Origin of the sequence: Kitasatospora sp. NPDC092286 (genome assembly GCF_044755565.1) — a bacterium.
GTDB lineage: Bacteria > Actinomycetota > Actinomycetes > Streptomycetales > Streptomycetaceae > Kitasatospora.
In genome coordinates this window covers 1-57,671 of record NZ_JBIVRD010000023.1, presented here as the reverse complement: position 1 = coordinate 57,671, position 57,671 = coordinate 1, and the positions used below count along the sequence as shown (strand labels likewise).

Below are 57,671 nucleotides of genomic sequence, written 5' to 3'. Positions count from 1 at the left end.
CTGCGCGATCTGGTCGCCGCACTCGTGGTCGAACGGGCCGCGGCGATGGCCGACTTCGACCGGCCCGCACAGGCGTTCACCGGCCGCCCGTGGCAGGGCAAGGACCGCCAGGGCGCTCACGCGCGCTTCGTCTCCGGGCTCGACCCGCGGCTGACCGGCTTCGAGATCGTGGTCACCTCGTCCAACAACGGCGCGGTGGAGAACATCACCGCCGAACTCCCCGGCCTCGACGCGCTCGACGAACACTGGCACGACGACCCGGACCACTTTGCCGACCTCGCCTCCGCGCTCCTCGGGGGCGCGCCCGCGTGGGGGCTCGTCGCGGCCGTACTCGGCAACAAGGCCAACCGCAGGGAGTTCGGGGAGCGCTTCTGGTGGGGGCGGCTGCCCGAGAAGGAGGCCGACGCCCGCACCGCCGCGGGGCTCCCCGCGCTGCGCGGCATGCAGGCCCTCCTGAGTGACTGGATCCCGCCCCGCACCCCGGCCCCGGCCCGCGGCCGGGCCGAGGGATCCGCCGGCCCGAGCACCGCCCCACCGGCCGGTCCGGCCCGGCCGGTGCCGTCCTGGACGCAGGCCGTCGCCGACTTCCGCGCCGCGCAGGCCGAGGTCGAGCGCCTGCGCGAGCAACGCCGCCGACTGGCCGCCAGGTTGGAGGGCGTCGAGTCACCGCGGGCCGGACAGCGGATCGAGACACTGCGAGTCGACGTCCACCGCGCCGACGAGCGGGCGGTCGCCGCCGCGGCCCGCCTCGACACCGCCACCGCGGCGACCGCCACCGCCCAAACCGCCACCCGGGCAGCCGAGACGGCACACCGGCTGGCCGGCGAAGGCGTTCCCCAGGCCCGCCGGCAGCTGGCCACCGCCCGCGCGGACCTGTCGGCCGCCCGCGAACTGGCCGCACACCACCGGCAGTACGTGGACGCGCTGACCGCCCGTCACGAGGCGCCCCCGACCACCGAACGGGGCGTGCGCGGCGGACTGCGCCGCCTGCTGCAGACCTCCGCCGACCGGCAGGCCGCCGAACAGCACCGCGACCGCACCCAGGCCGAGATCCTGCACCTGCTCGTCCAGCAGCGCACCGACCTGGACAGCGCCATGGCGCAGGTCGCCGCCGCCGTACGCACCGAGGCCCTGGCCGCCGACCTCCACGCCCGCAGCGGCGGCGCGGTGGCCGAGGCCGCCTCCGCCGTCGCCGCCGCCCAGGCCCGCGAGGACGCGGCCCGCGCCGAGGAGGACGCGGCCGACGACGCACTCCGGCGCGCCCGGCACGCGACGGCCACCGCCCGACGCGACCTCGACTCCGCCGTCGCCGAACTCGACGCCCTCCACCACCAGTTGCGGGAGGCCGCCGGTACGCTGCCCGCCCTGCCGCTCGGCTGGCTCCACCTCGACGAGCGCGACCAGGAACTCGGCTCACCCTGGTCCGACGAAGCCTGGTCCACCGCCCGCAGCGACCTGTTCCTGCGCGCCCTCGACCTGCACCGCGCCCTCGTCGCGGGCACCGCCAAGAAGGTCCGCGGCAACCTCCAGGTCCTGATGGAGCTGATGGCCGGCACCAACGGCCCCGTCCCCGACGAGGAGGTCCAGCACGCCTGGCAGACCCTCTTCCTCCTCGTGCCGGTGGTCTCCACCACCTTCTCCTCCATCGGCAGCATGTTCGCCCGCCTCGGACAGGGCTCGGTCGGCTGGGTCCTCGTCGACGAGGCCGGCCAGGCCACCCCGCAGGCCGCCGTGGGCGCCCTGTGGCGGGCCCGCCGCGCCGTCCTGGTCGGCGACCCTCTCCAGCTCGAACCCGTCGTCACCATGCCCACCAGCCTCCAGCGCCGCCTGCTGCGCGCCTACGGAGTGGACGAGGAGTGGCTGCCCTCCGCCACCTCCGCGCAGGCCGTCGCCGACCGTGTCAACCGCTACGGCACCTACCTGCCCTCCCCCGGCGGTGACGACGAGTACGTCTGGGTCGGCTCGCCCCTGCGTGTCCACCGCCGCTGCGAAGAACCGATGTTCACCGTCAGCAACGAGGTCGCGTACGGCGGCCTCATGGTCTACGGCACCCACCCCAGGCCCTTCCCCGACACCGCCCGCGACGGCCTGCTGCCCAGCCGCTGGCTCAACACCGACGACCCCAACCGCCCACCCGACGCCCCCTGGGGCGAACGCGACCGCCGCGCCTTCACCTTCGTCCTCGACCGCCTCCACCAGCACGGCGTCGACCTCGAACGCCTGCGCATCATCGCCCCGTTCCGCGCCCTCGTCGACGAGTGCAGGAAGATCTGCCGCGAGCGCACCGGCTGGAGCCCTGATCTCCTCGACGAACGCTGCGCCACCGTCCACAAGGCCCAGGGCAAGGAGGCCGACGTGGTCATCCTCGTACTCGGCGGAGGCCGGCCCGGCGCCCGCGCGTGGGCCGCCGGCACCCCGCACCTGCTCAACGTCGCCGCCAGTCGCGCCAAGCGCCGCCTCTACGTCATCGGCGAACGAAGCCTCTGGGCCCCGCTCCCCCACTTCGACGTCCTGGCCGCCGAGGCCGAGGAGTTCGACCACCGCCGCGACCGCGACGCGTGGCCGCAGGGGGAAGCGGAGGCGGCGTGCTCCTGAGCGCCGCCGTCCTGCCCGCCGGATCCGCCTCCTCCTCACCACCGACCCCGACCCCGACACCCGTGCGAAGGAGACCAGTCGATGACCGCCACCACCGCCCGTCCGGCCCGGCCCGAGGACGCCGACGAACTGCTGCGCCTGCGCGTCGCCGTCCTGGACGGCGCCCAGCCCACCGACGAGTGGCGCTCGACCTTCCGTGACGACATGCGCGCCCGCCTCGGCAGCGACCCGAACCTGCTCGCCTACGTCGTCCCCACCGACGGCGGGCTCGCGGCGTGCGCCATCGGCATCATCTACCGCGGCTACCTCGGCCCGGCCTTTCCCACCGGCCGCTGGGGCCGGATCCACACGGTGGCCACGGACCCCGCGCACCGGCGGCGCGGCCACGCCCGCGCCGTCACCACCGCCCTGGTCGAGGCGCTCCAGGACGCCGGCTGCGGCTCGATCGAGCTGCGCGCCACCGAGGCCGGCGCCCCGCTCTACCGCGACCTCGGCTTCGGGCCCGTGGACGGCTACATGACGCTGCGTCCCGGCCCTGACGGGTGGGTGCGCTGACCAGACAGTCGGGACCCGGGTCTGCGAGGAGTGCGGATCCGAGGTCGAGACGGTGCCGTACTTCACCGCCCCGCCAGGAGACGCGGCCACGTTCTTCGAAGACCGACCCGTTCAGCACCACGAGCACACTGCCCTTGGCGGCCCTACCCAGCGGTGTGAACCTCGGCCTACCATCGGTTGTCGCAACGGCTGGATATCTGTAGGGCAAGGAAGTCAGTGACCCCCTTCGTCTGCACTTCCGCTGCCTGCGAGTGGCCCGTACCGCTCGGTCAGGTCCTCTGCCGTGTGTCTTCTCTATTCGAGGGCTGACGCTCGTTCGTCCAGTTCCTCGACGCCGGGGACGTCACGCAGCCGGTACAGGCGGGCTCGCATGTCGTGGATGGCGTCCCGCACCTTGATGGAGCGGATGCCGTCCGCGCAGTCGAGGAAGTCGTTCCAGGAGGCGAGGGCGCCGTCCACGTCGTCCTGGCGGAGCCGGACGGTGCCGAGGTCGGCCAGGACGATGGCGCGGGTGCGCCGACGGTCGAGGCCGTGGATGTCGAGCGCGTGGTGCAGGTGGTCCTGTGCGCTCGTGAAGTCACCGAGCTGAGCCAGGATCATGCCGGCCTCGTGGGCCCACCGGCCGATGCTGTAGTGCGAGGCCCACGAGTCGCCGGGGGCGCCGGTGGCGCGTTCGATGGACGTCTGCGAGGTGGTGAGGGATCGGGTGGCGGTCGGCCGGTCGCCGTCCAGGGCTGCGGCGTTGGCCAAGGTGGCCTGGTAGTACGCCACCGCGCGGGGGTCGTCCAGGTTCTTGGCCTGGTTGACGCAGTCCTCGGCCATCCGCACGGCGGTCGCGCGGAAGCCGAGGTCGATGGCCTGGACTGCCAGGCCACGCAGGGCGGTGGCGGCGAGTTCGGCGTCGCCGGCCTCGGAGGCCAGCCGGAAGGAGTGCGCGTAGTACTGCTGGGCGGCGTCCTGGTTGCCCTCGTCCTGGGCCATCCAGCCGGCCAGGTGGACGAGTTGGGCGGTCACGGCGAACAATTCGCGGCCGACGGCTTCGGTCCACGTGCCGTCCAGCCACTTGGAGACGTCCTCGTGGAGGTAGCGGACGGCGAGGTGGCGGGCATGTCCGCCGCCGAGTTCGGCCGCCGCGTCGCCGAGGGACTTGGTCATCTGGCGGACGGCCGCGACTTCGCCCCGGCCGACCTGGACTTTCCCTCCGGCCTTCAGGCGGACACGGCGGAGAAGGCTCTCCGGATCGGGCAGCCCCAGGGCCGCTAGCGCGTACGCACTGGAGGCGGCCACGAATCCCCGGCGATCCACCACGTCCCTCCGGCTCAGCTCGATGACGGAATCCACGGTATCGCCCGACACCGGATCTTCCGGACCGGTTGGCGAACTGCCGCCCGGATCTGGTGGCCGCAGGTCCAGAACCTCGATCAGGTACGGCAGCCAGTACTTCGGGACACGTCCACCGAGTTCCCACCGCGACACCTGATCACGCCCCGGCCCGTCGGCCCCCTTGCCCTCGGCCTTGCCGAGTTCCCGGCCGAGCCGGGGCTGCGACCAGCCCTTCTTCTTCCTGGCATCTCTGATCAGCGTCCCGATCGGTGCGGTATCCGCTGACACGGCACCCCTCTCCCCGGCCGACAGTGGCCGACAACTGGCCGACGACTGGCCTACACCCTGGCAGCTTCTGCTGCTGCGTGCACGGCCGTTGACTGAGAGTCAGCCACTCGCGGTCGGCGAGGACGTTCATTCCCCTCCCCGAACCGCCCACGCGCACGGGCTCGACCGGCCCGTGCGGCGGCCCGAGCCCTACCCCATCGAGGTTCAGGAGACACGCCGTGCGCATCCTCGTCGACGGACTGGACATGTCGGGCAAGACCACCCTGGTCACCACTCTGATCAAGACCCTCGAAGCCCGGGAAGTCACCGCGGTGCGGCATCGCGGGATGCTCGCCGAGCACCACCCCGTCGAGCCGCTGCTCAAGCGGCTCCCCTTGGTCCGGCAGGCCGAGAGCAGTGCCATCACGGCTGCGTTCCTGGTCGGAGGGTACGCGCTCGACGGGCTCCTGGTCCGCGTCGACCCGCCCCGGCCTGCCGACGCCGTGATCATCCAGGACGGCTACGCGGACCGAGCCATCGCCTTCGGCCTGGCGGGCGGCCCCTACCTCACGGCCACGCTCGCGCTGTGGGCCAGCAGGGTGTTCGCCACGTTCGACGTGGCCGTCTACCTGCCCCGCCGCCCCGCAAGTTCCACCTGATCTACCGGATCCACGTCACCCCCGAGGTCCGTGCCCAGCTCGCCACCCAGGAGTTCGACGAACTCCCCGACGGCAGCCACGAGGTCGGCACCATCGAGTGGCACGACTACCGCAAGGTGGACGGCCTGCCGCTCTTCCCGCCGATCGGCAAGCAGATCGCCGAACTCGACAGCCCCACCGCCACGGTGCACAGGTTCGAACTGGAGCCGATCACGGACCAGAACTACACCTGGATCTGACCCCGGGCACCCCTCAGCATCCGGCGCCGACCGCGAACCCCAGGGGGTTCACTCTTTCGAGTGAACTCCCTGGGAAGCGTTCGACCAGGACTCGACCGGCCAGGACTGACGGAACGTCGTCCAGGAACGCCTGAAAGCGACTTGGATGAATCGCCGGGCGTGCGTTCACATGATGACGATGCGCCCCCAGCGCTGTCCCTACACACGGTTACCACGCCGGCGCTTGGAGCGCGCCGATTGCTCACGCAACACCGACAGAACGAGTGCCCATCGGGCGTGGAATCGCGCGTCCCCACAGGGCCCAGTGCTCATCGAGGCGCGGACCCCACATCCGACCGGCACCACCACAGCACCGACACCGCACCGGACCAACCGCGTGAACCGTCCCACCACGACCAGGGCAGCAGCAGCCGGTGAAGCCCCCCTTGCCGCTCCGCCGACCGTTCCCGGCGCACCGATGATGGAGATTCGCATGCCGCCACTGCCCTCGCTGCTCGCCGTGGTCGGGCACCCGGACGACGAGTCGCTCCTCGTCGGCGGGGTGCTCGCCCAGCACGCCGCTTCCGGAGCACGGACAGCGGTCGTCACCGTCACCTGGGCGCCGGGCACCCACCGCGCCGCCGAACTCGCCGAGGCCCTCCGGATCCTGGGCGCGGGCGAGCCGCGGATGCTCGGCTACGCCGACCACCGTGCCCCGGACTCCGCCCCCGGGCGGCCGCGGCTGTGCGAGGCACCTCTCGATCGCGTGGTGGAGGACATCGTGCGCCACATCCGCGAGGTGAGGCCCGAGATCGTGCTCACCCACGACGCCTACGGGCAGCTGACAGGCCATCCGGACCACCGGCAGACCCACCGCGCCACCCTGCTGGCCGCGGCCGCCGCAGGGCTCGAACACCTCTACCCGGGTGCCGGGGCGCCCTGGCGGCCCGGCACCGTGCACATGGCCACCCATCCCCACTCGGCGGTCGCGGACCTCGGCCCGCTGCTGACGCGGGTCGGCAAGTCCGTGCTCAGCGTCCCGGACGCCCTGGCCGACGTGACACGCGACGTCCGCCCCTGGCTGGGGCAGAAGTGGGCCGCGATCACGGCACACCGGAGCCAGGTCGACGGCGAGCGTCCTCTTCCCGGCGTCCTGTCCCGCCTGCCCGACGACGTCCGGCACCGAATCCTCGCGACCGAGCACTTCATCCGCCTGTCGACCTGACCACGGGATCCCCGGCCCGGGCGGCTCGCTCGCGGAAGGCCGGGGCCGGGCACCGAAGCGAATTGACCTGACGTCAAAATTGCCATTCTGTCACATGCTTGCTTACACCCTCTTTAAACTTCCGTTAAGAAGGCGGATCACCGCCGCTCTATGGACTCCTTCACGAGGTCGGGGCACCAGCCCCTTCTCCACGATGAGAGCAGGAATGACACCTAGAAGTGAACAGACGAACGGCGCCGCGCACGGACCGGGCCGGCGGTGGTCGGGTCTGCCCGGCCGCCGCACCATAGCCCGCTCCGCGGCCCTCGCCGTGGGAATCGCCAGTTGCTCACTGGCGGTGGCACCGGCGGCGTATCCGCAGGCGGACGACGGATCGGTGACGGTCCGGGTGGTGCGGGCCGTGGACGCGACCGGCGTGTGGAGCCCGGCCCTGGAACCGGGCATCGGCGGCGTCACGGTGACACTCACCAACGACGACGGCGTCGGGATCACCGGGGTGACGGCCGCCGACGGCACGCTCACCCTGGCACCCGGTACGGCCCGGACGGCCAGCGGCAAGTACCGGGTCCAGGTCGTGAACCCGAAGCCGGGCGTGCTGTTCCCGGCGTTCGCGTCGCGGCAGGGCCTGGACGGCGCGCCGAACCAGCTGAGCAGCAACGAGGAGTTCGTCGACCTCGGCGGCGGCAAGCACGTGGCGTACACCACGGGGCTGTGGAGCCCCGGCGACTACTGCCAGAAGAACGCGCCGCTGGTCACGGCGTGCCAGCCCGCGAGCAATGAACCGCAGTCCCAGCGAACGCTGGTGACGTTCCCGTACAACGCGCGCGGACTCAACACGGACACGACCGACCTGGCCACGAACGCCGAGACCGGCACCCTCTACGGAATCGGGTGGAGCAAGCCCGGGAAGCGGCTGTTCAGCTCGGCGCTGGCCAAGCGGGACACGACGTACGGCCCCGGCGGCGCCGGCGCGATCTACGTCACCGACATGACGAACAAGACCACGTCGCTGTTCACCACCGTCCCGGACTCCGGAGCGTCGGCGCACGGCGCCGGCACCGCCGACGACGCCTTCCTCTCCGCGACGGGCAAGGAGAGCCTGGGCGACCTGGAGATCTCCGAGGACGGCCGCGACCTCTTCGTCGTCAACCTCAACAACCGCAAGCTGTACCACTACAACGCCACCCTGCCGACCGCGGCGGCTCCCGAGTCCGTCCACGCCATCCCGGACCCGGGCTGTCCCGCGCCGGGAGACTGGCGTCCGTTCGGCCTGGGCCTGCAGGACGGCGTCGGCTACGTCGGCGGTGTCTGTTCGGGCGAGTCGACCGGGAAGGTCTCGGACCTGCGCGCGGTGGTCCTGCCGTTCGACCCGGCGACGGGGACCTTCGGCAAGGCGGTGCTGGAGCAGCCCCTGGACTACCCGCGCCTGTCCACGCTCGGTGGGGCCGGTCCCTGTGCCGGGTCGGGCTGGTTCCCCTGGACGGACACGTACCCCACCCAGCAGAACGGCCAGGCGTGCGGCGGGTCCATGTCCAACCCCGAGCCGGAGCTGGCCGATATCGCCTTCGAGACCGACGGCTCCATGCTGCTGGCGTTCCGCGACCGGTTCGCCGACCAGTCGACGGCGTATGCGCGGCCCGGGGACACCTCGACCTACCGGGTGATCGTGGCCGGCGGCGACCTGAACAAGGCGTGCCTGGCCGGCGGCGTGTACGTGATGGACACGAACACCGGCTGCGGGCTGACGCCGCGCGGCACCAGGCTCTTCAACGTGTCCAGCATGGGGGGTATCCACGCGAACTCGGCCTACGCCGGCCTGGCGCTGTCGAAGGTGGAGGACTACATCGCGACCTCCGGTGTGGACCCCAATGACACGGCGTACGGCGCCGGCACGATGTTCACCAAGCGCGACGGAACGCGGGAGCGCGGTTCCGGCCTGCGCCTGAACCCGGGCAACGCCGCCTTCGGGAAGGGCGCCTCGATGGGCGACCTGGAGGTGCTCTGCGACCAGGCACCGTTGCAGATCGGCAACCGGGTCTGGTACGACCCCGAGCGCAAGGGCGTCCAGAGCCCGGGCCAGCGCCCGGTCCCCGGTGCCACCGTCAACCTCTACGACGAGTCGGGGAAACTCGTCGGCACGACGAAGACAACACCGCGCGGTGAGTACTACTTCGACGACTCGGACGTGCCCGGCGGTCTGAAGCCGAAGACGAAGTACACCATCCGGCTCGACAACCCGGCCGACTACGCCAAGGACGGCCCGCTGTACCAGTGGGTGCCCACCGACGCGGACGTCGGCGACAACCACTTCGTCGACTCCAAGGGCATCGTCCCGGCCGGCGGGAAGTTCCCGGAACGGGCGCTGACCACCGGCGGACCGGGCGAGAACGACCACACCTTCGACTTCGGGTTCCGTCAGCAGGAGGGCGCGCTGCGCCTGGTCAAGAACGACCAGGACGGCAAACCGCTGGCGGGGGCGAAGTTCCAGCTGTGGAAGGAGACGAACGGCACCGACGGCTTGCAGACCACCGGGGCGAAGCCCGACACGCCGGTCGGTGAGCCCTGCACGACCGGGCCCGACGGCATCTGTCAGGGCACCGGCGTACCGGGGACGTACTACTGGCAGGAGGTCAGCCCGCCCGAGGGCTACGCCGCTCCGGACGTTACGGTGCTCGGCCCGCTGGTGCTGAACGCCGGGAACCTCGACGCCGGACTCTCCACGACCGCGGTCAACCGGCTGCTGGCCACCCCCACACCCACCCCGTCGGCAACGCCGACACCCACACCGGCGCCACCGACGCCGGACACGCCCAGCGCACCGGCCGCGCCGAACCCGCCGAACGTGCCTGCCGCACCGGGCGCCGTGCCCGGCTCGCCCCTGGCGAGCACCGGCACGGGCCAGCTCATGCCGATGGCCCTGGCCGCCGCGATGTTGACGGCTCTCGGCGGGGCGCTGCTCGTGCTGGTCCGCAGGCGCAGGGCCCAGCACAGGTAGCATCCGGGCTCGGTGGCCGGCGCCCGGTGCGCCGGCTGCCGGCAGGAGTGGATCGGGCGGGTTCGCGGACCGGTGGTCCGCGAACCCGCCCTCGTGTTCGACCGACGTGAGAGAAGGCATCTGCATGGCCCGGAAGAAGACCAGCGGCCGTACGCCGCGTCGGACCTTCTGGTTCAGGACGCTGACAGCGGTCACGGTGTGCGCGGCCACGGCGGGTGGCCTGGCCGTCTACCAGAACGGCTCCGGGCCCACCACGAGCAGGGCGGTGACGTCCGACGAGGCGGCCCGCATCGCACTGTCCCGCCTGACCCTGTACCAGGCCAGTCCGGTCGCGGTGACCCTCACCGCCGCCGAGGGCGGCGGCGTGGTGATCCGGGTCGACGGGGTCGTGGACTACCGCAACCACCGGGCCGTGGGCAGCTACCAGGCGACCGGGGCCACCGGGCAGCTCGACCACGGTCTGATCGTGTGGGACAGCCGCGGTCTGGGGCTGGCACCGGAGCCGGAGGGCGCCGGCGGCCCGCCGTGGCAGCGGGCCGAGCACGTTCCCCGCCCGGGCTGGTCACCGCGCGCCTACACGACGGATCCCCTGGACGCCGGGCTCCAGTTGCTGATCCAGCTCGGCGCGGACCGGCCCGACAATCCGCTGCTGCTCGCGCAGTCCGGGCCGCGATGGCTGGGAACCGACCGGATCGACGGCCGGAACTACGACAGGTTCTCCGGACCGCGCTCCCGCGACGCCACGCACGGGGCGGGGCCGGACGGCGAGTTGTCGCCGCTGACGTACTGGATCGACGGCGACGGCGGTCTGCGGCGGGTGACGATGCGGATGCCGGGCCTGGGCACCCCGACGACCGTGGAGATCACCGGGCGTGACGACGGCGCGCGGCTGCCCGAGGCACCGTGGGCCGCGGGCTGACGCGACCACCCCGAAAGAGGCACCGCGATCGGTACCGAAAGCGGTACCGACGGGGCTCCCCGGCGGCCGAGCGGGCCTTCCGGCAGCTCGACTCGCCTTCCGGGGAGCCCCGTCGGCCGTGTCCCGGGCCTGAGCGCGCCGACCGGGCTCAGCTCGGCCGCGGCATGACGGTGGCGTCGGTCGGCAGGGGGTAGCGGTCCGGGTCGACCGGGCCGGGGAGGTCCGTCGCCGGTCGGCCGGGTTCCGCCGGGTCCGGCATCGACGGCTGGGCGGGCGGGACGGGCACGGAGTTGAAGGGCGTACCGGGCGGCGGCTGGACGGGCACGGACCGGCCAGCCGGGACGGCCTGCCGCGGTGTGACACCGCAACCGGCAAGGCCCTCCAGGCCGTTCGGGCTCTGGGTCGCGGGCGAGTTGCCGCTGAAGCAGTTGCCGGGGTCGGCCGCGGCCATCACCAGGTCGGCGCCGTTGGCCGTGACGCTGTTGCCTTCGATGCGGTTGCCGACGGCCGGGTGCCCCGGGAGGTCGGTGACGACGACCCCGGCCGCGCGGTTGCCCCGGACGAGGTTGCGCGCGATGTGGTTCTCCGTGCCGCCACCGATCCCGATGCCGATGCCGAAGCCCCCGTCGGCCTGCTCGGGCGAGTCCGCGGCGTTGTTGTCGGTGATCACGTTGCCGGCGATCACCGCGCCGTGCTGCGGGGCAAGTGCCTCCAGGTCGTTGGAGTTCACCGTCACCCCGACGCGGTTGCCGACGACGCGGTTGCCGAGCACCGTCAAGCCGTCCGAGGCGTTGGTGATCTCGATGCCGACCGCGTTGCGCTCCACCGTGTTGCCGCGCACCAGCGTGTCGCAGGGCTTGCACTGGCCGACGTAGATGCCGGAGTCGGCCCCTCCGGAGGCGTAGGAGTCCTCGATGACACCACTGCGCGCGTCGAAGGCGTAGATGCCGTAGAGCCCGTTGTTGTACGCCGTCACCCTGGAGGCCCGGAACCCCTGCACCGGCGGGAACCGGACGGTGTCCAGCGGGTCGTAGGCCGACCCGCCGGCGCCGCGGTACTGCAGCTTCTCGTCGGTGACGCCGGTGAACAGCACGCCGTTGGCGAGGTAGCCGTGGACGGTGAGGTTCTCCACCACCGAGCCGGCACCGGAGACGGTGATGCCGTTGGTGAGCCGCTGCCCTCCGTCGAAGACCACCGCGTTCCGGTCCGATCCGCGCACCACCACCCGCGGGACGGTGACCCGCACGCTCTCCCGGTACACGCCGGGGTGAACCAGCACCGTGTCCCCCTCACGAGCGATGTCCACCGCCTGCTGCACCGTGCGGAAGTCCTCCGGTACGCGAAGGACGTTCCCGGCCGGGTGCTGATCGGCGGACGGCTTCGAATCGGCCGACGAGCAACCCGTGGCCGCCGCCGCGACCGCGACGACCAGCGCCGTCAGGTACCGCGGCAGGTACCGCGGCGCCGGTGCCCGGGACACGGCAGGCCCGGGCACCGAACGATTCAACAGACCATGAGGAGGCAGGATTTGCATGACAGGTGTTCTATCGTCTCCAATATCGCCCATGCACACCGAACCGGGAAATGCGCAGGAGCCGGCACGAATCGCCGCAACCGGTTTGGACCGCCGGAGCCTCCTCACTGCCGGAGCGGTGCTGGCCGCCGGGATCGGCACGGCGGCGGAGGGGGTGGTGAGCAGCGTCCGGGCATCGCGCCGTGGCGCCGCTTCCAGCGCCGCCCCGCCACCCCCGGCGGCGATTTCCTTCCACGGCGCCCGGCAGGCCGGCCTGACTGCGCCTCAGTTACCCGTCACACAGCTGTTCTCCCTGGACCTCCCGCCGACCTCCGCCACCGCGGACCGGGAGACCCTGCGCACCGTCCTGGAGGCGCTGACCCGCACGCTCTCCACCGCTGCCGCCGGTACGCTGCCCGACCTGCGGCTGCGGACCGACGACCCGGCCCGGCTCACCTCCCTGGTCGGCGTCGGCCCCGCGCTCGCCTCCCGGCTCGGCCTGAACGTCCCGGGCGAGCTGGCCGACCTGCCGCCGTACCCCGGCGACCGCCTCGACCCGGCACGCGGCAACGGCGACGTGCTGGTCCAGCTGTGCGCCGCCGACCGCTGGACGCTGACCGTCGTCGCCGAGCTGGCCACCACCGCCGCGAGGGCCGCCGGCGCCGTCCCGCGCTGGACCCAGTCCGGTTTCCTGCCTCCCACGCCCCCGGGCACCACCGCGCGAAACCTGTTCGGGTTCAAGGACGGCACCGCCAACCCCGACGACGAGGCCGCCCGGCAATGGGTCTGGGGCCCGCCAGGAGCCCACGAGAACGGGACCATCCTGGTCTACCGCAGGATCCGCATGGATGTCGCCGGCTTCGCGGCACTCCCCGAGGACCGGCAGAACATGACGATCGGCCGCCGCTCCGGCGACGGCGTCCCGCTCACCGGCACCGCCGAGCACGACGAGCCGGACATCTACGCCAAACACCCGGACGGCTCCTACGTCATCCCCGCGACCTCCCACATCCGTCTCAGCAGCCCCCGCCTCGACAGGGGCGCCCGGATGCTCCGTCGCGGCTACAGCTACGACGACGGCCTGGACGACCGCGGCCTGCTGTTCTGCGCCTTCATGCGCGACCCCGCCCTCTTCACCCGCGTCCAGGAGCGCCTGGCCGCCCGCGACGCGCTGTCCCCCTTCGTCGAACACCAGGCGTCGGCCGTGGCCTACGTGCTGCCCGGGGCCGCGCCGGGCGGGACCCTCGGCGAACAGCTCTGGGCGTGAGCGAGGCCGGTGCCGTCCGTCCGGGAGTCGTTCCGGACGGACGGCACCGGCCTCGTCGGGTGTGAGGTGTGCTACCGGCGGCCGCGCGCCGGTGCGGAGTTGAGCTTGGAGCTGAGCGCCGACAGGAAGATCGGGAGCTTGTCCACCGCGGTCTTGGGGACGGGGGTGACCTGGACCGTGTCCCGCACCACGTCCTGCACGACGAGCTTGTACGTGCCACCCTCCTCGACGAGTTCGGCGGCGTAGAGCAGTGTTTCCACCAGTGGTCCTCCGGTTGTCTGTGGTACGAGGGGTCAGGAGCCGTTGAGCCAGGCGTTCCACGCCTTGGTGGCCTGCTGCTCGTCCGCTCCCTCGGCGAACAGGTGGTGGCCCAGCCAGATCGGCCAGTTCCAGGAGCTGCCGTTGAAGAACCGGTACAGCGCGTCCGGGCCGCGCAGCCCGATGAAGTCGGGGCTGAGCCAGTCCACGACCACCTCCTCCGGGCCGCTGTCCGGACCGGGGACGTGGAGTTCGAGCCGGTCGCCGACGGCCGCGTCGTCGGCGAGGCCGAGGCGTCGACGCAGGGCGGCGAAGTCGGCCGGGTCGGTGGTGGGTTCGGGGCGCTGGGCCTTGATGTAGACGGCGGGGCGGCCGCCGAAGTGCCGCAGGTACTCGGCGAGGCCGTGCTGGTAGAAGTGGACGTGCTTCTCGGCCGCGTCCGCCTTGGTGTCCCAGATCTCGTCCCAGACTCCCTCGTGCACCCAGTGGATTCCCATGCGCAGGTGGCTCGTTCCGCTGTCCACCGGCTCGATCCGGTAGCTGAGCGTGTTGGAGAATTCGTTGCCCAGGGTCGCCCGGACGGCGAAGTGGCTCGGTGGCTCCCACACCACGACCGTACTGTCGGACCGGGTGGCCTTTCCGCCGACGCGCGGCTCGACCTCCATGGGGTACAGCCAGCCGAGGTTGCCGGCGCCGGTGGCGACCGCGGCCCAGACCTGTTCGGGTGTCGCGGGCAGGTCCTGTTCCGTGCGGACCTCGAACTCTCGGGTCATGGTCGGTTCTCCTTCGTCATCGTTCAGGTGTCAGTAGGTGAGCGGGAGGGCGCTCAGCCGCCGTTGCAGCGGGTTGGGCCGCCATTCGAGGGCCGCGCCGTCGGCCAGCCTCAGCTGCGGAAGCCGACGGACCAGCGTGCTGACGGCCACCTCCGCCTGGAGCTTGGCCAGCGGGCCGCCGAGGCAGAAGTGCGGGCCGTTGCCGAAGCTGAGGTGCCGGTTGCCGGGGCGGGACAGGTCGAGCCGGTCGGGGTCCTCGAAGCGCTCGGGGTCGCGGTTGGTCGCGGCGAGGAACAGGTACACCAGCTCGCCCTCGCGCAGTGTCCGCCCGCCGATCTCGACGTCCTCCGCGACGACCCGGACGATCGCCTGGGTCGGCGTGTCGTAGCGGGCCAGTTCGTCCACGGCGGTGCGGATCAGCGCCGGGTCCTCGCGCAGCCGGGCCAGCTGGCCGGGGTGGCGCAGCAGGGCGAGCATGCCGTTGCCGACCAGGTGGGTGGTGGTCTCGTCGCCCGCGGTGATCAGGACGAAGCAGGTGGACAGCAGCTCGGAGTCGGTGAGCCGGTCGTCCTGCGCCTGCGTCGCGACCAGGGCGCTGATCAAGTCGTCGCCCGGGTCGGCCCGGCGTCGGCGGACAAGTCGGGCGAGGTACTCCTCGTACTGCGCGATCGCCGCCTCGGACTTGTCGATGTCCTCGCTCATCCGGCCGAAGCGGCGGAACCAGGTCTTGACCTGCGGGCGGTCCTCGGGCGGGATGCCGAAGAGCTCGCAGACGACGGACAGCGGCAGCGGGGAGGCGACCGCCTCGATCAGGTCCATGGCCGGCCCGGCCGCGAGCGCCTCGTCGACGAGCCGGTCGACGATCCGCTGGATGCCGTCGCGCAGGGCTTCGACGCGCCGGGCGGTGAACGCGCGGTTGGCGAGCTTGCGCAGCCGGGCGTGGTCCGGCGGGTCGGTGTTGGTCATCACCCGGCCGAGCCGGTCGGTGAGCCGGCTGAAGGCCTTCAGGTCGCCGCCGAGCGCGCCGTAGGCGCGGGTCATGCGGTCCCGGTCGTTGGACAGCCGCAGGTCGCCCAGGGCCGCCTCGACGTCGGCGTACCGGGTGAGGTGCCAGATGCCCTCGGCGCTGCGGTGGACCGGGCTCTCACGCCGCATGCGGGCATAGAACGGGTACGGGTCCCGGCGGGCCTCGGGCGTGCGCAGCGCCGCGGCGAGGTCACCGGGCCGGGCGAGGCCCGCGCTGCCGCGGGCCTCGTCCAGGGTGTCGGTGGAGGTCACGTCGGCCGCGTTACCGCTGGGCGTCCATGGCGTCGGCCAGGCTCTTGGGCCGCATGTCGGTCCAGGACTGCTCGACGTACTCCAGGCAGGCGGCGTGGGTGTCGGGGCCGTGGGTGACGGTCCAGCCCTCGGGGACGTCCGCGAACTGCGGCCACAGCGAGTGCTGGTTCTCCTGGTTGACGAGCACGAGGAAGGTACCGTCCTGGTCGTCGAAGGGGTTGCTCATGGAAATCAGTCCTCCTGGTTGCGGGTTGGGGTATCACCGGTGGCCTCGGCGAGCTTGGCGGCCAGGATCGGTCCGATCTGGGCCAGCGAGCCGGCTTGGGTCATCCGGTTGTGCCGGGTGGCGATCTCGTGCGATTCGATCCGGCCGGCGATGTAGGGGCGCCAGATCCCGGGCCCGGCGTTGTCCTCGGTCCGGTCGATCGTGGAGTTGAAGAGCAGCAGGTCTCCGTCGAACTCGCCGGGAACGAAGTCGACTGCCAGCTTCGCGTTGTTGATCATGATCTGGACGATGACCTCGATCTGTCGCTCCGTCAGCCCGGCCAGCGCGCTGCCCCGCCGGTTCAGGATCTCGGCGACCTCGCCGTAGGTCAGCGCCCGGTCGCCCAGCTCGTCCGGGTCGACGTCGAGCACACCGACCAGCACGTCCCGCTCGGTGGGCACGGGCACCTCCTCGAACTGCACGTCCTTCACCGGGTAGGCGTCGAGGATCGCCAGCAGTGCGGTGCGCTCGCCGCGCGACTGGAGCTCGCAGGCGAGCGCGTGGGCGATCAGCCCGCCGGCGGACCAGCCGAGCAGCAGGTACGGGCCCTCCGGCTGGATCTTGCGGATCTGCTCGGCGTAGTCGGCCGCCATCTCCTCGAAGGACGTCGGCAGCGGTTCGGGCCGGCCGAGGCCGCGCGCCTGGATCGCGTAGACCGGGTGCTGGGGACCGACGTGGTTCAGCAGCCCGCTGTACGACCAGCTGATGCCGCCGCCGGGGTGGATGCAGAACAGCGGTGTCCCGTTCCCGGTGGTGCGCAGCGGCAGCACCACGTCCAGCGCGTCATCGGGATCGTTCATGACCAGGCGTTCGGTGAGCCCGGCCACGGTCGGCGCTTCGAACAGCGTGCGCAGGCCCAGCTCGACGCCGAGGGTCTCGCGGACGCGGGACGCCAGGCGGGCGGCCAGCAGCGAGTGCCCGCCCAGGCCGAAGAAGCTGTCGTCGATGCGGACCTGCTCCCGGCCGAGGACCTCGGCGAACAGGTCGCACAGCAGCTGCTCCTGCGGCGTCCGGGGGCCGCGTCCGGTGCCCGGCGCACCGTACTCGGGGGCGGGCAGGGCAGCCCGGTCCAGCTTGCCGTTGGCGGTCAGCGGCAGCGCGTCCACGGTGACGAACGCCGACGGCACCATGTACTCGGGCAGCTCGCGGCTCAGCCGGTCGAACAGCTCGCCCGCCTCGGGCACCCCCTCGGGGGCGGCCACCAGGTAGCCGACGAGCCGCTTGTCGCCCGGCTGGTCCTCACGGGCCACCACGGCTGCCTGGGCGACGCCCGGGCAGCTCGCGAGCACGGCCTCGATCTCGCCGGGCTCGATCCTCAGACCGCGCAGTTTGACCTGGTGGTCGGCCCGTCCGGCGAACTCCAGCGTGCCTCCCCCAGCGCCCACGGCCTGGCGGCCGGGAGGTGCCCCCACCGGCCGGGGGTGCCCCCATGCCTGCCACCACGCCAGGTCGCCGGTGCGGTACATCCGGCTCCCGGCCGGCCCGTACGGGTCGGCGGTGAACCGCTCGGCCGTCAGACCCGGGCGGCCGAGGTAGCCGCGGGCCACTCCCACTCCCGCGAGGTACAGCTCGCCGACCATGCCCGTCGGCACCGGCCGCAGGTGGTCGTCGAGCACGTAGGCGCGCATGTTGGCCATCGGCCCGCCGATCGGCACGGTCGCGGCGTGCTCGGGGAGGGTGCGCACCGGGTGGCAGGTGGCCAGGGTCGTGGCCTCGGTCGGCCCGTAGCCGTTGACCACCTCGATGCCGGGGCAGGCCGCGCGCACGCGGGCGACGGCGGCCGGGGAGACCACGTCACCGCCGGTCCAGACCTCGCGGACCCCGGCGAGCAGGCCCGGCCGCTCCTCGGCGACCAGCCGGAACAGGCCGGCCGTCAGCCACAGGCCGGTCACCCGGTGCTCGGTGACCGTCCGCTGCAGCAGGTCGAGATCGAGCCGCTCCGGCGGTGCGACCACGACCCGGCCGCCGCTGAGCAGCGGCACCCACAGCTCGTACGTCGAGAGGTCGAAGGCGGTCGGGGAGTGCATCAGCACCCGCTCGTGTCCGCCGCCGCGCCATTCGGGGGTGAGCGCGAGGCCCACCACGTCGCGGTGGGTGACGGCCACGCCCTTCGGCCGCCCGGTGGATCCGGAGGTGTACATGATGTACGCCAGCTGCCGGGGGTCGCAGGGGACTTCGAGTTCGGACGAGTCGGGCTCGGCCCGGAGCAGCGCGGTCGGCACGTCCTCGGTGAGCACCAGCGCGGCCCCGGTCTCCCGCAGGATCAGCTCGATGCGGGACGACGGGAAGCGCGAGTCGAGCGGCACGTAGGCGCCGCCCGCCTTGACGATCGCGAGGATCGCCACGACCAGCTCCGCCGAGCGCTCCAGCATGACCGCGACCGGTGTCTCCGGCCGGACGCCCCGGCGGATCAGCGCCCGCGCGAGGCGGTTGGTCCGCAGGTCGAGTTCCCGGTAGGTCAGCTCGATGCCGCCGGCCGCGACCGCCACGGCGTCCGGGGTGGCCCGGACCTGGCGGGCGAACAGTTCCGGCACCGCGGCCTCGGGCAGCTCGGCGGTGGCGCCCGTGAACTCGGACAGCAGCCGGTGGCGTTCCTCGCCGGACATGATGTCGATCCGGCTGATCGGCCGGTCGGGGTCGGCGGCCGCCGCGCGCAGCAGCCGCGCCCAGCGGTCGAACAGCAGCTCCACGGTGGGCGCGTCGAACAGGTCGGTGGCGTACTCCACCGCGCCGACCAGGCCGTCGAGGCCGCCGTCCGGGCGGAACTGCTCGGCCAGGCTGAAGGTCAGGTCGACCCGGGAGGTCCCGGTCGGCGCCTCCAGGTGGCCGGTCTCCAGCCCCGGCAGTGCGAACTCGCCCAACGGCGCGTTCTGCAGGGCCAGCATGATCTGGAACAGCGGGTGGTGGGCCAGCGACCGCACCGGGTTGACCACCTCGACCAGGTACTCGAACGGCACGTCCTGGTGGCCGTACGCGGTGAGTGCCTTCTGCCGCACCCGGCCGAGCAGTTCGGCGAAGCCGGGGTCGCCGCCGGTGTCGGTGCGCAGCACCAGGGTGTTGACGAAGAAGCCGACGAGCTCGTCCAGCGCCTGGTCGGTACGGCCGGCGATCGGGCTGCCGATGGGGATGTCCGTACCGGCGCCGAGCCGGGTGAGCAGCGCGGCGAGGCCGGCCTGGAGCACCATGAACATGCTGGCACCTCGCTCGGCGGCCAGGTCCCGCAGTGCCTGGTGCAGTTCGGCGTCCAGCCGGACCACGACCCGGCCGCCCAGCTGGGAGGCCACCGGCGGGCGGGGCCGGTCGGCGGGCAGCTGCACCTGCTGCGGAATCCCCGCCAGCTCGTCCTTCCAGTAGGCCAGTTGCCGGGCGAACAGACTGTCCGGATCGGCGGCGTCGCCGAGCAGATCGCGTTGCCAGCGGGTGTAGTCGGCGTACTGCACCGGCAGCGGGGACCACTGCGGCTCCTCGCCCCGGCAGCGCGCCGCGTAGGCCGCCGCGAGGTCGCCGGAGAGCGGGCCCATCGACCAGCCGTCGGCGGCGATGTGGTGCACCACGACCAGTAGCACGTGCCGGTCGGGGGCGAGCGCGTACAGCGCCGCCCGGACCGGCGGTTCCGCGGCCAGGTCGAAGCCGCGCCGGGCCGCGTCCGCCAGCCGTTCGGCCAGTCGGCTCTCGTCGATCTCGACCACCGGCAGCTCCGGGTGCGCCTGCGAGGCGCTCAGCACGACCTGGTACGGCACGCCGCCCGTCTCCCGGAAGACGGTCCGCAGGCTCTCGTGCCGGGCGATCACGTCCGCCAGCGCGGCGTGCAGGGCCTGCCGGTCGAGTCCGCCGGTCAGGCTCAGTGCGAGCGGCATGTTGTAGGTGGCGCTCGGCCCGTCCATCCGGTGCAGGAACCACAGGCGGCGCTGGGCGAAGGACAGCGGTACCAGCTCGGGACGCGGGTGGGCGGTCAGTGCGGGCCGCGCCGTTCCGGAGCCGTCGAGACGGGCCGCCAGCTTGGCCACGGTCGGGGTCTCGAACAGCGTGCGGACCTCCAGCTCCGCGCCGAGGGTCGCCCGCACCCGGGAGGCCAGGCGGGTCGCCAGCAGCGAGTGCCCGCCCAGGTCGAAGAAGCTGTCCTCGACCCCGACCTGGGCCAGACCGAGCACCTCGGCGAACAGCTCGGCGAGGAGCTGCTCCTGCGGGGTGCGCGGCGCCCGCCCGGCTCCGACCGAGCCGAGGTCGGGAGCGGGCAGCGCGCGGCGGTCGAGCTTGCCGCTGGCCGTCAGTGGAAGCGTCTCCAGCGCCACGAACGCCGACGGGACCAGGTAGTCGGGCAGCCGCCCGCGCAGCCAGTCGCGGAGTTCGCCGATGAGGGCGCCGGTGCCCCTACTGCCGGTCGGGCGGTTGGTCAGCGAGGACAGCGCCCTGCCGGTGGCCCTGACCGGTCGGTACGGCTCGACCGGGGAGCCGTGGTGCGCCCGCGGATCCGCGAAGACGACGTCCACGGCGTCGGCCTGGGTGGCCGACCAGGTGACGCCCACCCAGCGGTCGAGTTCCCGCCCCAGCTCGTGGAAGTCGTCCGGGTCGGGCAGGCCGCCCTCCTCCGGGGCGTGCAGCCGTTCCAGCAGCTCGGCGAGCGAGGCGTCCCCGTCCTGCACCGCGCGGGCCAGGGCGGACTCCCGCGCCACCCGGCGGTTGGGCACCCCGGTGACCCGCAGCACGCCCGCGAGCGGCTGGGCCAGCAGCTCGCGCAGCTCGGCCAGGCCGGCGACCTGCCGCCCCCACTCCAGCTCGACCGGTCGGCCCGGGGCCGCCGGGGCGGCCGGCGACTTGTGCAGCGTCACGTCGTAGCGGTAGCGGCTCAGTTCGTTGTGGTGGCGGCCGCGCTTGACCTCCACGGCCACCACACCGACGTCCGTGCCGTGCTCCCGCAGGACGGTGAAGAAGTCCGGGTCGACCAGGAGTTCCTTCTCGACCCGGACGGCCTGCTCCACGGCGCGGCGCACTGCGGCGAGGTCGGCGCCGTCACCGGTTCGGTGCAGCTGAACGGCCGTGGCCAGCGGGCGCAGCAGCCGCAGGTTGCGGACGTCGCCGATGAAGAGCGCGCCGCCGGGGGCGAGCAGCCCCATCAGCTTCCCGATCACGTCCGCGAGGTACTCGGCGGACGGGAAGTACTGCACCACCGAGTTGATCACGATGGTGTCGAACGTCCCGGTGGGCAGTCCGTCGGTGTCGTGCGCCGGGCGGGTCTGCAGCACGACACGCTCGGCCAGGTCCTCCTGTCGGGCCACCTGGGCGGCCAGCGCGTCGATCGCGGTCGCGGAGAAGTCGGTCGCCCAGTAGGTCTCGCAGTGCGGCGCGACCTGCGAGAGCAGCAGTCCGGTACCGACGCCTACCTCCAGCACCCGGCGGGGGCGCAGGGCCAGGATGCGGGCCACGGTGGCGTCCCGCCACTCCCTCATCTGCTCGACCGGGATCGGGCTCGCGTCGTAACTGCTGTTCCATCCCACGAAGTTCCGGCCGAAGGCGGCTTCCTCGGGGGTGATGGGCAGGGCGTCGTAGATGTCCTGCCACTCGCCCACGTGGTCGGCTTCGAGACCGCTGTCCCGGGACGCCTCCAGACGCGGGACGACGTAGCCGATGAGCCGGTCGTCCTGGGCGAGGACGGCGGCCCGGGCGACGGCGGGGTGCTCGGCCAGGGCCGCCTCGACCTCGCCGGGCTCGACCCGGAAGCCGCGCACCTTCACCTGGTCGTCGGCCCGGCCGAGGTACTCCAGCTGGCCTCCCCCAGCGCCCCCAGCCTGGCGGCTGGGAGCTGCCCCCACCGGCCGGGGGGACCCCCAGGCACGGAACCGCACCACGTCGCCGGTGCGGTACATGCGGTCGCCGTCGTTGCCGAACGGGCAGGCGACGAACCGTCCGGCCGTCAGACCGGGTCGGTTCAGGTACCCGCGCGCCAGCCCGGCGCCGGCCACGTACAGTTCCCCCGGCACGCCCGGCGGCACCGGCCGCAGCCGCTCGTCCAGCACGTACACCCGAGCGTTGGCGATCGGACGGCCGATCGGCGGCACACCCGCCGCCGGGGACAGCGGGTCGCTCATCGTCGCGCACACCGTCGTCTCCGTCGGACCGTACGCGTTGATCATCCGCCGACCCGGCGCCCACCGGGCCACCAGCTCCGGCGGACAGGCCTCACCCGCCACCACCAGCGTGGAGACGGGCAGCGAGTCCTCCGGGAGGGCGGCCAGGACGGACGGCGGCACGGTCACGTGGGTGACCGCCAGGCCCGGGTCGGTCAGCGCGGCCACCGGCTCGGCTGCGGGCAGCACCAGGGCCGCGCCGCGCAGCAGGGCGGTGAAGATCTCCGACACCGAGGCGTCGAAGCTGGGCGAGGCGAACTGGAGCACTCGGCTGCCGGGTTCGATCGCGAACCGCTCGATCTGGGCGGCCACCAGACTGGCCACGCCGCCGTGGCCGACCACGACGCCCTTGGGGCGGCCGGTCGAGCCCGAGGTGTAGATCACGTACGCCGGATGCCGGACATCCAGCGCGACCACCGGGTCGCTCTCCGGCCGGTCGGAGACCTCGGACACCAGCGCCGGATCGTCGACCACCACCACCGGCCGCGCGTCCTCCAGCATGAACGCGATCCGCGCCTGCGGATACGCCGGATCCACCGGCAGATACGCGGCCCCGGCCTTCAACACGCCCAGGACGGCCACCACCGACTCCACCGACCGCGGCAACGCCACCGCCACCAGTTGCTCCGGCCCCACACCCCGAGCGATCAGGGAATGCGCGAACCGGTTCGCCCGGGCATTCAGCTCCCGATACGTCAACTCCATGCCGCCACGGACCAGCGCGACCGCATCCGGCGTCGCCGCCACCTGCACCGCGAAGGCCTGCGGCACCGGGACGGCGCCCACCTCACGGGCTGTCGCGTTGCCCCGCTCCAGCAGCCGGTGCCGCTCGTCCGCGTCGAGGAGGTCGATCCGTCCGATCGGCTGCTCCGGATCGGCGGTGACCGTCTCCAGCAGGAGCGTCCAGCGCCGGGCGAGGGCGGCGACCGTCGACCGGTCGAACAGGTCGGTGGCGTACTCCACCACGCCGACGATCCCGGCCGGACTGCCGTCCGGACCGAACTGCTCGGCGAGGCTCACGCCGAGGTCGAACTTGGCGGTGCCGGTCGCCACCGCGAAGGTGGCCACGTCCAGGCCGGGCAGCGCGAACCGGCCCATCGGCGCGTTCTGCACAGCCAGGATGGTCTGGAACAGCGGGTGGTGCGACAGCGACCGGGACGGGTTCAGCACCTCCACCAGGTGCTCGAACGGCACGTCCTGGTGCGCGAACGCCTCCAGCGCCGTCTCCCGAACCCGACCCAGCAACTCGACGAACGACGGATCACCACTCGTGTCCGTCCGCAGCACCAGCGTGTTGACGAAGAACCCGACCAGCTCGTCCAGCGCCTCGTCCGTACGCCCCGCGATCGGACTCCCGATCGGAACGTCCGTCCCCGCGCCCAACCGCGTGTACAACGTGGCGAGGCCCGCCTGCAGCACCATGAACAGACTGGTGCCGGTACGCCGCGCCAACTCTGCCAGCGCTGTGTGCAGTTCGGGGCTCAGCTGCAGGCCGACCTGGTCCCCGCGCCAGCCCGCGACGGCCGGCCGCGGCCGGTCGGTGGGCAGCGGGAGCAGCTCCGGAAGGCCGGCCAACTGGCGCTTCCAGTAGTCGAGCTGTTCGGCGAACCGGCTTTCCGGGTCGGATGCGTCACCGAGCAGGTCGCGCTGCCACAGCGTGTAGTCGGTGTACTGCACCGGCAGGAGCGACCAACCCGGCGAGCGGCCCTCGCACCGGGCGGCGTACGCCTCGGCCAGGTCGCGGGCCAGCGGCCCGGTGGACCAGCCGTCACCGGCGATGTGGTGCACCACCAGCAGCAGCACGTGCTCGTCCGGCGCGACCGCCAACAGCTCGGCCCGCAGCGGGGGTTCCGCCGCCAGGTCGAAGGGCTGCCGGGCGGACTCGGCGAGCCGCTCCGTCAGCTCGGCCTCCGACACCTCGGTCAGCCGCGCCCGGGGCCGGGCCGCGCCGGGGTGCAGGACGAGTTGGCACGGTACGCCGTCGACCTCCGGGAAGACCGTCCGCAGGCTCTCGTGCCGGGCCACCACGTCGGCCAGTGCCTCGTCCAGTGCCGCCCGGTCGAGTGTCCCGGTCAGTCGGAGCGCCAGCGGAATGTGGTAGGTCGCGGTGCTGCCGTCCATGCGGTGCAGGAACCAGAGCCGGCGCTGGGCGAAGGAGAGCGGCACAGCCTCGGGCCGCTCGTGCGCGGTCAGCGCCGGGCGGGCGCGGCCCGCCTCGCTCAGCGCCGCGGCCAGGCCCGCCACGGTGGGTGCCTGGAAGAGCGCACGCAGCCCCAGTTCCACACCGAGCACCGAGCGCACCCGCGCGGCCAGCCGGGTGGCGAGCAGGGAGTGCCCGCCCAGCTCGAAGAAGTCGTCGTCGACCCCGACCTTCGCCAGCCCGAGCACCTCCGCGAACAGCCCGCAGAGGATCTGCTCCTGCGGGGTGCGCGGCGCGCGGCCCGCCTCCGTGGTCACGGCCTCGGGCGCAGGGAGCGCCGCCCGGTCCAGCTTCCCGTTCGGCGTCACCGGCAGCGTGTCCAGCACCACGAAGACGGCCGGCACCAGGTAGTCCGGCAGGCGCTCGCGCAGGTGTGCCGCCAGCTCCGCCGGGCGAACCGCCGCGCCGGACCGCACGGCCACGTAGCCGATGAGCCTCTCCTCCTGGGCGAGGACGGCGGCCCGGGCCACGGCGGGGTGCTCGGCCAGGGCCGCCTCGACCTCGCCCAGCTCGACCCGGAAGCCGCGCACCTTCACCTGCTGATCGGCCCGGCCGACATACTCCAGCTCGCCGTCCGTGCGTCGCCGCACCAGGTCGCCGGTGCGGTACATCCGGTCACCGTCCGGGCCGAACGGGCAGGCGACGAACCTCCCGGCCGTCAGACCGGGCCGGTTCAGGTAGCCGCGCGCCAGACCCGGGCCGGCGACGTACAGCTCCCCCGCGACGCCCGGCGGCACCGGCCGCAGCCGCTCGTCCAGCACGTACACCCGGAAGCCCGCGACCGGTCGGCCGATCGGCGGCACACCGGAGGCCGGCGACAGCGGGTCGCTCATCGTCGCGCACACCGTCGTCTCCGTCGGACCGTACGCGTTGATCATCCGCCGGCCCGGCGCCCACCGGGCCACCAGCTCCGGCGGGCAGGCCTCACCTGCCACCACCAGCGTGGACGCGGCCACCGAGCCCTCCGGCAGGGCGGCCAGGGCCGAGGGCGGCAGGGTGACGTGGGTGACGGTCAGCCGGCGGTCCGTCAGGGTCTCCAGCGGGGCCTCGGCCGGGGCCAGGACGAGGGCGGCGCCGGTCAGCAGGGCGCTGCACAGGTCCCAGAAGGACGCGTCGAAGCTGGGCGAGGCGAACTGGAGCACCCGGCTGCCCGGCGCCACGCCGAGCCGCTCGGCCTGCGCCGCCACCAGGCCCGACACACCGCTGTGGCTGACCGCCACGCCCTTGGGGCGGCCGGTCGAGCCCGAGGTGTAGATCACGTACGCCGGGTGCCGGACATCCAGCGCGACCTCCGGGTCGTTCTCCGGCCGGTCGGAGACCTCGGACACCAGCGCCGGGTCGTCGACCAGCAGCGCCGGACGGGCATCGTCCAGCATGAACGCGATCCGCGCCTGCGGATACGCCGGATCCACCGGCAGATACGCGGCCCCGGCCTTCAACACGCCCAGGACGGCCACCACCGACTCCACCGACCGCGGCAGCGCCACCGCCACCACCTGCTCCGGGCCCACACCCCGGGCGATCAGCGCATGCGCGAACCGGTTCGCCCGGACGTCCAGCTCCCGGTACGTCAGCTCGGTGCCGCCGCAGACCAGCGCGACCGCATCCGGCGTCGCCGCCACCTGCGCCGCGAACAGCTCCGGCAGGCTCGCCTTGGCCGCCCCGTCCCCGACGGCGGGCAGCAGTTCGGCGCGCTCCTCGGCGGACAGCAGGTCGATCCCGCCGATCGGCCGTTCCGGGGCTGCGGCGACCGCGGCCAGCAGCCTGGTCCAGCGGGCGACCAGCGTCTCGACCGTCGCACGGTCGAACAGGTCGGTGCTGTACTCGACCGCACCGCTGAGCCCGGCCGGCGCGCCGCCCGGTCCGTGCTCCTCCGCGAACCCGAAGGTCAGGTCGAGCCGCGCGGTCCCCGTGGTCACGGCCATCCCGGAGACCCGCAGGCCGGGGAGGTCGAAGTCGCCGCCCGGCGCGTTCTGCACGACCAGCCCGGTCTGGAACAGCGGGTGGTGCGACAGCGACCGGGACGGGTTCAGCACCTCCACCAGGTGCTCGAACGGCACGTCCTGGTGCGCGAACGCCTCCAGCGCCGTCTCCCGAACCCGACCCAACAGCTCCACGAACGACGGATCACCACTCGTGTCCGTGCGAAGCACCAGGGTGTTGACGAAGAACCCGACCAGCTCGTCCAGCGCCTCGTCCGTACGCCCCGCGATCGGACTCCCGATCGCGATGTCCGTCCCCGCACCCAACCGCGTGTACAACGCGGCGAGCGCCGCCTGCAGCACCATGAACAGGGTCGCCCCCGAGCGCCGCGCCAACTCCGCGAGCGCCGCGTGCAGTTCGGCGTCGATCCGGACGTCCAGCAGGTCGCCGCCGTACGACATGGCGGCCAGGCGCGGGCGGTCGACGGGCAGTTGCAGCTGCTCGGGCAGCCCCGCCAGCGCCTCGCTCCAGTAGCCGACCTGGCGGGCGAACACGCTGTCGGCGTCGTGCTCGTCACCGAGGATCTCGTGCTGCCACAGGGTGTAGTCGCCGTACGTCACCGGCAGCGGCGGCCAGGCGGGTGTCCCGCCGCCCCGCCGGGTGGCGTAGGCGGTGGCGAGGTCGTGGGCCAGCGGGCCCATCGACCAGCCGTCACCGGCGATGTGGTGCATCACCAGCAGCAGCACGTGCTCGTCCGGCGCGACCGCGAGCAGTTCCGCCCGCAGCGGCAGGTCCGAGGTGAGGTCGAAGCCGCGCACCGCCGCCTCGCGCAGCAGGGCCGGTACCTCCGCCTCCCCGGCCGCGCGCACCGTCAGCGCGACAGCGGCGTCGGTGGCGTCCAGCACCCGCTGGTGCGGGACTCCGCCGGCGTGCGGGAAGACCGTGCGCAGGGTCTCGTGCCGGGCCACCACGTCCGCGAGCGCGGCGTTCAGGGCGGCCCGGTCGAGGGTGCCGGACAGCCGCAGGGCCAGCGGCATGTGGTAGGTGGCGCTCGGCGCGCCGAACTGCTGGAGGAACCAGAGCCGGCGCTGGGCGAACGACAGCGGCATCGGCTCGCGGCGGGGCCTGGGCACCAGGGCCTGCCGCGCGCGGCCGGCCTCGTGCAGGGCGGCCGCGAGCCCGGCGGGCGTCGGCGTCCGGAACAGGCTGCGCAGCTCCAGTTCGACGCCGAGGGTCGCCCGGACCCGCGACATCAGCCGGGTGGCGAGCAGGGAGTGCCCGCCGAGGTCGAAGAAGTCGTCGTCGACGCCCGCCCGCGGCAGGCCCAGGACCTCGGCGAACAGCTCGCAGAGGATCTGCTCCTGCGGGGTGCGCGGCGCCCGGCCGGCTCCGGCCGTGCCCGGCTCGGGCGCGGGCAGCGCCGCCCGGTCCAGCTTCCCGTTCGGCGTCAGCGGCAGCGCGTCCAGCAGCACGAACGCCGACGGCACCAGGTGGTCCGGCACCCGCTCGCGCAGGTACGCCGCCAGTGCTTCCGCGGTGGCCGGTCGCTGCGCCGAGGGCACCACGTACGCGACGATCCGCTGCTCCGGGGCGAGCACCGCGACCTGGGCGACGCCCGGGTGCGCGGTCAGCTCGGCCTCGATCTCGCCCGGTTCGATCCGGAAGCCGCGCACCTTCACCTGGTGGTCCACCCGGCCGGCGAACTCCAGCTCGCCGTCGGCGCGCCAGCGAACCAGGTCGCCGGTGCGGTACATCAGCGAGCCCGCCGGGCCGTACGGGTCGGCCACGAACCTGCTCGCCGTCAGCCCCGGCCGGTTCAGGTAGCCGCGGGCCAGCCCCGTCCCCGCCAGGTACAGCTCACCCGTCACCCCGGGGGCGACCGGCCGCAGGGCCGGATCCAGCACGTACGACCGGCAGTTGGCGATCGGCCGACCGATCGGCACCGGCAGCGGGCAGTCCGCCGGGTCGGCCGGGAGTGCGTAGGCGGTGATCACGTGGGTCTCGGCGGGCCCGTAGTGGTTGTGCAGTACCCGGCCCGGGCGGCGGGTCTGGAAGCGGCGCACCGCGCCGCCCAGCCGCATCGCCTCGCCGGCCTGGGCGACCAGCCGCAGGCTCGGCAGCTCCAGCCCGGCTTCCTCTGCGGCCTCGGCCAGCGCCTCGACCACCAGGTTGGGCGCGAACAGCTCCCCGACCTCGTGCCGGTCGAGCCAGTGCGCGAACAGTTCGGCGCTGCGGCGCTGCTCCTCGGTCGGCACCACCAGGGTCTTGCCGTACAGCAGCGCGGAGAGCACCTCCTGCACCGAGACGTCGAAGCTGATCGCGGTGAACTGCGCGGTGCGGGTGCCGGGTTCGCCGCCGACGGCCTCGTGGTGCCACGCCAGCAGGTTCAGCAGCCCGGCGGCGGGCATCACCACGGCCTTGGGCCGGCCGGTGGAGCCGGAGGTGTAGATGACGTACGCCGGGTGCCGCGCGTCCACGGCGACGGCCGGGTCGTGCTCCGGCCGCTCCTCGGCCGGTGTGACGGCCGCGAGGTCGTCGAACACCACGGCAGGACGCGCGTCCTCCAGCATGTACGCGATGCGGGCGGCCGGGTAGTCCGGGTCGATCGGCAGGTACGCCGCACCCGTCTTGAGCACCGCGAGGACGGCGACCACCAGCTCGGCCGAGCGCGGCAGCCGCAGGGCGACGACCTGCTCCGGCCCCACCCCGCGGGCGATCAGCGCGTGCGCCAGGCGGTTGGCCCGCCGGTTCAGCTCGCGGTACGTCAGCACGGTGCCCTCGAAGACCACCGCCGGGGCCTGCGGGGTCGCCCGGACCTGCGCCTCGAAGAGGGCCGGCAGGCCGTCGGCGGGAACCGGTCGGGCGGTGTCGTTGCGCGCCACCAGCAGCTCGTGCCGCTCCTCGGCGGTGAGGACGTCGATCCGGCTCAGCGGCCGGTCCGGCGCGGCGGCGACCGCCGCCAGCAGCCGCAGCCACCGGGCGACCAGGGCCTCCACCGTGGCGTGGTCGAACAGGTCGGTGCTGTACTCGACCCGCCCGACGATGCCCTCGGCCGTCCCGCCGGTAGCACCGCGCTCCAGCAGGTGGAAGCCGAGGTCGAACATCGCCGTGGGTGTCCGCACCAATTCGATCTCGGCGCTCAGGCCGGGCAGGGCGAAGTCGGTGCGGGGCACGTTCTGCAGCGCGAGCAGCACCTGGAACAGCGGCTGGCGGGCGAGCGACCGGGACGGGTTGAGGGCCTCGACGACGTGCTCGAACGGCAGGTCCTGGTGCGCGTACGCGGCCAGCGCGCCCTCCCGGACCCGGCCCAGCAGCTCGGCGAACGACGGGTCGCCGGAGGTGTCGGTGCGCAGCACCAGGGTGTTGACGAAGAAGCCGACGAGGTCGTCCAGCGCCTGGTCCGTCCGGCCGGCGATCAGGCTGCCGACCGGGATGTCGTCGCCCGCGCCGAGCTTGTCCAGCAGCGCCGCCAGCGCGGCCTGGAGGACCATGTAGGCGCTGGCCCCGTGCTCCCGGCCCAGGCGGACCAGCCCGGCGTGCAGCCCGGCGTCCAGCTCGACCGCGAGGTGGCCGCCGGAACAGGAGGGTGCGGAGGAGCGGTGGCGGTCGGCGGGAAGCCGGATCTGCTCGGGCAGGTCCGCCAGCGTCCGTGTCCAGTGGGCCACCTGGCGGGCGAACAGGCTCTCCTGGTCGGCCGCGTCGCCGAGCAGTTGGTGCTGCCACAGTGTGTAGTCGGCGTACTGGACGGGCAGTGGTGCCCACTGCGGTTCCTCACCCCGGCAGCGCGCCGCGTACGCGGTGGCCAGGTCGGTCGACAACGGGCCCAGCGACCAGCCGTCACCGGCGATGTGGTGGACCACCACCAGCAGCACGTGCTCGTCCGGTGCCGTCTCGAACAGCTCGGCACGCAGGGGTGGTTCGGTGGCGAGGTCGAATCCGCGCGCCGCGGCCGCCACCAGCAGCTCCGGCAGGTCCGTCCCGCCGGTCCTGGTGACCGGCAGCTGCGGCCGGACCGTCCGCGCGTCCAGCACGTCCTGGTACGGCACCCCGTCGACCTGCGGGTAGACCGTGCGCAGGCTCTCGTGCCGGTTGACGACGTCAGCCAGCGCCTCCTCCAGGGCAGCGCGGTCCAGCGGGCCGCAGAGCCGCCACGCCAACGGCATGTTGTAGACGGAGCCGGCGCCCTCCAACTGGTGCAGGAACCACAGTCGGCGCTGCGCGAAGGACAGCGGGACCCGGTCGGGCCGCTCAACGTGGCGCAGTGCCAGCCGCGCCTGGCCGGCCCGGCCGAGTCCTGCGGCCAGCCCAGCCACCGTCGGCGTCTCGAACAGGCTGCGCAGTTCCAGTTCCACACCCAGCGTGGCACGCGCCCGGGCCACCAGCCGAGTCGCCAGCAGCGAGTGTCCGCCGAGCTCGAAGAAGTCGTCGTCGACCCCGACCCGGGCTACGCCCAGCATCTGCGCGAACAGCTCCGCGAGGACGTGTTCCTGTGGTGTGCGCGGGGCCCGGCCGTCGCGTGGCGCGGTGTACTCGGGCTCGGGCAGGGCGCGCCGGTCCAACTTGCCGTTGACGGTCAGCGGCAGGCTCTCCAGGCTCACGAACGCGGTCGGCACCATGTGCTCCGGCAGCCGCTCGCGCAGGTGCGCCCGCAGCGTATCCGGTTGGAGCTCCTCCCCGGTGACGGGCACCACATAGGCGACCAGGCGCTGGTCCTCCGTACGATCCTGCCGGACGATCACGGCGGCCTGCGCGACGTGCGGGTGGTCGGCGAGCACGGTCTCGATCTCGCCGAGTTCGATCCGGAAACCCCGGACCTTGACCTGGTCGTCGGTACGCCCGAGGAACTCCAGGTTCCCGTCCGATCCCCACCGCACCAGGTCACCGGTGCGGTACATGCGCTCGCCGGCCGGCCCGAACGGATCGGCCACGAAACGCCCGGCAGTCAGACCCGGGCGGTTCAGGTAGCCCCGTGCCAGGCCCGCGCCCGCGATGTACAACTCACCCGCCACACCCGTGGGCGTCTGCCGCAACGCGCCGTCCAGCACGTACGACCGGGTGTTGCCGACCGGCCGGCCGATCACCGGGCGCGGGCTCGACTCCAGCGGCGCGATCACCGAGTTCACCGTGCACTCGGACGGACCGTAGAAGTTCAGGCACGACACCCCGTCGGCTGCCCGCAGCCGCTCCCACAACTGCTCCGGAACGGGCTCCCCACCCGCCGCGACCACCGCCGGACGCCACTGCGCATCGCCCAACAGACCTCGCTCGAACAGGACTTGAAGGTACGACGGGGTGGCGCCGACATAGTCCAGCCCGCACCGCGCAGCGTAGTCGACGAAGGCGTCCGGGTCAGCCCAGGTCTCCTCGTCCAGGACGTGCAGTTCGTGGCCCGCGAACAGGCCGAACAGCTGGTCCCAGGACGCGTCGAACGACACCGACGTGGTCAGTCCCACCCGCAGTCGCCCCTTCGGCCGCCGCGCGAACAGCAGCGGCCGCTGGTTGGCGAACAGGTTGAGCAGGCCGCCGTACGTCGACACGACGCCCTTGGGCCGCCCGGTCGAGCCGGAGGTGTAGATGACGTAGGCCGGATGCTCCGGATCGACGGCCACCTCCGGGTCCGCTGCCGGGAAGCCCTCCAGCGTCGCCGCGGTCTCCGGGTCGTCGACCACCAACCCCCCGGCGACACCGGCCCCGGGCAACCGGTCCCGGGTACGGGCATCGGTCACCACCATGACCGGCTGGGCGTCGTCGAGCATGTAGCCGATCCGGGCGGCGGGGTACTCCGGATCGACCGGGACGTACGCGGCACCGGCCTTCAGCACCGCGAGGATCGCCACCACCAGCCCCGCCGAACGCGGCAGGGCCACCGCCACCGGCCGTTCCGGCCCCGCCCCGCGAGCGATCAGGGCATGCGCCAGCCGGTTCGCCCGCGCGTCCAGCTCCGCATACGTCAGCGATGCCTCCGGCCCCACCACCGCGACCGCGTCCGGCGTCGCCCGCACCTGCGCCCGGAACACCTCCGCCAGACTCTCGCTGGGACCCTCGGCCACCGGGCCGGTACCCAGCGCCAGCAGCTCACGCTCCTCCTCCGCGGCGAGCAGGCCGAATCGGCTGAGCCGCCGCCGCGGGTCGGCGACCGCCGCACGAAGCAACCGCTGCCACCACCCGATCATCGTCTCGACGGTGGCCGGGTCGTACAGGTCGCTGGTGTACTCGACGAATCCGTCGATCCCCTCCGGGGAGCCGTCCTCCGCGTGCCGCTCGGACATCGTGAAGATCAGGTCGAGCTTGGCGGTGGTCGTCGTCAACGGCATGTCGCCGACGTGCAGCCCGGGCGGGGCGAAGTCGGCCCGGGGCGCGTTCTGCAGCACCAGCATCACCTGGAACAGCGGGTGGTGCGCCAGCGACCGCGCCGGGTTGAGGGCCTCGACGAGGTACTCGAACGGCAGGTCCTGGTGGGCGTACCCGGCCAGCGCGGTGTCCCGCACCCGGCCCAGCAGCTCGGCGAACGTCGGATCGCCCGAGGTGTCCGTACGGAACACCAGGGTGTTGACGAAGTAGCCGACCAGCTCGTCGAGGGCCTGGTCGGTCCGGCCGGCGACCGGGCTGCCGACCGGGATGTCGTCGCCCGCACCGAGCTTGCTCAGCAGCGCCGCCAGCCCGGCCTGGAGCACCATGAACAGACTGGTCCCGTGTACGCGGGCGAGCTCGCGCAGTCCGCGGTGCAGCTCCGCGTCCAGCCCGGCCGGCACGAAGCCGCCCCGGTGGGAGGCGACCGCCGGGCGGGGCCGGTCGGTGGGCAGCCGGAGCTGCTCCGGCAGCTCGGCCAACTGCCGCGTCCAGTAGGCCGCCTGGCGGGCGAACGGGCTGTCACCGTCGGTGGCGTCGCCGAGCAGCTCGTGCTGCCACAGGGTGTAGTCGGCGTACTGGACCGGCAGCTCCGCCCACTGCGGCTCCTCGCCCCGGCAGCGCGCCGCGTAGGCGGCGGTCAGGTCCTGCGTGAGCGGGCCCAGCGACCAGCCGTCACCGGCGATGTGGTGCAGCACCAGCTGGAGCACGTGCTCGTCCGGTCCGAGCTCGAACAGGCCGACGCGCAGCGGCAGATCGACGGCCAGGTCGAACGGCCGGGCCTTCGCGGTCGCCAGCACGCCCGGCAGCCCGGCCTCGGTGGTCCGGCTCGCGTCCAGCCGCGGGCGGCCCGCCACGACGTCCAGCACCTGCTGGTGCGGCACACCGTCCACCGCCGGGAAGACGGTGCGCAGGCTCTCGTGCCGGGCGGCCACGTCCGCCAGGGCGGCCTCCATGGCCCGCCGGTCCAGGTTCCCGGACAGCCGCCAGGCCAGCGAGATGTGGTAGTTCGCGCCGGCACCCTCCAGCTCGTGCAGGAACCAGAGCCGCCGCTGCGCGAACGACAGCGGGATCCGCCCGGGCCGCGGGTGGGGTGCCAGTGCCAGTTGCGCCCGGCGGGCACCCGCCAGGGCGGAGGCCACGCCGGCCGGGGTCGGGGTCTCGAACAGGGTGCGCAGCTCCAGCTCCACCCCCAGGGTCGCGCGGACCCGGGCGGCCAGGCGCGTCGCCAGCAGCGAGTGCCCGCCCAGGTCGAAGAAGCTGTCCTCGACACCCGCCCCGGCCACCCCGAGGACCTCGGCGAACAGCTCGCACAGGACTTGCTCCTGCGGGGTGCGCGGCGCGCGGCCGGTGCCCGCGGGGGCGAGGTCGGGAGCGGGCAGGGCCCGGCGGTCCAGCTTGCCGTTGGTGGTCAGCGGCAGCGCGTCCAGCACCACGAACGCCGACGGCACCATGTGCTCCGGCAGCCGTCCGGCCAGGTGGGCGCGCAGCTCGGCCGGGCGCGGCGCGGAGCCCGAGGCGGGCACCAGGTAGGCGACCAGCCGGGTGTCGTCGGCGCGGTCCTGCCGGGCCAGCACGGCGACCTGGGCGACGCCGGGGTGCGCGGCGAGCGCCGCCTCGATCTCGCCGAGCTCGATCCGGAAGCCGCGCACCTTCACCTGCTGGTCGGCCCGGCCGACGTAGCGCAGGCTGCCGTCCGCCCCTCGGCGCACCACGTCGCCGCTGCGGTACATCCGCGACCCCGGCGGCCCGAACGGGTCCGCCACGAACCGCCCGGCGGTCAGGCCGGGCCGGTTCAGGTAGCCGCGCGCCAGACCCGCACCCGCGACGTACAGCTCGCCGGGCACGCCCGGGGCCACCGGCCGCAGGCCGGCGTCGAGCACATACGTCCGCAGGTCCGGGAGGGACGTGCCGACCTGTCCTGCGGCGGTGCCTGACCGGTCGAGTGCCGCGTGGGTGACGTGCACCGTGGTCTCGGTGATGCCGTACATGTTGACCAGCCGCGGCGCGTCGTCCGGGTGCCGCTCGTACCAGCTCGCGAGGCGGGCGGGCTCCAGGGCCTCGCCGCCGAACACCACCGTGCGCAGGGCGAGTTCACGGCCGGTCTCGGGCGCCTCGACGTCCGCCTGGATCAGCTGGTAGAAGGCGGACGGCGTCTGGTTGAGCACGGTCACCCGCTCGCGGGCGAGCAGCTCCAGGAACCGGCCGGGCGAGCGGCTGGTCTCGTGGTCCACGACCACCAGTCGGCCGCCGTGCAGCAGCGCGCCCCACAGCTCCCACACCGAGAAGTCGAAGGCGTAGGAGTGGAAGAGCGTCCAGACGTCCTCGGCGGAGAAGCCGAACAGTTCCCGGGTGGTGTCGAACAGCCGCACCACGTTCCGGTGCGGGACCACCACGCCCTTGGGGTCGCCGGTGGAGCCGGAGGTATGGATGACGTAGGCCGGGTGCCCGGGGTCGACCGGGACCACCGGGTCCGTGTCCGGCAGCCCGTCCAGGCCCGCGGCGTCCAGCAGCAGCCGGTCCACCGCCTCCGCGCCCGGCAGGTCGCCGATCCGGCCGGTCGTCACGAGCAGCGCGGGCCGGGCGTCCTGGAGCAGGTAGGCGATCCGGGCCGCAGGGTACTCCGGGTCCACCGGCACGTACGCGGCGCCGGCCTTGAGCACCGCGAGGATCGCGACCACCAGCTCGGCCGAGCGCGGCAGGGCCACCGCCACCAGTTGCTCCGGCCCCACGCCCCGGTCGATCAGGACGTGCGCGAGCCGGTTGGCCCGGGCATTCAACTCCCGGTACGTCAGCGACACTTCGCCGCTCACAAGGGCGGTCGCGGCCGGGTTCGCCCGTACCTGCCGCTCGAAGAGCGCGGTGATACCGCTCTCCGGCAGCTCGCCGTCCCGGCCTTCGCCGGCCGGCAGCAGCGCGCGGAGCTCGTCGGCGGACAGGACGTCCACCCGGCCGATCCGCCGGCCGGGGTCGGCGGACACGGCCCGCAGCAGCCGAAGCCACCGCTCGACGATCCCCGCCACGGTGGCCGCGTCGAACAGGTCGGTGCTGTACTCCACCAGGACCGACAGCCCGTCCGCACCGGGCTGTTCGGCCACCATGAAGGTCAGGTCGCACTTGGCCGTCCCGGTGTGGACCAGGTCGGTCGCCACCCGCAGCCCCGGCAGCTCGAACGCGCCGAGCGGCGCGTTCTGCAGGGCGAGCATGGTCTGGAACAGTGGGTGGTGCGACAGCGACCGGGCCGGGTTCAGCGCCTCCACCAGGTGCTCGAACGGCACGTCCTGATGCGCGTACGCGGCCAGCGCGTCGGCACGCACCCGGCCCAGCAGCTCGGTGAACGACGGGTCGCCCGACAGGTCGGTACGCAGCACCAGGGTGTTGACGAAGAAGCCGACCAGGTCGTCCACGGCCTCGTCGGTGCGCCCGGCGATCGGCGTGCCGATCGGGACGTCGGTGCCCGCGCCGAGCTTGCCCAGCAGGGCGGCCAGCCCGGCCTGGAGCACCATGAACAGGCTGGCCCCGCCGTCCCGGGCGAGCGCGCGCAGGCCCTGGTGCAGCTCGGCATCGATCCGCACCGGCAGGTGGGCACCCCGGTAGGACATCGCCGCCGGCCGGGGCCGGTCGAACGGCAGTTCCACCTGCTCGGGCAGGCCCGCCAGCTGCTCGCTCCAGTAGGCCAGTTGACCGTTCAGCAGGCTGTCCGGGTCCGAGCCGTCGCCGAGCAGTTCCCGCTGCCACAGGGCGTAGTCGGCGTACTGGACCGGCAGCGGCGACCACTCCGGCTTCGCCCCGTCGGATCGGGCCGCGTAGGCGGTCGTCAGATCCTGCGAGAGCGGCCCCATCGACCAGCCGTCACCGGCGATGTGGTGCACCACGAGCAGCAGTACGTGCTCCTCCGGTCCCAACTGGAACAGTTCCGCGTGCAGCGGCGGCTCCGCGGAGAGCTCGAAGCCGTACCGGGCCGCCTCCGCCAGCCGATCCGGCAGGTCGTGCTCGCCGACCTCGGTCACCCGCAGCCGCGGCCGTGCCACGTCGAGGTCCAGCACCCGCTGGCACGGCACGCCGTCGACCGTCGGGAAGGTGGTGCGCAGGCTCTCGTGCCGCTCGACCACGTCCGCCAGGGCGGCCTCCAGGGCTCGCTGGTCCAGGTTTCCGGACAGCCGCAGCGTCAGCGGGATGTTGTACGTGGCGCTCGGGCCCTCCATGCTGTGCAGGAACCACAGTCGGCGTTGCGCGAAGGACAGCGGAACCGTCCCGGGCCGCTCGCGCCGCGCCAGCGCCGGCCGCGCCCGGCCCGCGACATCCACCGCCGCCGCCAGTTCCGCCACCGTCGGCGCGTCGAACAGGTCGCTCAGCCTCAGCTCCACGCCGAGCACCGATCGCGCCCGGGCGACGAGCCGGGTGGCCAGCAGCGAATGCCCGCCGAGGTCGAAGAAGCTGTCGTCCGGCCCGGCCTCGGCCACTCCGAGCACTTCGGCGAACAGCCCGGCGAGCAGGTGCTCGGTCGCGGTGCGCGGGGCGCGGCCCGGGGCGACTGCGGCCTGCTCGGGCGCCGGGAGGGCCCGACGGTCGAGCTTCCGGTTCGGTGTCAGCGGCAGCGCGTCCAGCGTCACGAACGCGGCCGGCACCATGTACTCCGGCAGCCGCTCGCGCAGGTGCTCGCGCAGCGCGGCCGCGGCCACCTCGGCACCGGATGCCGGCACCACGTAGGCGACCAGCCGGGCGTCCTCTTCGGTGCGCACCAGAACGGCGGCCTGTGCGACCTGCGGGTGTTCGACGAGCACGGCCTCGATCTCGCCGAGCTCGATCCGGAACCCCCGGATCTTGACCTGGTCGTCGGTACGGCCGAGGAACTCCAGGTTCCCTCCCCCGGCCTCCGACCGGGGGGACCCCCAGGCGTCCCACCGCACCAGGTCACCGGTGCGGTACATGCGGGAGCCGGGCGGCCCGAACGGGTCGGCCACGAACCGCCCGGACGTCAGACCCGGCCGGTTCAGGTAGCCCCGCGCCAGGCCCGCGCCGGCGACGTACAGCTCGCCCGCGACGCCCGTCGGCATCGGTCGCAACGCGCCGTCCAGCACGTACAGCCGGGCGCCCGGGACCGGCCGGCCGATCACCGGGCGCCGGCTCGACTCCAGCGGCGCGACGACCGAGTTCACGGTGCACTCGGACGGCCCGTAGAAGTTCAGGCAGGACACCCCGTCGGCCTCACGGAGTTGCTCCCACAGCCGCTCCGGAACGGCCTCCCCGCCGGCTGCGACCACCGCCGGACGCCACTGCGGATCGTCCAGCAGTCCCCGTGCGACGAGGACTTCGAGGTAGGACGGGGTGGCCTCGATGAAGTCGAGGCCACGGCTCCGGGCGTAGTCGACGAAGGCGTCCGGGTCGGTCCAGGTCGCGTGGTCCGGGACGTGCAGCTCGTGGCCCGCGAACAGGGCCAGCAGTTGGTTCCAGGAGGCGTCGAACGACACCGACGTGGTCAACGCCACCCGCAACCGTTGCCGGTCCTTCAGCAGTGGCGGGAACAGTGTCTGCTGCTGACCGGCGAACAGGTTGAGCAGCCCGCCGTGCGTCGGCACCACGCCCTTGGGTCGCCCGGTGGAACCGGAGGTGTAGATGACGTAGGCCGGGTGCTCCGGATCGACGGTCACCTCCGGATCCGCTGCCGGGCAGTCCGCCACCAGCGCGGCCGTCCCCGGGTCGTCGACCACCAGCCGCTCGGCGGCACCGGGCTCCGGCAGCCGGTCCCGGGTGCGGGAGTCGGTCACCACCAGGACCGGCCGGGCGTCGTCGAGCACGTACCCGATCCGGGCGGCGGGGTACTCGGGATCGACCGGGACGTACGCCGCCCCCGCCTTGAGCACCGCGAGGATCGCGACCACCAGCTCGGCCGAGCGCGGCAGGGCCACCGCCACCAGCCGCCCCGGCCCCACCCCACGGGCGATCAGGGCGTGCGCCAGCCGGTTCGCCCGCGCGTCCAACTCCGCGTACGTCAGGGACGCGTCCGGCCCCACCACCGCGACAGCGTCCGGCGTCGCCCGCACCTGTGCCCGGAACACCTCCGGCAGGCTGCCGGAGGAGCCCTCGGCCACCGGGCCGGCGCCCAGCTCCAGCAGTTCCCGCTCCTCGTCCGCGGTGACCAGGCCGAGCCGGCCGACCGGCCCCTGCGGGGCGCAGTCCGCGACGGTGTCCAGAAGTGCGAGCAGACGCCTTTGGTGGACGGCGAGTTCGTCGTTGCTCCAGGTCCGGGGCGCGCCCTTGAGTTCGACCCGGAGTTCGTTGTCTCCCCGCCGACCGGTGATCCAGAGGGACAGCCCGGTGATCGGCTCCGGGAGCAGGTAGTGCAGCGTGGCGGGGTGCCCGGCGAAGCTCAGCGCGGAGTCGAAGGCCATGATGTTGACGACGAGCGGGAACGTCGCCCCACCGGCACCGGGAACGCCGAGGTCCCGAAACACCTCCTCGCTGCGGTAGCGCTGGTGCGCGAGGGCCGCGTCGGACTCCCGTGCCACCTCGGCGACCAGCTCGTGCCACCGCGTGTCCGGTCGCACCGACAGACGGAGGGGCACCACGTTCGCCACCGCGCCGGGGGAGGTCATCAGGTCGCGTCCGGCTCCCTCGCGGCCGGTGACGGGAAGGCCGATCAGCACGTCCCGGTCCCCGGTGAGCCGGTGGGTGTAGAGGGCTGCCGCTGCGATCAGCGGCCGGGACCAGTGGCCTCCCGTCTCCTGCGCCGCCGATCGCAGTGCTTCCACGCGGAGCACCCCCGGTTCCACCGCGGGATGCGGGCCGTTCCCGCTCCGCGGAGCCCGACCGGTGAGCCGGGTCGGATCCGGCCGGCCGGCGAGCAGTTCCGTCCAGTACGACCGGTCGGAGGCGAACTGCTCCGAGGCGCGGTAGTCGGCTTCGCTGCGGAGCAGGACGTCCAGGGAACGGAACGACGACGGCGGGACCGGTCCGCCTGCGGCCAGCGCGGTGTACACCCGCGTGATCCGCCGCCGGACGAGGGAGAGGCCGAATCCGTCCATCACCAGGTGGTGGTAGTTCTGGTACAGGATGTGGTGCGTCGGCGAGAGGCTGATCAGCGCGAAGCTGAAGAGCGGGTCACGGGTGAGATCCAGCGGGCGCACCCGGTCCTGGGCCATCCATTCCAGGGCCGCCGCCCTGGGGTCGGGCTCCGAGCCGAGGTCGAGCCGGGCCGGTGTCCAGTCCCATTCCGCACGGACGATCTGACGCGGGTCCTGCCCGTCGTGGTCGAAGGTCACGTGCAGCACGTCGATCTCGTCGACGACCCGGCGCAACGCGGTCTCGACGAGCTCCCCGTCGACCGGTCCGTGGATCTCCAGGTAATCGCCGATGCGGTAGGCGTCGGGTGCTGTCCGCGCGTGCTGTTCGGCGAGCCAGATCTCGCGCTGTGCCGCGGTCAGGGGAAGGACGTCGCCGTCGCGACGGGACATGGGGGTACCTCCAGAAGTGTGGGCGGGCGTACGCGCAGGGCACGCCGGGCCCCGCCGGCCGCGGTGACGTCACGCGGTCGGCGGGCGGGCGCTGCTGCGGTGCTCAGGCGGCGATTTCGCCGGCCTGGAGCTGCCAGAGGGATGCGTAGAGTCCGTGCTGGGCGAGGAGTTCGTCGTGGGTGCCCTGCTCGGCCACGACGCCGCCCTTGTCCATGACGTAGATCCGGTCGGCGTGGCGGACCGTGGAGAGCCGGTGGGCGATCACGACCATGGTCCGCTCGGCCCCGAACCTCCGGAGCGTGCGCTGGATGGCGGCCTCGGTCTCGTTGTCCACCGCGGAGGTGGCCTCGTCGAGGATCACGACCGGCGCGTCCTTGAGGATCGCCCGCGCCAGGGCGATCCGCTGCCGCTGGCCGCCCGAGAGCGCGGCGCCGCGTTCGCCGATCACCGTGTCGTAGCCGTCCGGCAGCGTCGCGATGAAGGTGTGCGCCTCGGCCATCGTGGCAGCCTCGACCAGGGCCTCGTCCGGGGCCTCGAAGCTGCCGTAGCGGATGTTGTCGGCGATGCTGCCGTCGAACAGGAACGGGTCCTGGGCGACGAACCCGACCGCGTCCCGCAGGTCCCGGCGCGGCAGGTCGCGCACGTCGCGCCCGTCGAGCAGCACGCTGCCGGACTCCGCGTCCTGGAAGCGCATCAGCAGCTTGGCGACGGTCGTCTTGCCGGAGCCGGTGGCTCCGACGAGGGCGGTGACCCGGCCTGCGGGAATGGTCAGTGAGAGGTCCTCCAGCACCGGCGGGCGGCCGGGGTAGGCGAAGGTCACGTCGTCGAGGACGATCTCGCCCCGCACCTTCTCGGTGTCGAGCGGTCCGCCGGTGCCTTCGGTCTCGACGGGCAGGGCCCGCAGGCGGTGGACCCGGTCGTAGGCGGCGAGCGTGCGCTGGTACTGGTCGACGATGCCGCCGAGCCGGTTCATCCGCAGCAGCACCATCTGGGGCAGCCCGATCAGCGGGCTGAACACCTCGAACGGCAGGCTGCCGTTGAGCACCGACCGACCGCCGATCAGCAGGGTGCCGGCCATCGAGCTGGTCGTGCAGACCCTGACGGTCTCGGCGTGGCGGATCGTGCTCCGGTCGGTCTGCTCGTTGCTCTCCTGGGCCTTCGCGCTCAGCTGGTCGATGCGCTCGGCTTCGTAGTCCTCGGTGCAGAAGCTCTTGACGGTGGCGCCGGCCTCCAGCGTGTTGACCAGCTGGCTGTGCAGCCTGGCCCGGTGCTCACCGGAGGCGGCGTAGTCGGCCGTGACCTTGTCCTGGTAACGGAGCGACAGCCAGGCGATGACCGGGATGGGCAGGAAGGCGATCCAGGCGATCTGCGGTGCCAGCACGAGGAACAACGGGACCAGGATGGCCAGGCTGGTGCCCAGCTGCAGCACGTCGTTGGCCGAGGTGGCGAAGAAGGTGCCCAGCTGGCGGACGTCGTCGGTGAGCACCCCGGCGATCCGGGTGGTCCGCTCGCCTTCCAGGTGCCGTAGTTCGAGGTGCTGCACGTGCTCGTACGTGCGGCCCCGCCAGTCGTGCTCGATGTCCTGGCCGAGCTGACGCCACTGGAGGTTCGAGGAGTAGGAAAGGCCCGCGACGGCGACACAGGCGATGGTCACCATCCCTGCCAGGCCCCAGAGTTGGGCTGACGCGGTGGTCAGGCCGAAACGGACCAGCGGCGCGGCCTCGCCCTTGATGAGAACCAGTGCGGTCCAGCCGAGGAAGGTACCGAGCGCCATCTCCGAGATCTGGCATGCGACCGAGAGCACGGAGGCGCGGTAGAGGCGGCGGCGGTGCGGTCCGACGACCTCCAGCAGGGGATGACGCCGGGCCTCGGCTCCGGAGAGGTCCCGGGCCGTGTCGGCCGTTCTGCGCCAGGCCTTCCGGACGACGGCCACGGTCGCGGCCGCGACCCCGCCGAGTGCCACCAGCTGCTTGCTCAGCGCCGACCCTCGGATCAGCGCGATGCCGGCCGCCACCCCGCCGCCGACGGCGAGGACCGGGCGTACGACGAGGCCGCGGTCCGGACGCGAAGCAGGTTCGGCGGCGGGTCGGGCCGGCGCCGGGCGTCCTGTCCTGGTCGGCCCCTCCGTGACCACGGCGACCGCTCTGCGGACGATCCGGCCGACATCCGCGGCACGTACCCGCGCGTCGTGCCGGACGAGGACCCCACCGGTGATCGGACTTGCCTGCGCCTCGGTGATCCCGGGGACGCGCCGCAGGACGGCGGCGAGGACTTCGGCCGTCCGGGGCCGTCCGAGAACCGGCTTGACGTCCCAGCGCTGGCGACCCGGGATGACCGAGCGCGGGCGCACGTCCGAATCCACGGAGCGGTTCCCGGCTGCGGCACCCAGCAGAGATGGCATGTGTTCGATCACCTGTTTGCGGAGGTCGCGGGAAATCCGTCATCGGGCATGACGGAACACTGCGACGGAGTGGAATATCTGGCGGGAAAACGATTCGGCCGATGGGCGGCGGCCGACCGCCGCTTGGACGCATCTTCCGAGGTCGGTCGAAACATGCACCCAGGCGGCGGGTCGGGCCGCGCGACAGGACGCTAGTGCGCCTTGCCGACGCCTGCGGTCGCACGGATCTTCGGGGTCCTCGCCTCGTTCTCGACCCGGTCGGCGGCCTCGTCCTTCTCGCCGTTCGGGGTGGAACTCTCGGCGGCCGGGTGGCCGTCGCCGGCGGCGATCTGCGCGGACACCATGTCGGCGGCCACCTCGGCCGCGAGGTCATGGATGTTCTCTCCGGCCTCATGGGCCGCCTTCTTCACCTCCATGACGAGGCCGACGGACGTCTTGACGACACCGCGCACCAGCGGCTTGAGCAGACGCTTGGCCAGTGGCGCGACGACGAGGCCAACCAGGAAGGGCGGTACTACGGGCGGCATGATGCTCCATCCTCTTCACGCATACGTATGACAGGGATCCCGGGCACTGCGAACACCGGAGCAGCGCACAGCCGGGCGAACAGAGGTACCCATTTCCGGAATTCACTATTCCCCACCGGGGCCTACTGGTCCGAATTCCATATCGACGGGGTCCACCGCCCACTCTTTCGCCACCGTAGTCGAGTCATGCCCATCGAGACCAAACAGTCCCGGCCGATTTCACCCGTGCGAGTGATCTTTGCCTTCTTGGGCAGTAGGGGCGACGCCTACACATTCAAACCCATGGGCTTATTTTCCTATTTACCGAGGATTGCCGAGTTCGCGCGCCGCCCTCCGCCGAAGGGCCGGGAACGGCAGCCCTCCCCCGCCCAGCACCGCCTCGTGGAAGGCCCGTACGTCGAAACCCGCTCCGAGCCCGCTCTCGGCCCGGGCCCGCAGCCGGCCGAACTCCAGGTAGCCCGCCCGGTAGGAGAGCGCCTGCCCGGGCAGGTCCGTCGAGTAGCGCAGCAGGTCCGAGACGATCTGGTCGTCCGCCTCGGTGGAGTTGGCGCGCATGAAGTCCCGCGCCTGCGCCAGGCTCATCGTCCCGAGGTTGAGCCCGGTGTCGACGACGAGGCGCTGCGCGGTGAACCGCTCCTGCGCGAGGCGCCCGTACGCGTCCCACGGGTCGTCGTAGAGGCCCATCTCCCAGCCCAGACCGGCCGCGTACTCCGCCCAGCCCTCGTTGAAAGCCGTGAACTCGGCCACCTCGCGGCGAAGTTGCGGCAGTTCCAGGTCCTCCGCCTGCCGGGCGAGGTGGAAGTGGTGCCCGGGAGCCAGCTCGTGGTAGATCAAGGACGCCGCACCCAGGAGCGAGCGCCGATCCACGTCCGAACCGTTGTAGCGGTAGCGTCCGACCGGGACGTCCGGAGTCGGCTGCTCGTAGTATCCGAAGGTCATCCCCGCCTCCAGCGCCGGATCCAGCCGCGCCAGTCCGTACGGCGCGGCCGGCAGCACGGCGAACCAGCGCGGCAGCAGCGGGGCGAGCCGGTCGAGGTGGCCGCGGTAGCGGGCCTCGACCTCCTCGGGGGTCCGGGCGTACAGACGGGGCTCGGTGCGCAGCCGCTCGTGGAACTCGCCCTCGGGTCCCGGGAATCCGAGGGCCGTGCGGACCTCCCGCATCCGCTCGGCGAGTTCCCGGCACTGCTCGCGGCCGAGCTCGTGGAGCCGCTCGGGCGGCGTGTCGCCCCCACTGTGAGTCCGGACGAACTCCCGGTACGCCTCCTCCCCGCCCGCGTACTGCGCCCAGCCGACGGCCTGCGGCGCCTCGCGCAGGTGGGCCGGGTCGTCGAGGACGGCGAGCAGGCCGTCGAAGGCCGGTGCCAGCTCGACCTCCACCAGCCGATGCACCCCGTCGCGGAGCCGTCCGCGGTCGGCGCGGCCCAGTCCGCCGAGTCGGTCGTCGTCCACCTCGACCCGGCGCGCCACGGACGCCCGCAGGCCGACGGCGGTGGCGCGCGTCCCGGCCAGGGCCGGGGCCGGCACCCGGAAACCGCGTACAGCCTGCTCCGCCGCCTTGTCGGCGATCGAGCCGACCACCCGGGCCAGCTCGTGCAGCAGCGACAAGTACCGCTCGACGTCCGGTCGTTCGGCGAAGCGGAACGGGCACAGGACCACGTCGACGTACTGCGACAGCGGGAACAGCCGGTACGGCGTGGCCGCGGGCGTCAGCCAGTGGCAGCGGCGGGACCGCAGCTCCTGCTCGGCCAACCCCGTGAGGAACGCGGCGGTGTCGGCGTCGACTCCGGACAACCCCACGCCGCCGAGTGCCCGGACCCGCCCGAGCGCACCCTCCGCGAACCGCGCCCGCTCCTCGGCCTCGGCGAGCGACGCCCCGGGGAGCGTCTCCACCGGGAGGCCCTGGCGCACCCTCAGCAGTGGATCGCGTTCCAGCAGGAACTCCCAGTAATCGTCGGCCAGTCGACCGATCTCCTCGCCCGGCTCGTTCGTCCTCGTCCTCGTCCTCATCCGGCCAGTGTGGCGATGACCGGCCGCCCAGTCGCCCGGTCCGCGGAACCGCGGCCGTACTATCCCTCGAACGGGTGAGACGAACCCGATCGCCAGGGGCCGCGCGAACGGCTCCCCGACGCATCCACAGGCGGCTTTCGCCATTCGAACACACTTGCCACAAAGGCGAGTTGACTCGTCAGCGGGAAAACTCGGTGGCACCATGACGCCATGCGCCGTTGCCTCCTGCCGGTCCTCCTGGCAGCCGCCGCCACCGCCACGGCCGTCGCGGTGGCCGGCTGCGCGGGCGTCGCCCGGTCCTCGACGAGCACTCCGCTCGTCGACCACGGGACCGTCCGGATCGCCGCGGCCAGTGAGACGCCCAGCTTCGACCCCTACTCGACCTTCGGCGCCACCCAGGCCCGCTACGCCTACGACTCGCTGGTCAACCTCTCCCCCGACGGCACCGTGGTCTCCGGCCTGGCCTCGACCTGGCAGGCCACCACCACCACGGCCACCTTCACCCTCCGCCCCGGCATCACCTGCTCCGACGGCACCCCCCTCACCGCCTCGGCGGTGGCCCGGGCGCTGACCTACGCGGGCGACCCGGCCAACCAGCTCGCCGGCGCCCAGACCGTCCTCCCCAACGTCCCCTTCACCGTGACCGCCGACGACCCGGCCGGCACCGTTTCGGCCGGCACCGCCGCCCCCTTCCCGTTCCTCACCCGCACCCTCGGCCTGCTGCCGATCGTCTGCCCCGCCGGCCTCGACCGACCCCAGTCGCTCGACCGCGCCACCCACGGCACCGGCCCGTACGTGCTCACCCGCTACTCCCCCGGCGGGCCGTACGAGTTCACCGTCCGCGAGGGCTACACCTGGGGCCCGGCCGGAGCGACCACCGCGGAGCCCGGCCTTCCGGCCCGCATCGTCATCTCGGTGGTGCCCCAGGCCTCCACCACCGCGAACCTGCTCCTCACCGGCGGCGTCGACATCGCGAACGTGAACGGGCCGGACCGCGCCCGGCTCACCGGCCACGGCCTGTCCACCACCGACGTGGCGACCGTCGTCGGACTGACCTTCTTCAACCAGCGCCCCGGCCGACCACTGGCCGACCCTGCGCTGCGCAGGGCCCTGGTGTCCGCGCTCGACCACCAGGGCCTCGCCAACGTCGCCGTCGGCGGCACCGGCCGGCCCGCCACCGACTTCGGCGCCGAGGGCGCCGTCTGCCACGCCGACCTCGCCGCAGCCAACCTACCGACGCAGGACGCCACCGAGGCCCTGCGCGCCGCCGGCTGGACCCACGACCCGGACGGCCGGTTGACCAAGGACGGCCGACCGCTGCGGCTGCGACTGATCACCAGCCCGGACCTCGGACCGACCCTGCCGCCCGCCGCCGAGCTGATGTCCCGCACCTGGACGGAGCTCGGCGCGGACGTCAAGCTGGTCACCGAGAGCCTGCCCGCCCTCGTCAACGCCATGTACCGGACCGGCGACTTCGACGTCGTGGTCGGCACCTCACCGGGCTTCGCCCTGCCGGTCGGCTTCATCCCGTTCTTCTCCGGCCCCACCCCCGCCCAGGGCCTCAACTTCGCGGGCGTCGCCAACCCCGAGTACGACGCCCTGGTCGCCCAGGCCCTCCGGGAGCCGGACACCGAGGGCTGCGACACCTGGAACCGGGCCACCGCCGCCCTCTTCCGCTCGGTCGACGCCCTGCCGATCGCGGACGGCCGGAGCACCGTGTACGGCCACCGCACCACCTTCGCCACCACCTTCGGCGGCCAGCTCGTCCCCACCAGCATCCGCCTCCACCAGTGACCGGGGGCCCACCGTGTCCTTGCCCCATCTGCTGCGGAATCCCTGGACGGCGTTCCTCGGCCGCCGCACCGCCCGGCTGCTCCTCTCCCTCGGGGTCGTGCTCACCGCGTCGTTCGCGATGATCCGCCTGGTGCCCGGCGACCCGGTCCGCGCGGCGCTCGGCGTCGACGCCTCCCCCGCTCTGGTGGCCGCACGCCGGCACCAACTCGGGCTCGACGCGCCCTTCCTGTCCCAGTACCGGCACTATCTCGACGGCCTCGTGCACGGCGACCTCGGCAGCTCGCTGGTCACCGGGACACCGGTCGCGGAGCTCGTCCGCACCCGGCTGCCGGCCACCCTGGAGATCGCCGGCCTGGCCTTCCTCGTCACCCTCGCCGTCGCCCTGCCCTGCGGACTGCTCGCCGCCGTCCGCACCCGTGACGGCCGGCACCCGCGCAGCGAGCTGGCGTTCACCGTGGTCACCGCCGGACTCGCGGGGGTACCGGACTTCGTCCTGGCCGCCGGGCTCACCGCGCTGCTGGCCGTCGGCCTCCAGCTGCTGCCGGTGGCCGGCGCGGCGGGCGCGGAGTCCTTCGTCCTGCCGGTCCTCGCGCTCTCCCTCGCGCCCACGGCCGTCCTGGTGCGCATCGTCCGGGTGGAGGCGCTGAAGGTGCTGTCCGAGGACTACATGCGCACCGCCCGGAGCAAGCGGCTGTCCCCCACCCGCCGCTACCTGCGGCACGCGGCGCCGAACATGGCGACCGCCGCGCTCACCGTCGCCGGAAGCCTGCTGCCCGCCTTGATCGCCGGCACGGTGCTGGTCGAGAAGGTGTTCGCCTGGCCCGGCATCGGCTCGGCGCTGGCGCAGTCGGTGGTCACCCAGGACTACCCGGTGGTCCAGACGATGGTCCTGATCCTGGGCACGACCGTACTACTCGCCGGCCTCCTGGTCGACGTGCTGCTGGCGCTGCTGGACCCTCGCTCTGCGATCAGGGAGAGCTGAGGATCCGATGCCCCTTCCCACCAGGTACCCGCGCTCGCCCATGGCCTGGGTCACGGCGGCCATGCTGGCGTCGCTGGTCGTGCTCGCGCTGGCCGGCCCCCTCCTCTGGGGCGCGGCGGCGGACCGCCCCGACCCCTCGGCGGTGCTGCAAGGCCCGTCCGCGGCCCACCCGTTCGGCACCGACAGCCTCGGACGGGACCTGCTCGCCCGGGTCCTGACCGCCACCCGGCCCTCCCTGCTGCTCGCGCTGGCCGCGACCGTGATCGGCGCGGGTACGGGCATCCTCCTCGGCGCGTCCACCGCCGTGGTCGGCCGCCGCACCCGCCGACTGCTCGCCGGGCTGATCAACCTCCTGCTCGCCTTCCCCGCGCTCCTGGTCGCGATGTTCCTCGCGGTCGTGTTCGGCGCGGGCGCCGGCGGGGCGACGCTCGCCCTCGCCGTCGCCGGTGTGCCCGGTTTCGCCCGGCTCGCCCAGACGCTCGCCGCCGCCGTCGCGGGCACCGACCACCTGGCCTCGGCCCGGGTCCTCGGCCTGCGCCGGCACCGGCTGCTGTGGCGGCACGTCCTGCCCAACATCGCCGAGCCGCTGCTGCTGAGCGCGACCACGGCGGCGGGCACCTCCCTGGTCGCGCTCTCCGGGCTGAGCTTCCTCGGCCTGGGCGTCCAGCCGCCCGGCTACGACTGGGGGCAGTTGCTCAACCAGGGGCTCGACCGCATCTACGCACAGCCGCTGCCCGCCCTCGCCCCCGGCCTGGCCATCCTCTACGCGGCGCTGACGTTCCAGCTGCTCGGCGAGGTCCTGGCGGGAGGCGTCGCCCGGCGCGGCCCGGCACCCCGTGCGCCCCGGCAGCCGGTCGCGCCGAGCGGGCCCGCCGAGGACGGTCTCGTACTCCAGGTCGAGGGCCTGAGCGTCGAACTCCCCACCCCGGACGGCGTGATCCGACCGGTTCGCGGCGTGGGCCTTTCCCTGCGGCCGGGTGAGATCGTCGGGCTCGTCGGCGAGTCCGGCTCCGGCAAGTCGCTCACCGCGCTCGCGATCGCCGACCTGCTCCCGGAGCGGGCCCTGGTGTCCCACCGGACCCTCCGTCTGCTCGGCGCCGACCTGGGCGCCATGACGCCGGCCCAGCGCGAACACCACCTCGCGACCGGCCTGGCGATGGTCTTCCAGAACCCGGCCACGGCGCTCAATCCGTCGCTGCGCATCGCCACCCAGCTCACCGAGACCGTCCGCGCCCATCGCGGTGCGAGCCGCGCCCAGGCGTTGGCGGAGGCCTCGGACGCCCTGCGCCGGGTGGCCCTTCCCCCTGCCCTGCTGCGGGCACGCCCCCACCAGCTCTCCGGCGGCCAGCGCCAGCGCGTGATGATCGCCTCCGGGCTGATGGTGCGGCCGGGCCTGATCATCGCCGACGAGCCGACCACCGCGCTCGACGTCACCGTGCAGCGGCAGATCACCCGGCTGCTGTCCGAGATCCGGCGGGACACCTCCGCCGCCGTCCTGTTCATCAGCCACGATGTCGCGCTGGTGGGCGAGTTCTGCGAGCGCGTCCTGGTGATGTACGCGGGAACCATCGTCGAGACCCTGCCCGCCGACCGTCTCTCGACCGGCACCCGGCACCCCTACACCAGGGCCCTGGTCGAGTCGGTACCGGACCTCACCGCGGACCGCGACCGGCCGCTGCCGACGGTGGAGGGCGCACTGCCCGAGCCGCTCGCGCCCGCCCCGGGCTGCCCGTTCGAGCCCCGCTGCCCACGTCGCCGGGACCACTGCGCCGAGGAGACCCCGCCGCTGGAGGACCTCGACGCGGTCCACCGGGTGGCCTGCTGGTACCCGGTGGCGGCGGAGGTGGTCGCGTCATGACCGCTCTTCAGCTCACCGGCCTCACCGTCCGCCACCACGGCCCGCGCGGCCCCGTCGCCGCCGTAGACGGGGTCTCGCTGGAGATCCCGCCCGGCACCACGCTCGGCCTCGTGGGCGAGTCCGGCTCCGGGAAGTCGAGCCTGGCCCGCGCGATCGTCGGCCTCACCCCCGTGCACGGGGGTCGGGTCCTGCTCGACGGCCGGGAGGTCCGGGCCCGCACCGTCGGCGACCGGCGCCGACTCGGCCGCCTGGTCCAGATCGTCCTCCAGGACCCGGACACCGCGCTGGATCCCCGGATGACCGTCCGCCAGACGCTCGGCGAAGCGGCGACCGCGTTCCACCGGCTCGACCGGCAGGCCCGTGCCGAGCGGGTCACCGCCCTGCTCGAACTCGTCGGCCTGAACCCCCGGTTCGCGGACCGCCTGCCCCGGCAACTGTCCGGCGGCCAGCGCCAGCGGGTCGCCGTCGCCCGCGCCCTGGCCGTCGAGCCCGGACTGCTGATCGCCGACGAGATCACCTCGGCGCTCGACGTCTCGGTGCAGGCGTCCGTCCTCAACACGATCCGCGGCCTCCAGCGGCGGCTGGGCCTCTCCATGCTGTTCATCGGCCACAACCTGCCCGCGGTCTGCTACGTCTCCGACGCGGTGGCGGTCATGCGGCACGGTCGGATCGTCGAGACCGCCCCCACCGAGGCCCTGCTGCGCGACCCGCGGCACCCGTACACCCGGACGCTGCTCGCCTCCGTGCCCAGCCTGCGCACCTCACTGCCCGACGAGAGGCCGTCATGACCACCATCCGACCGGACGCGGTCGTCGTCGGAGCCGGGGTGATCGGCGCCGCCGTCGCCCTCGAACTCGCCCGCACCGGACGGCAAGTGGCCGTCGTGGACAAGGCGGGCGCCGCCGGCCACGGCTCCACCAGCGCCTCCAGTGCGATCATCCGGTTCAACTACTCCACCTTCGACGGCGTCGCCACCGCCTGGGAGGCCCAGCACCTCTGGACGTCCTGGCCCGACCACCTGCGGCTCACCGGCCGCCGCCCGCTCGCGGCCTTCCACCGCAGCGGCGCCGTGCTGCTCGACTCCCCCGCCGTCGCACCGTCCGGGGTCACCGCCCTGTTCGACCGCGCGGGCGTCCAGTACGAACGGTGGGACGCCCCTGCGCTGCGCCGGCACCTCCCCGGGATCGACCCCGGGCGGTACTGGCCGCCGAAGCCCGTGGACGACGACGCCTTCTTCGACGGCCCGACCGGTGAGCTCGGCGCCCTGTTCACCCCGGACGCCGGGTTCGTCGACGACCCGCAGCTCGCCGCCCAGAACCTCGCCGACGCGGCGGCCGAGCTGGGCGCGAGCTTCCTGTTCCACCACACCGTGGTGGCCGTCGACCGGCACGCGGACCGGGTGGCGGGCATCCGGCTGGCCGACGGAACGCGGATCTCCGCGCCGGTCGTGGTCAACGCCGCCGGCCCGTGGTCGGGAGGCCTCAACCGGCTGTCCGGCGTCGGCAGCGACTTCACGATCGGCGTGCGCCCGCTGCGCGAGGAGGTCCACCAGGTCGTCGCGCCGAGCGGCCACACCACCGGTCCCGGACCCGGCCCCGTCGTCGCCGACCTCGACCTCGGCACCTACCTGCGAGCGGCCTCCGGCGGCCGTCTCCTGGTCGGCGGCACCGAGCCACCCTGCGACCCGCCGGAGTGGATCGACGACCCGGACGAAGCCGACCCGCGCCCCACCGCCCACCGCTTCCGGACCCAGGTCACCCGGGCGGCCCGCCGCTTCCCGGAGATCGGCGTCCCGAACCGGCCCCTCGGGGTCGCGGGCGTGTACGACGTCGCCGACGACTGGACCCCGATCTACGACCGCACCGCCCTCGACGGCTACTACGTCGCCATGGGCACGAGCGGCAACCAGTTCAAGAACGCCCCGCTGGTGGGCCGCTACCTCGCCACCCTGATCGACCTGGTCGAGTCCGGCCACGACCACGACGGCGACCCGGTCCGCTACCGCTGCGAGCACACCGGCAACGTCGTGGACCTGGGCGCCTTCTCCCGCCGGCGCCCGGTCCGGGCCGGCTCCGCCCGTACGGTCATGGGCTGAACGTACGGTCATGGGGTGTGAACATGCGGTCATGGGCCGAGCGTGCGCAGCTCCCGCACCAGATCCGCGACCACACCGACCACGAACCCGGGCTCCTCGGTCGGGAAGTCATGGCCGGTGCCCGCCGGTGTGTACACCACCCGGGCCGCGGTCGACGCCGCCAGGTAGCGGGTCCGGGCCCTGAGGTAGAAGCGGCCGATCCGCCCGGCCTCGGCCGCGTCCCGGGCGGCGGCCAGTACCGTCTCGCCACCCGTGAGGTCGCGGGGTACGACCAGCACCAGCGGCAGGTCGCCGAGGTCCCCGTCGTAGACCACGGTCTCCCAGCCCACCTCCGCCAGGCCGGAGGGCGAGAGCTCCGCGAAGATCGACGCGGCGGCGCAGTACTGGCCGGTCCGGCCGCCACGGTCACGGTGCGCACCGAACAGGTGCCGCACCGCCGTCAGCAGGAACTCCCGGCGCATGCCCGCCACCAGCCGGTTGGGCGGCGCGAAGGCGATGACATCCAGGGGCGTCGGATCCAGCAGCACGAGTCCGGCCACCAGGTCCGGCCGCCGCCGGGCAGCGTTCGCGACCAGCAGCCCGCCGAAGGAATGGCCGACGAACACGTACGGAGCCCGCTCCCCCGCCGCCTCCAGCGCGGCCGGCAGTTCCTCCGCCTCGGCCGCCGTCGTCCTCGGGAAGGGCCCGACATCGCTCCAGCCCGAACCGAACCGGTCGACCAGCACCGAGCGGGTCCGGGACGCCATCATCGCGTGCAACTGCCCGAACTCCTCGCCCGGCGCGTGTCCGCCCGGCATCCAGACCACGGTCGGCCCGTCCCCGGCGACCCCCTCGGCGAGGACGTGCATCCGGCGCCCACCCACCTCGACCAGCCGCCCCGGCGGCCGGCCCGCCCCCGCTCCGCGGCCCACCAGCACCAGGTGCCGCACCGCACCGACCGCCAGCACCACACCGACGGTCACGACTAAGCACCCGAGCGTCACCGCCCACGTCGCACCGGCCCCGACCAGCCCGGCACCCACACCCGCCACCAGCAGCGCGACCGGCACCCCCAGCCAGTCCCGGCTCACCAGTGCGAGCAGGGCGTTCGCCACCCGTCCGTTTCGGCGCATCGGTCCTCCGCGGTGTCCGGGAGCCGACCTCTGCCCGTCTTCTTCCCCCATCCGTACGCCCTGACGCGCCCCGGCGAACACACAATCGGCAGCCCAGGGCCTGTCCGCCCTGCGCCCCGCCGTCCTGACCGGCCCGCCGAACCTGCACATGGTGTTCTACCGCAACGTCCTGGCGGCGGCCCTGGAGGCCGAGCCGGACCGCACCATGCGGGCGATCACCGAGGTGGTCTCCTCCTTCGCCATGCCGGGCGCCGGCATCCCCGGCTTCGCCCGCGCGGCGGCCCGGATGGCCGTCGGCGACATCCACAACCTGCGGATCCACCACGACGAGGTGCTGCAGCCCGTGCTGCGCCACTTCGACGCCCTGCACCGCTCCGGCCTGGGCCCCGAGGGCCGCCGCTACCAGGACCGACTGGGCCGCCACCTCGACGAGTTGGCCGTCCAGGCGGCCCGCTTCGACGAACACCGCGCCATCGTCCTGGCCCGGATGGCCGACCGCAACCAGTCCCACACCGCCCGGTGACCCCTCCCCCGCCGGGGGCTTCGGGGTGAGCCAGACGGACGGCTCGGCCTCCTGCCCTCGGCCATCCCGCTGTGAACGCAGGTCAACTTCACGCCCGTCAAAGATCTTTCACTGCCGTAACGTGGTCCACTGACCCAGCTTGGCGGAGTACCTTCCGATGAGAAGCCGGAGGATGGGGACGACATGGGACAGTGGCAGGACTTCACCACAGGTGAGCGGCTCAAAGTGCTACGCGGCAAAATGACGCAGGGCGGCCTCGCGGAGCGGAGCGGTCTCTCACTGCACACTGTCCAGAAGGCTGAGCAGAACGGGAACGTGTCGCTGCCGACCCTGCTTCGTCTCGCAGAAGCTCTGCACTCCGACGTTGCGGTGATCCTCGGCCAGCAGGCGCCACGGCGAGGCATGAGCCCGGACGATCGGGCGATGCTCCGCGAACTGTCCCGAACAGTCCACGACACCGCCGCAGGCGTCCTTCATGACCCTGCCGAAGGCGCAGCGCCGGGCCCGGCAGACCTCGCCGAAGCCGCCGCCCGCATGTGGCGGGTGTACTGGCGAGGGGCCTACACCGACGCCGGTGTCCTGGTCGCGCCCTTCCTCCGTTCCGTGGCGCTGTTCGCCCAGGCCACGCCCGCCGGCCAGGAGGCCGCCGCGAACGCGCTCCTCTCCGACGCCTACCGCGCTGCCGGCCTCATCGCCAACTTCCTTGGGGCGCGGGACTTGGCGTACGCGGCGATCGGCCATGCCATTCGCTACGCGGAACTGGCGGCAGACCCCGTACGGGTGTCCATGCTGGGATCAGCGCGGGCTCGTGTTCTGCTGCGCGACGCCCGGGTGGAGCAAGCACTGCGAGAGGCCGAGGCGGCGGCCGCCCGCACCGAGCCGACATTCTCCGAGCAGGGATCGAGCCTCCTGGCGGCCTACGGGAAGAACATCATCTTTGCCGCCGTCGCCGCCAGCAGACTCGGCGACTCCGCGCGTGCCGCGGACCTCCTGTCCCAGGCCCACGCGGTGGCTGCCCGCCTGGGACGTGACGTCTACACCAACGGTTTGCAGTTCGGTCCCTCCTACGCCGACGCCCAGGCCGTCGGGGTCAACGTGTCGCTGGGCAACGCGGGGCGCGCATTGGAGATCTCCCGCCGGTTCGACCCGTCCGGGCTCACTCAGGCCGCGCACAACCGCATGCTGCTCGACGTGGCCCTCGCGCAATGTGACGTACGGCAGTGGGACACCTCCCTGGACACCCTCCTTGAGGTCTGCTCATCCCACCCGGAGTGGTCGCGCCACCAGGCCATCCCGGGTGTCATCATCCAGAGAGCCGGTCACGCCAGTACCAGCCGTATCCGGAAGCTGTCCGCCATCCTGGGCACCTCACCAACCGTCCGCTAGCACCCGAGTAGCACCCGAGTCACCCGAACCACCTGCATTGGAGCCCACGTTGTCCTACCGCGGCCTGATCCTCGACTTCGCGGGAGTGATGACCACCCCCATCGGCCACTCCTCCCGCGCGTGGTGCGCCGGCGAAGGGCTGCCCGCCGACACCTGGCGCAGCACCCTTGAGGACGACCCTGTGGGGCGCGCGCTCTATGTCGAGCTCGAACTCGGCAGGATGTCGCAGAGCCACTGGAACCGGGAAACGGCGGCAATCATGGGAGTTGCTCCCGAGAACCTGATGGGGCGGGCTCACGCAGAAGTGCGCGCCGTTCCCTCGATGGTCGCGCTTGCCCGGCAGGCCCGCAGCGCGGGAATCACCGTTGCCCTCCTGTCGAACTCCTACGGGTTCGACCCGTACAACCCGTATGCCGAGACCGGAGTATGGGATCTCTTCGACGTACGGGTCATCAGCGGCGAAGAAGGCATCGCCAAGCCCGACCCGGGGATATACCAGCGCACGTTGGACCGCATGGATCTGGCCGCCGCCGACTGCGTCTTCGTGGACGACCACCCGGCGAACCTGGTGCCCGCCGAGACCCTGGGCATAACCGCGGTGCTCGCCGATGGACCGGCAACGGCCGGCCGAGTCGCACGAATGCTCGACCTTGACCTCGTTCATCGGCCGTGACCGTTCGCTCGCAAGACCTTGCAATCAACATGAGTTGACGATTCGTCGGCGGAGTCCTACGCGCCGTGCGAGTTCGATCCTGCGTGATCTTCGGAAGTCCTACGTACCGCAGGTTCACTGAACGCCACGCTCCCGTGACAGTAGGGGCATGTCTTCGGAAGCACCTCGGCCTCCCGCATCCGCCAGTACGCGGAGACCCTCAAGGGGGTCATCGCCGCGTGCTACGCCGATGCCGGGAGGCTCCCGGCCCTGGAGGAACAGCCGGGGGGGGGCGGAGCGTGTCGGATGCGCTCTCAGCAGGCGCGACACGAGGCGTCGTGACGTGGACGCGCTCGATGGTGGCGGACAACGCCGAGGCGTGGAACAGCCTGGCGGACATCGTCCCCCTGCACCGCCCTCCCACCAGGCTGTTGGAGCGTCGGCAGCGAGGTGACCCGTAGACCGACCGTCCAACCACCAACGAGGAACAGGAAGTCGCGCCCTGTCCACGAGGCGGGACGCGGCCCCGTCCGGCCAGGCTCGTTGATCCCGGCACGTACCACCAACGAAGGAGAGCGCCCTTGAACAGCACACCCGCTTCCGACTCCCCGGAAGCCCTGCGGGCCGGTCTGGTCAAGCAGCTGCGCGACCTCGGAGCGATCCGCACAGACCGGGTCGCTTCGGTCATCGGCCAGGTCCCCCGCGAGGCGTTCGCCCCCGAGGCGCGGCTCGCCGAGGCCTACGATCCGCAGCGCGCGGTGGTGACCAAGCGGGACAAGGACGGGCTCGCGATCAGCTCCGTCTCCGCCGCCAACGTCCAGGCGTTCATGCTGGAGCAGGCCGACCCGCAGCCGGGCGAGAACGTCCTGGAGATCGGCTCCGGCGGTATGAACGCCGCCTACCTCGCCGAACTCGTCGGCTCGGCGGGCACCGTCACCACCCTCGACATCGACCCGGAGGTGACCGACCGGGCCCGCCGGCTGCTCGCCGACGCCGGCTACGACAGCGTTCACGTCGTCACCGCCGACGGCGAGTTCGGGGCACCGGGGCGGGCCCCGTTCGACCTGATCGAGGTCACCGTCGGGGCCCCGGACATCCCGCCGGCCTGGCGGGAGCAGCTCGCCCCGGGAGGCCGGATCGTCGTCCCGCTGCGCGTGCGCGGCCTGATGCGTTCCTTCGTCCTCGTCCGCGAAGGCGACCGTCTGGTCAGCCGCGGCTACGAGCTGTGCGGGTTCGTGCCGATGCAGGGTGCCGGTGAGCAGCGCGAGCGCCTGGTGCTGCTGCGCAACACACCGAACGAGGAGGTCGGGCTGCGGCTGGACGACGGCGACCAGGTGGATGTCGAGGCGCTGCGCGCGGCGCTGTCCTCGCCCCGCGAGGAGGTGTGGTCGGGGGTGACCGTGGGCGGGGAGGAGCCGATCGACGATCTGGACCTGTGGCTGGCCACCGTCCTGGACGGCCACACCCGGCTGACCGCCACGGTGGGTGCGCGTGACAAGGGCATCGTGGCGTCCGCCTCGCCGCTCGGTGTCGCCACGCTGGTGGCTGGCGACACCTTCGCCTACCGCACGGTGCGCGCGGTGGACGAGACCCGGACCCGCTTCGAGCTCGGCGCGTACGGGCACGGCCCGGCGGCCGCGGCTACGGCAGCCGGTTTGGTGAAGGAGATCCGTGCCTGGGACCAGAGCCAGCGCAGCGGCCCGGGCGCCCGCATCGAGATCTGCCCCGCCGGTACGCCCGATGACCAGTTGCCCGCGGGCCGCGTGGTCGACAAGGCCCACAGCCGTATCTCAATCTCCTGGCCCGGCCAACGGCCTTAACCGGCCGGCACCAGGGCCAGGTGAGCACCACCTGCCAGTCCGTCAACTATCCGAGGAGGAAAAACACATGAATGAGAACGACTTCGAGCTGGATGTCACGGTCACCGATCAGGGCCCGATCGCCGAACTGATGAGCAGCACCGATGACGGCTGCGGCGGCACCTGCCAGAGCGCCTGCTCGAACAGCACCTGCATCGCCTGACCAGGGGTGTGGCGGGGGCGGGGCGGGGCCCCGCCCCCCCCCGGGGGGGGGCGGGCCCCACGGGGGGGGGGGGGGGGGGGGTTGGGGGGGGGGCCCCCCCGGGGGTGCGCGCAGGCGCCGAACCGGGGGGCGGGGGCGGGGGCCCCAGGGCC

At 73.1% G+C, this 57,671-nt stretch carries 30 protein-coding genes (1 of these 30 running past the window's edge); 19 read left to right on the top strand and 11 right to left on the bottom strand.

The window, feature by feature from the left end:
- Together ACIQIB_RS23160 and ACIQIB_RS23155 are read left to right on the top strand one after the other, a co-directional pair.
- A protein-coding gene (locus ACIQIB_RS23160; protein WP_400760223.1) for an AAA domain-containing protein crosses the window boundary here: on the top strand, positions 1-2,595 show its 3' portion. The gene continues 1,419 nt to the left of window position 1, outside the view; the window shows 2,595 of its 4,014 coding nt (coding positions 1,420-4,014); its start codon lies beyond the left edge, outside the window; its stop codon occupies positions 2,593-2,595.
- Positions 2,596-2,676: 81 nt separating this feature from the next.
- The gene (locus tag ACIQIB_RS23155; RefSeq protein ID WP_363608337.1) at positions 2,677-3,150 is read left to right on the top strand and encodes a GNAT family N-acetyltransferase; all 474 of its coding nucleotides are present in this window, start codon (positions 2,677-2,679) and stop codon (positions 3,148-3,150) included.
- Positions 3,151-3,444: 294 nt separating this feature from the next.
- Here the strand turns inward: ACIQIB_RS23155 and ACIQIB_RS23150 are convergent, their stop codons facing one another.
- Positions 3,445-4,761 (bottom strand): tetratricopeptide repeat protein, encoded by a 1,317-nt coding sequence (locus ACIQIB_RS23150; protein WP_400760221.1) that lies wholly within the window; start codon positions 4,759-4,761, stop codon positions 3,445-3,447.
- Between the two features lie 218 nt (positions 4,762-4,979).
- Here ACIQIB_RS23150 and ACIQIB_RS23145 point away from each other — a divergent pair, with 218 nt between their 5' ends.
- From ACIQIB_RS23145 to ACIQIB_RS23125, 5 genes are all read left to right on the top strand, one after another.
- Positions 4,980-5,399 (top strand): hypothetical protein, encoded by a 420-nt coding sequence (locus ACIQIB_RS23145; RefSeq protein WP_400760219.1) that lies wholly within the window; start codon positions 4,980-4,982, stop codon positions 5,397-5,399.
- Positions 5,327-5,638: a hypothetical protein gene (locus ACIQIB_RS23140; RefSeq protein WP_400650881.1), complete on the top strand. Its 312-nt coding sequence runs from the start codon at positions 5,327-5,329 to the stop codon at positions 5,636-5,638. Before ACIQIB_RS23145 ends, ACIQIB_RS23140 begins: the two co-directional genes overlap by 73 nt.
- 472 nt (positions 5,639-6,110) lie before the next feature.
- Positions 6,111-6,842 (top strand): PIG-L deacetylase family protein, encoded by a 732-nt coding sequence (locus ACIQIB_RS23135; RefSeq protein ID WP_400650882.1) that lies wholly within the window; start codon positions 6,111-6,113, stop codon positions 6,840-6,842.
- Positions 6,843-7,047: 205 nt separating this feature from the next.
- Positions 7,048-9,837 (top strand): SdrD B-like domain-containing protein, encoded by a 2,790-nt coding sequence (locus ACIQIB_RS23130; protein WP_400760217.1) that lies wholly within the window; start codon positions 7,048-7,050, stop codon positions 9,835-9,837.
- Positions 9,838-9,961: 124 nt separating this feature from the next.
- A complete protein-coding gene (locus tag ACIQIB_RS23125; RefSeq protein ID WP_400650887.1) occupies positions 9,962-10,756 on the top strand; it encodes a hypothetical protein in 795 nt (264 codons plus the stop codon).
- Positions 10,757-10,904: 148 nt separating this feature from the next.
- Here ACIQIB_RS23125 and ACIQIB_RS23120 read toward each other — a convergent pair whose 3' ends face one another.
- Entirely contained in the window at positions 10,905-12,251 is a 1,347-nt protein-coding gene (locus ACIQIB_RS23120; RefSeq protein WP_363612517.1) for a right-handed parallel beta-helix repeat-containing protein, read from the bottom strand.
- A 70-nt stretch (positions 12,252-12,321) separates the two neighbouring features.
- Between ACIQIB_RS23120 and ACIQIB_RS23115 the strand changes: the two genes are divergently transcribed.
- The gene (locus tag ACIQIB_RS23115) at positions 12,322-13,536 is read left to right on the top strand and encodes a Dyp-type peroxidase (protein WP_400760215.1); all 1,215 of its coding nucleotides are present in this window, start codon (positions 12,322-12,324) and stop codon (positions 13,534-13,536) included.
- A gap of 71 nt (positions 13,537-13,607) precedes the next feature.
- On the opposite strand, the gene ACIQIB_RS23110 is transcribed toward ACIQIB_RS23115, so the two are convergent.
- The 8 genes from ACIQIB_RS23110 to ACIQIB_RS23075 all read right to left on the bottom strand — a co-directional run bounded on the left by ACIQIB_RS23110 (position 13,608) and on the right by ACIQIB_RS23075 (position 45,095).
- Entirely contained in the window at positions 13,608-13,796 is a 189-nt protein-coding gene (locus ACIQIB_RS23110; protein WP_363612521.1) for a hypothetical protein, read from the bottom strand.
- A gap of 33 nt (positions 13,797-13,829) precedes the next feature.
- Positions 13,830-14,567 (bottom strand): SRPBCC domain-containing protein, encoded by a 738-nt coding sequence (locus ACIQIB_RS23105; protein WP_363612523.1) that lies wholly within the window; start codon positions 14,565-14,567, stop codon positions 13,830-13,832.
- A 30-nt stretch (positions 14,568-14,597) separates the two neighbouring features.
- Positions 14,598-15,845, bottom strand: a complete 1,248-nt coding sequence (locus ACIQIB_RS23100; protein WP_363612525.1) for a cytochrome P450 — start codon at positions 15,843-15,845, stop codon at positions 14,598-14,600.
- A 10-nt stretch (positions 15,846-15,855) separates the two neighbouring features.
- Entirely contained in the window at positions 15,856-16,071 is a 216-nt protein-coding gene (locus ACIQIB_RS23095) for an MbtH family protein (protein WP_363612527.1), read from the bottom strand.
- 5 nt (positions 16,072-16,076) lie between these two features.
- Positions 16,077-40,160, bottom strand: coding sequence for a non-ribosomal peptide synthase/polyketide synthase (locus ACIQIB_RS23090; protein WP_400760212.1), 24,084 nt, complete (start codon positions 40,158-40,160; stop codon positions 16,077-16,079).
- A 103-nt stretch (positions 40,161-40,263) separates the two neighbouring features.
- A complete protein-coding gene (locus ACIQIB_RS23085; protein ID WP_400760210.1) occupies positions 40,264-42,561 on the bottom strand; it encodes an ATP-binding cassette domain-containing protein in 2,298 nt (765 codons plus the stop codon).
- A gap of 191 nt (positions 42,562-42,752) precedes the next feature.
- Positions 42,753-43,088 carry a DUF5132 domain-containing protein gene (locus ACIQIB_RS23080; RefSeq protein WP_363612533.1) on the bottom strand — a complete coding sequence of 112 codons (336 nt, stop codon included), beginning with the start codon at positions 43,086-43,088 and terminating at the stop codon, positions 42,753-42,755.
- A gap of 300 nt (positions 43,089-43,388) precedes the next feature.
- Positions 43,389-45,095 carry a DUF885 domain-containing protein gene (locus ACIQIB_RS23075; RefSeq protein ID WP_400760208.1) on the bottom strand — a complete coding sequence of 569 codons (1,707 nt, stop codon included), beginning with the start codon at positions 45,093-45,095 and terminating at the stop codon, positions 43,389-43,391.
- 210 nt (positions 45,096-45,305) lie between these two features.
- Here ACIQIB_RS23075 and ACIQIB_RS23070 point away from each other — a divergent pair, with 210 nt between their 5' ends.
- Genes ACIQIB_RS23070 through ACIQIB_RS23050 form a run of 5 tightly spaced genes read left to right on the top strand, consistent with a single transcriptional unit; the run spans position 45,306 to position 51,824 of the window.
- Entirely contained in the window at positions 45,306-46,889 is a 1,584-nt protein-coding gene (locus ACIQIB_RS23070; RefSeq protein WP_400650913.1) for an ABC transporter substrate-binding protein, read from the top strand.
- A 13-nt stretch (positions 46,890-46,902) separates the two neighbouring features.
- On the top strand, positions 46,903-47,871 hold the full coding sequence (locus tag ACIQIB_RS23065) for an ABC transporter permease (protein WP_400760205.1): 969 nt from the start codon (positions 46,903-46,905) through the stop codon (positions 47,869-47,871).
- Positions 47,872-47,878: 7 nt separating this feature from the next.
- Complete coding sequence (locus ACIQIB_RS23060; protein WP_400760203.1) at positions 47,879-49,729, top strand: dipeptide/oligopeptide/nickel ABC transporter permease/ATP-binding protein; 1,851 nt, start codon at positions 47,879-47,881, stop codon at positions 49,727-49,729.
- Positions 49,726-50,517: an ATP-binding cassette domain-containing protein gene (locus ACIQIB_RS23055; RefSeq protein WP_363612543.1), complete on the top strand. Its 792-nt coding sequence runs from the start codon at positions 49,726-49,728 to the stop codon at positions 50,515-50,517. The genes ACIQIB_RS23060 and ACIQIB_RS23055 overlap by 4 nt, the downstream gene beginning before the upstream one ends.
- Positions 50,514-51,824 carry an NAD(P)/FAD-dependent oxidoreductase gene (locus tag ACIQIB_RS23050; protein ID WP_400760200.1) on the top strand — a complete coding sequence of 437 codons (1,311 nt, stop codon included), beginning with the start codon at positions 50,514-50,516 and terminating at the stop codon, positions 51,822-51,824. The genes ACIQIB_RS23055 and ACIQIB_RS23050 overlap by 4 nt, the downstream gene beginning before the upstream one ends.
- Positions 51,825-51,853: 29 nt before the next feature.
- Here ACIQIB_RS23050 and ACIQIB_RS23045 read toward each other — a convergent pair whose 3' ends face one another.
- A complete protein-coding gene (locus ACIQIB_RS23045; protein WP_400760199.1) occupies positions 51,854-52,936 on the bottom strand; it encodes an alpha/beta hydrolase in 1,083 nt (360 codons plus the stop codon).
- A gap of 148 nt (positions 52,937-53,084) precedes the next feature.
- Between ACIQIB_RS23045 and ACIQIB_RS23040 the strand changes: the two genes are divergently transcribed.
- The 6 genes from ACIQIB_RS23040 (at position 53,085) to ACIQIB_RS23015 (ending at position 57,519) form a co-directional block, all read left to right on the top strand.
- Positions 53,085-53,459 (top strand): acyl-ACP desaturase, encoded by a 375-nt coding sequence (locus ACIQIB_RS23040; protein ID WP_400760196.1) that lies wholly within the window; start codon positions 53,085-53,087, stop codon positions 53,457-53,459.
- A 183-nt stretch (positions 53,460-53,642) separates the two neighbouring features.
- Positions 53,643-54,845 (top strand): helix-turn-helix transcriptional regulator, encoded by a 1,203-nt coding sequence (locus ACIQIB_RS23035; RefSeq protein ID WP_400760193.1) that lies wholly within the window; start codon positions 53,643-53,645, stop codon positions 54,843-54,845.
- Positions 54,846-54,894: 49 nt separating this feature from the next.
- Positions 54,895-55,518 (top strand): HAD-IA family hydrolase, encoded by a 624-nt coding sequence (locus tag ACIQIB_RS23030; protein WP_400760192.1) that lies wholly within the window; start codon positions 54,895-54,897, stop codon positions 55,516-55,518.
- A 317-nt stretch (positions 55,519-55,835) separates the two neighbouring features.
- Positions 55,836-55,958 (top strand): hypothetical protein, encoded by a 123-nt coding sequence (locus tag ACIQIB_RS23025; RefSeq protein ID WP_400760190.1) that lies wholly within the window; start codon positions 55,836-55,838, stop codon positions 55,956-55,958.
- A 120-nt stretch (positions 55,959-56,078) separates the two neighbouring features.
- Positions 56,079-57,317, top strand: coding sequence for a methyltransferase, FxLD system (fxlM, locus tag ACIQIB_RS23020; RefSeq protein WP_400760189.1), 1,239 nt, complete (start codon positions 56,079-56,081; stop codon positions 57,315-57,317).
- A 67-nt stretch (positions 57,318-57,384) separates the two neighbouring features.
- Positions 57,385-57,519 (top strand): FxLD family lanthipeptide, encoded by a 135-nt coding sequence (locus tag ACIQIB_RS23015; RefSeq protein WP_400760187.1) that lies wholly within the window; start codon positions 57,385-57,387, stop codon positions 57,517-57,519.
- The last annotated feature ends 152 nt before the right edge of the window (positions 57,520-57,671 follow it).

What these genes read in the sequence shown, in the direction of transcription:
- ACIQIB_RS23105 (WP_363612523.1), bottom strand. Translation starts at nt 14,567, where the DNA reads ATGACCCGAGAGTTCGAGGTCCGCACGGAACAGGACCTGCCCGCGACA.
- ACIQIB_RS23130 (WP_400760217.1), top strand. Translation starts at nt 7,048, where the DNA reads ATGACACCTAGAAGTGAACAGACGAACGGCGCCGCGCACGGACCGGGC.
- ACIQIB_RS23070 (WP_400650913.1), top strand. Translation starts at nt 45,306, where the DNA reads ATGCGCCGTTGCCTCCTGCCGGTCCTCCTGGCAGCCGCCGCCACCGCC.
- ACIQIB_RS23045 (WP_400760199.1), bottom strand. Translation starts at nt 52,936, where the DNA reads ATGCGCCGAAACGGACGGGTGGCGAACGCCCTGCTCGCACTGGTGAGC.
- ACIQIB_RS23075 (WP_400760208.1), bottom strand. Translation starts at nt 45,095, where the DNA reads ATGAGGACGAGGACGAGGACGAACGAGCCGGGCGAGGAGATCGGTCGA.
- ACIQIB_RS23015 (WP_400760187.1), top strand. Translation starts at nt 57,385, where the DNA reads ATGAATGAGAACGACTTCGAGCTGGATGTCACGGTCACCGATCAGGGC.
- ACIQIB_RS23055 (WP_363612543.1), top strand. Translation starts at nt 49,726, where the DNA reads ATGACCGCTCTTCAGCTCACCGGCCTCACCGTCCGCCACCACGGCCCG.
- ACIQIB_RS23095 (WP_363612527.1), bottom strand. Translation starts at nt 16,071, where the DNA reads ATGAGCAACCCCTTCGACGACCAGGACGGTACCTTCCTCGTGCTCGTC.
- ACIQIB_RS23060 (WP_400760203.1), top strand. Translation starts at nt 47,879, where the DNA reads ATGCCCCTTCCCACCAGGTACCCGCGCTCGCCCATGGCCTGGGTCACG.
- ACIQIB_RS23035 (WP_400760193.1), top strand. Translation starts at nt 53,643, where the DNA reads ATGGGACAGTGGCAGGACTTCACCACAGGTGAGCGGCTCAAAGTGCTA.
- ACIQIB_RS23080 (WP_363612533.1), bottom strand. Translation starts at nt 43,088, where the DNA reads ATGCCGCCCGTAGTACCGCCCTTCCTGGTTGGCCTCGTCGTCGCGCCA.
- ACIQIB_RS23135 (WP_400650882.1), top strand. Translation starts at nt 6,111, where the DNA reads ATGCCGCCACTGCCCTCGCTGCTCGCCGTGGTCGGGCACCCGGACGAC.
- ACIQIB_RS23090 (WP_400760212.1), bottom strand. Translation starts at nt 40,160, where the DNA reads ATGTCCCGTCGCGACGGCGACGTCCTTCCCCTGACCGCGGCACAGCGC.
- ACIQIB_RS23155 (WP_363608337.1), top strand. Translation starts at nt 2,677, where the DNA reads ATGACCGCCACCACCGCCCGTCCGGCCCGGCCCGAGGACGCCGACGAA.
- ACIQIB_RS23040 (WP_400760196.1), top strand. Translation starts at nt 53,085, where the DNA reads ATGGTGTTCTACCGCAACGTCCTGGCGGCGGCCCTGGAGGCCGAGCCG.
- ACIQIB_RS23125 (WP_400650887.1), top strand. Translation starts at nt 9,962, where the DNA reads ATGGCCCGGAAGAAGACCAGCGGCCGTACGCCGCGTCGGACCTTCTGG.
- ACIQIB_RS23050 (WP_400760200.1), top strand. Translation starts at nt 50,514, where the DNA reads ATGACCACCATCCGACCGGACGCGGTCGTCGTCGGAGCCGGGGTGATC.
- ACIQIB_RS23115 (WP_400760215.1), top strand. Translation starts at nt 12,322, where the DNA reads ATGCACACCGAACCGGGAAATGCGCAGGAGCCGGCACGAATCGCCGCA.
- ACIQIB_RS23085 (WP_400760210.1), bottom strand. Translation starts at nt 42,561, where the DNA reads ATGCCATCTCTGCTGGGTGCCGCAGCCGGGAACCGCTCCGTGGATTCG.